The sequence below is a fragment of the Falsihalocynthiibacter sp. BN13B15 genome (assembly GCF_041205415.1).
Classification (GTDB): domain Bacteria; phylum Pseudomonadota; class Alphaproteobacteria; order Rhodobacterales; family Rhodobacteraceae; genus Falsihalocynthiibacter; species Falsihalocynthiibacter arcticus.
In genome coordinates this window covers 1-57,671 of record NZ_JBGFCE010000016.1, presented here as the reverse complement: position 1 = coordinate 57,671, position 57,671 = coordinate 1, and the positions used below count along the sequence as shown (strand labels likewise).

At 50.4% G+C, this 57,671-nt stretch carries 51 protein-coding genes and 4 pseudogenes (1 of these 55 running past the window's edge); 15 read left to right on the top strand and 40 right to left on the bottom strand.

Annotated features, from left to right (window positions below):
* The 5 genes from AB9F26_RS19615 to gmd form a co-directional block, all read right to left on the bottom strand.
* Positions 1-320: the 5' end (the start) of a YjbF family lipoprotein gene (locus tag AB9F26_RS19615; protein ID WP_369768846.1), read on the bottom strand. Its footprint begins 352 nt before the window's first position; only the first 320 of its 672 coding nucleotides appear in the window; its start codon is at positions 318-320; its stop codon lies off the left edge, out of view.
* Complete coding sequence (locus AB9F26_RS19610) at positions 317-2,443, bottom strand: YjbH domain-containing protein (RefSeq protein ID WP_369768845.1); 2,127 nt, start codon at positions 2,441-2,443, stop codon at positions 317-319. Before AB9F26_RS19610 ends, AB9F26_RS19615 begins: the two co-directional genes overlap by 4 nt.
* Before the next feature lie 136 nt (positions 2,444-2,579).
* A complete protein-coding gene (locus AB9F26_RS19605; protein WP_369768844.1) occupies positions 2,580-4,001 on the bottom strand; it encodes a mannose-1-phosphate guanylyltransferase/mannose-6-phosphate isomerase in 1,422 nt (473 codons plus the stop codon).
* A gap of 21 nt (positions 4,002-4,022) precedes the next feature.
* Positions 4,023-4,997: a GDP-L-fucose synthase family protein gene (locus AB9F26_RS19600; protein WP_369768843.1), complete on the bottom strand. Its 975-nt coding sequence runs from the start codon at positions 4,995-4,997 to the stop codon at positions 4,023-4,025.
* Between the two features lie 3 nt (positions 4,998-5,000).
* On the bottom strand, positions 5,001-6,122 hold the full coding sequence (gene gmd / locus AB9F26_RS19595; protein WP_369768842.1) for a GDP-mannose 4,6-dehydratase: 1,122 nt from the start codon (positions 6,120-6,122) through the stop codon (positions 5,001-5,003).
* A 323-nt stretch (positions 6,123-6,445) separates the two neighbouring features.
* Here gmd and AB9F26_RS19590 point away from each other — a divergent pair, with 323 nt between their 5' ends.
* Positions 6,446-7,513, top strand: coding sequence for an IS630 family transposase (locus tag AB9F26_RS19590; RefSeq protein ID WP_369768841.1), 1,068 nt, complete (start codon positions 6,446-6,448; stop codon positions 7,511-7,513).
* A gap of 373 nt (positions 7,514-7,886) precedes the next feature.
* On the opposite strand, the gene AB9F26_RS19585 is transcribed toward AB9F26_RS19590, so the two are convergent.
* The 7 genes from AB9F26_RS19585 to AB9F26_RS19555 all read right to left on the bottom strand — a co-directional run bounded on the left by AB9F26_RS19585 (position 7,887) and on the right by AB9F26_RS19555 (position 15,897).
* Positions 7,887-8,174, bottom strand: a complete 288-nt coding sequence (locus AB9F26_RS19585) for a hypothetical protein (RefSeq protein WP_369768840.1) — start codon at positions 8,172-8,174, stop codon at positions 7,887-7,889.
* 35 nt (positions 8,175-8,209) lie between these two features.
* On the bottom strand, positions 8,210-8,488 hold the full coding sequence (locus AB9F26_RS19580; RefSeq protein WP_369768839.1) for a PqqD family protein: 279 nt from the start codon (positions 8,486-8,488) through the stop codon (positions 8,210-8,212).
* A complete protein-coding gene (locus tag AB9F26_RS19575; protein ID WP_369768838.1) occupies positions 8,485-9,354 on the bottom strand; it encodes a hypothetical protein in 870 nt (289 codons plus the stop codon). Before AB9F26_RS19575 ends, AB9F26_RS19580 begins: the two co-directional genes overlap by 4 nt.
* A 512-nt stretch (positions 9,355-9,866) precedes the next feature.
* Entirely contained in the window at positions 9,867-11,771 is a 1,905-nt protein-coding gene (locus AB9F26_RS19570) for an asparagine synthase-related protein (RefSeq protein WP_369768837.1), read from the bottom strand.
* On the bottom strand, positions 11,768-13,420 hold the full coding sequence (locus AB9F26_RS19565) for an ABC transporter ATP-binding protein (protein ID WP_369768836.1): 1,653 nt from the start codon (positions 13,418-13,420) through the stop codon (positions 11,768-11,770). Before AB9F26_RS19565 ends, AB9F26_RS19570 begins: the two co-directional genes overlap by 4 nt.
* Positions 13,417-14,640 (bottom strand): nucleotidyltransferase family protein, encoded by a 1,224-nt coding sequence (locus AB9F26_RS19560; RefSeq protein WP_369768835.1) that lies wholly within the window; start codon positions 14,638-14,640, stop codon positions 13,417-13,419. The genes AB9F26_RS19565 and AB9F26_RS19560 overlap by 4 nt, the downstream gene beginning before the upstream one ends.
* A 489-nt stretch (positions 14,641-15,129) precedes the next feature.
* A complete protein-coding gene (locus AB9F26_RS19555; protein ID WP_369768834.1) occupies positions 15,130-15,897 on the bottom strand; it encodes a glycosyltransferase family 2 protein in 768 nt (255 codons plus the stop codon).
* A 641-nt stretch (positions 15,898-16,538) separates the two neighbouring features.
* On the opposite strand from AB9F26_RS19555, the gene AB9F26_RS19550 reads away from it, so the two are divergent.
* The 7 genes from AB9F26_RS19550 to AB9F26_RS19520 all read left to right on the top strand — a co-directional run bounded on the left by AB9F26_RS19550 (position 16,539) and on the right by AB9F26_RS19520 (position 24,511).
* A complete protein-coding gene (locus tag AB9F26_RS19550) occupies positions 16,539-17,066 on the top strand; it encodes a hypothetical protein (protein ID WP_369768833.1) in 528 nt (175 codons plus the stop codon).
* A gap of 697 nt (positions 17,067-17,763) precedes the next feature.
* Positions 17,764-18,561, top strand: coding sequence for a hypothetical protein (locus AB9F26_RS19545; protein WP_369768832.1), 798 nt, complete (start codon positions 17,764-17,766; stop codon positions 18,559-18,561).
* An 8-nt stretch (positions 18,562-18,569) separates the two neighbouring features.
* Positions 18,570-18,878, top strand: a complete 309-nt coding sequence (locus AB9F26_RS19540; protein WP_369768831.1) for an HGGxSTG domain-containing protein — start codon at positions 18,570-18,572, stop codon at positions 18,876-18,878.
* A gap of 235 nt (positions 18,879-19,113) precedes the next feature.
* Entirely contained in the window at positions 19,114-19,611 is a 498-nt protein-coding gene (locus AB9F26_RS19535) for a hypothetical protein (RefSeq protein ID WP_369768830.1), read from the top strand.
* The gene (locus tag AB9F26_RS19530; RefSeq protein WP_369768829.1) at positions 19,601-20,512 is read left to right on the top strand and encodes a tyrosine-type recombinase/integrase; all 912 of its coding nucleotides are present in this window, start codon (positions 19,601-19,603) and stop codon (positions 20,510-20,512) included. The genes AB9F26_RS19535 and AB9F26_RS19530 overlap by 11 nt, the downstream gene beginning before the upstream one ends.
* Positions 20,513-20,799: 287 nt before the next feature.
* Positions 20,800-22,014: an IS256 family transposase gene (locus tag AB9F26_RS19525; RefSeq protein ID WP_369768828.1), complete on the top strand. Its 1,215-nt coding sequence runs from the start codon at positions 20,800-20,802 to the stop codon at positions 22,012-22,014.
* Positions 22,015-22,285: 271 nt separating this feature from the next.
* Positions 22,286-24,511, top strand: a complete 2,226-nt coding sequence (locus AB9F26_RS19520) for a Wzz/FepE/Etk N-terminal domain-containing protein (RefSeq protein ID WP_369768827.1) — start codon at positions 22,286-22,288, stop codon at positions 24,509-24,511.
* Positions 24,512-24,576: 65 nt separating this feature from the next.
* On the opposite strand, the gene AB9F26_RS19515 is transcribed toward AB9F26_RS19520, so the two are convergent.
* The 8 genes from AB9F26_RS19515 to AB9F26_RS19480 all read right to left on the bottom strand — a co-directional run bounded on the left by AB9F26_RS19515 (position 24,577) and on the right by AB9F26_RS19480 (position 32,440).
* On the bottom strand, positions 24,577-25,032 hold the full coding sequence (locus tag AB9F26_RS19515) for a lasso peptide biosynthesis B2 protein (protein WP_369768826.1): 456 nt from the start codon (positions 25,030-25,032) through the stop codon (positions 24,577-24,579).
* Positions 25,033-25,049: 17 nt separating this feature from the next.
* Positions 25,050-25,328: a PqqD family protein gene (locus AB9F26_RS19510; protein WP_369768825.1), complete on the bottom strand. Its 279-nt coding sequence runs from the start codon at positions 25,326-25,328 to the stop codon at positions 25,050-25,052.
* Positions 25,325-26,170: a hypothetical protein gene (locus tag AB9F26_RS19505; protein WP_369768823.1), complete on the bottom strand. Its 846-nt coding sequence runs from the start codon at positions 26,168-26,170 to the stop codon at positions 25,325-25,327. Before AB9F26_RS19505 ends, AB9F26_RS19510 begins: the two co-directional genes overlap by 4 nt.
* A 17-nt stretch (positions 26,171-26,187) precedes the next feature.
* Positions 26,188-27,306, bottom strand: a complete 1,119-nt coding sequence (locus AB9F26_RS19500; protein WP_369768821.1) for a methyltransferase domain-containing protein — start codon at positions 27,304-27,306, stop codon at positions 26,188-26,190.
* Between the two features lie 127 nt (positions 27,307-27,433).
* Positions 27,434-27,649 carry a hypothetical protein gene (locus AB9F26_RS19495; protein ID WP_369768820.1) on the bottom strand — a complete coding sequence of 72 codons (216 nt, stop codon included), beginning with the start codon at positions 27,647-27,649 and terminating at the stop codon, positions 27,434-27,436.
* A 17-nt stretch (positions 27,650-27,666) separates the two neighbouring features.
* The gene (locus AB9F26_RS19490) at positions 27,667-29,586 is read right to left on the bottom strand and encodes an asparagine synthase-related protein (RefSeq protein WP_369768818.1); all 1,920 of its coding nucleotides are present in this window, start codon (positions 29,584-29,586) and stop codon (positions 27,667-27,669) included.
* Entirely contained in the window at positions 29,583-31,235 is a 1,653-nt protein-coding gene (locus tag AB9F26_RS19485) for an ABC transporter ATP-binding protein (RefSeq protein ID WP_369768817.1), read from the bottom strand. The genes AB9F26_RS19490 and AB9F26_RS19485 overlap by 4 nt, the downstream gene beginning before the upstream one ends.
* Entirely contained in the window at positions 31,232-32,440 is a 1,209-nt protein-coding gene (locus tag AB9F26_RS19480) for a nucleotidyltransferase family protein (protein WP_369768815.1), read from the bottom strand. The genes AB9F26_RS19485 and AB9F26_RS19480 overlap by 4 nt, the downstream gene beginning before the upstream one ends.
* A 910-nt stretch (positions 32,441-33,350) precedes the next feature.
* Between AB9F26_RS19480 and AB9F26_RS19475 the strand changes: the two genes are divergently transcribed.
* A complete protein-coding gene (locus tag AB9F26_RS19475) occupies positions 33,351-34,541 on the top strand; it encodes a lytic murein transglycosylase (protein WP_369768864.1) in 1,191 nt (396 codons plus the stop codon).
* Between the two features lie 175 nt (positions 34,542-34,716).
* Here the strand turns inward: AB9F26_RS19475 and AB9F26_RS19470 are convergent.
* From AB9F26_RS19470 to AB9F26_RS19455, 4 genes and pseudogenes are all read right to left on the bottom strand, one after another.
* A pseudogene (locus AB9F26_RS19470) lies at positions 34,717-35,093 on the bottom strand (DUF2237 family protein).
* Positions 35,094-35,245: 152 nt separating this feature from the next.
* On the bottom strand, positions 35,246-35,578 hold the full coding sequence (locus AB9F26_RS19465; RefSeq protein ID WP_369768863.1) for a lipocalin family protein: 333 nt from the start codon (positions 35,576-35,578) through the stop codon (positions 35,246-35,248).
* A gap of 73 nt (positions 35,579-35,651) precedes the next feature.
* Positions 35,652-36,035 (bottom strand): type II toxin-antitoxin system death-on-curing family toxin, encoded by a 384-nt coding sequence (locus AB9F26_RS19460; RefSeq protein WP_369768814.1) that lies wholly within the window; start codon positions 36,033-36,035, stop codon positions 35,652-35,654.
* Positions 36,036-36,037: 2 nt separating this feature from the next.
* Positions 36,038-36,286: a hypothetical protein gene (locus tag AB9F26_RS19455; protein WP_369768813.1), complete on the bottom strand. Its 249-nt coding sequence runs from the start codon at positions 36,284-36,286 to the stop codon at positions 36,038-36,040.
* Positions 36,287-36,845: 559 nt separating this feature from the next.
* Between AB9F26_RS19455 and AB9F26_RS19450 the strand changes: the two genes are divergently transcribed.
* Positions 36,846-38,048 carry a Fic family protein gene (locus AB9F26_RS19450; protein WP_369768811.1) on the top strand — a complete coding sequence of 401 codons (1,203 nt, stop codon included), beginning with the start codon at positions 36,846-36,848 and terminating at the stop codon, positions 38,046-38,048.
* Between the two features lie 199 nt (positions 38,049-38,247).
* Here the strand turns inward: AB9F26_RS19450 and AB9F26_RS19445 are convergent.
* From AB9F26_RS19445 to AB9F26_RS19420, 6 genes and pseudogenes are all read right to left on the bottom strand, one after another.
* Positions 38,248-38,802: pseudogene (locus AB9F26_RS19445) on the bottom strand (UDP binding domain-containing protein); the annotation flags it as partial.
* Positions 38,803-38,863: 61 nt separating this feature from the next.
* On the bottom strand, positions 38,864-40,366 hold the full coding sequence (locus AB9F26_RS19440; RefSeq protein ID WP_369768810.1) for an IS66 family transposase: 1,503 nt from the start codon (positions 40,364-40,366) through the stop codon (positions 38,864-38,866).
* A gap of 68 nt (positions 40,367-40,434) precedes the next feature.
* Positions 40,435-40,782 carry an IS66 family insertion sequence element accessory protein TnpB gene (tnpB, locus tag AB9F26_RS19435; protein WP_369768808.1) on the bottom strand — a complete coding sequence of 116 codons (348 nt, stop codon included), beginning with the start codon at positions 40,780-40,782 and terminating at the stop codon, positions 40,435-40,437.
* On the bottom strand, positions 40,779-41,171 hold the full coding sequence (locus AB9F26_RS19430) for a transposase (RefSeq protein WP_369768806.1): 393 nt from the start codon (positions 41,169-41,171) through the stop codon (positions 40,779-40,781). The genes tnpB and AB9F26_RS19430 overlap by 4 nt, the downstream gene beginning before the upstream one ends.
* 407 nt (positions 41,172-41,578) lie before the next feature.
* A complete protein-coding gene (locus tag AB9F26_RS19425; protein ID WP_369768804.1) occupies positions 41,579-41,878 on the bottom strand; it encodes a type II toxin-antitoxin system RelE/ParE family toxin in 300 nt (99 codons plus the stop codon).
* Positions 41,866-42,144: a CopG family ribbon-helix-helix protein gene (locus tag AB9F26_RS19420; protein ID WP_369768803.1), complete on the bottom strand. Its 279-nt coding sequence runs from the start codon at positions 42,142-42,144 to the stop codon at positions 41,866-41,868. Before AB9F26_RS19420 ends, AB9F26_RS19425 begins: the two co-directional genes overlap by 13 nt.
* A gap of 829 nt (positions 42,145-42,973) precedes the next feature.
* Here AB9F26_RS19420 and AB9F26_RS19415 point away from each other — a divergent pair.
* Positions 42,974-43,159 (top strand): annotated as a pseudogene (locus AB9F26_RS19415) (integrase core domain-containing protein); the annotation flags it as partial.
* 129 nt (positions 43,160-43,288) lie between these two features.
* Here AB9F26_RS19415 and AB9F26_RS19410 read toward each other — a convergent pair.
* From AB9F26_RS19410 to AB9F26_RS19385, 6 genes are all read right to left on the bottom strand, one after another.
* Complete coding sequence (locus AB9F26_RS19410; RefSeq protein WP_369768862.1) at positions 43,289-43,429, bottom strand: helix-turn-helix domain-containing protein; 141 nt, start codon at positions 43,427-43,429, stop codon at positions 43,289-43,291.
* Positions 43,430-43,537: 108 nt separating this feature from the next.
* Positions 43,538-44,767, bottom strand: coding sequence for a sulfotransferase family protein (locus tag AB9F26_RS19405; RefSeq protein ID WP_369768801.1), 1,230 nt, complete (start codon positions 44,765-44,767; stop codon positions 43,538-43,540).
* A 221-nt stretch (positions 44,768-44,988) separates the two neighbouring features.
* Entirely contained in the window at positions 44,989-46,434 is a 1,446-nt protein-coding gene (locus tag AB9F26_RS19400) for a TylF/MycF/NovP-related O-methyltransferase (RefSeq protein ID WP_369768800.1), read from the bottom strand.
* A gap of 87 nt (positions 46,435-46,521) precedes the next feature.
* A complete protein-coding gene (locus AB9F26_RS19395; protein ID WP_369768799.1) occupies positions 46,522-47,430 on the bottom strand; it encodes an NAD-dependent epimerase/dehydratase family protein in 909 nt (302 codons plus the stop codon).
* Positions 47,427-48,170 (bottom strand): glycosyltransferase family A protein, encoded by a 744-nt coding sequence (locus AB9F26_RS19390; RefSeq protein ID WP_369768798.1) that lies wholly within the window; start codon positions 48,168-48,170, stop codon positions 47,427-47,429. Before AB9F26_RS19390 ends, AB9F26_RS19395 begins: the two co-directional genes overlap by 4 nt.
* The gene (locus AB9F26_RS19385; RefSeq protein WP_369768796.1) at positions 48,160-50,151 is read right to left on the bottom strand and encodes a glycosyltransferase family 4 protein; all 1,992 of its coding nucleotides are present in this window, start codon (positions 50,149-50,151) and stop codon (positions 48,160-48,162) included. Before AB9F26_RS19385 ends, AB9F26_RS19390 begins: the two co-directional genes overlap by 11 nt.
* 316 nt (positions 50,152-50,467) lie before the next feature.
* On the opposite strand from AB9F26_RS19385, the gene AB9F26_RS19380 reads away from it, so the two are divergent.
* Positions 50,468-51,625 (top strand): NAD-dependent epimerase/dehydratase family protein, encoded by a 1,158-nt coding sequence (locus tag AB9F26_RS19380; protein WP_369768794.1) that lies wholly within the window; start codon positions 50,468-50,470, stop codon positions 51,623-51,625.
* Positions 51,626-51,703: 78 nt separating this feature from the next.
* Positions 51,704-53,521 (top strand): glycosyltransferase, encoded by a 1,818-nt coding sequence (locus tag AB9F26_RS19375; protein WP_369768792.1) that lies wholly within the window; start codon positions 51,704-51,706, stop codon positions 53,519-53,521.
* Positions 53,522-53,825: 304 nt separating this feature from the next.
* On the opposite strand, the gene AB9F26_RS19370 is transcribed toward AB9F26_RS19375, so the two are convergent.
* The gene (locus AB9F26_RS19370; protein ID WP_369768861.1) at positions 53,826-53,954 is read right to left on the bottom strand and encodes an integrase core domain-containing protein; all 129 of its coding nucleotides are present in this window, start codon (positions 53,952-53,954) and stop codon (positions 53,826-53,828) included.
* Positions 53,955-54,307: 353 nt separating this feature from the next.
* Between AB9F26_RS19370 and AB9F26_RS19365 the strand changes: the two genes are divergently transcribed.
* Positions 54,308-55,090, top strand: coding sequence for a sulfotransferase (locus tag AB9F26_RS19365; RefSeq protein WP_369768791.1), 783 nt, complete (start codon positions 54,308-54,310; stop codon positions 55,088-55,090).
* 78 nt (positions 55,091-55,168) lie between these two features.
* Positions 55,169-55,720 carry a dTDP-4-dehydrorhamnose 3,5-epimerase gene (gene rfbC, locus AB9F26_RS19360; protein WP_369768790.1) on the top strand — a complete coding sequence of 184 codons (552 nt, stop codon included), beginning with the start codon at positions 55,169-55,171 and terminating at the stop codon, positions 55,718-55,720.
* Positions 55,721-55,768: 48 nt separating this feature from the next.
* Here rfbC and AB9F26_RS19355 read toward each other — a convergent pair whose 3' ends face one another.
* The 3 genes and pseudogenes from AB9F26_RS19355 to AB9F26_RS19345 form a co-directional block, all read right to left on the bottom strand.
* On the bottom strand, positions 55,769-56,059 hold the full coding sequence (locus AB9F26_RS19355) for a HigA family addiction module antitoxin (protein ID WP_369768789.1): 291 nt from the start codon (positions 56,057-56,059) through the stop codon (positions 55,769-55,771).
* A 78-nt stretch (positions 56,060-56,137) separates the two neighbouring features.
* Positions 56,138-56,572: pseudogene (locus tag AB9F26_RS19350) on the bottom strand (integrase core domain-containing protein); the annotation flags it as partial.
* A 32-nt stretch (positions 56,573-56,604) separates the two neighbouring features.
* On the bottom strand, positions 56,605-57,671 hold a 1,067-nt coding region (locus AB9F26_RS19345; protein WP_369768788.1), incomplete at its 5' end, for an IS3 family transposase.

Below are 57,671 nucleotides of genomic sequence, written 5' to 3'. Positions count from 1 at the left end.
GTCAAAAGACCGTCCTTAAACGTGAAGCCAATTTTCCCCGATGAGTGCCACTGTTCGTAGTCACCGTTTAGACTCACCCGAACCAGTGCTGTCCTCACTTCGCCCGAGGAGGCAAGGATCAAAGGTTGATCAATCTGAGCCAGGACTTGTGCATTTGACGCCGCCTTTTCTGAGGCCTGATCGTCATTCTTTTTGCTTGGAATGCTCTCTTTTGCTGTGTCCCAAAGGCCTGCGTAAAACTCCTTTTGTCCGTCGTTTCCGCAGCTTTGTAAAATAAAACAAAAACCAAACAGCACGAGTGTTTTTCGCAATACACTCATCTCCAGAACCTCGCCCATTGAGAACTTAAATAAGGCTCACTTTGGTTGGACACCAAGCCATACAGCCGATTGTTTAGATTTAGGCGTGCCCCCCCATCGCGGGTAACGGGTTGAATGACAATTTCCTGACTGGTTTTGTTGGGTCTGCCAAGGGCCCAGAAAAGAGGAATTTCAATCGTAATACCTTTGTCAAAGGAGCCTTCACCGAAGTCCTCTGCAGAAACATCTGTAAGGGTTGCATAGGCGCCAATTTTCCAACCGTTGTTAAACTCTCGAGCAACCGACAGAGTCCCGCCAACATCACCCGCCAAATACCGCCCGACGTCCACTTGTCCGTAAAGGCCATTAGCGAAAGTATAATAGGCTGAGGCATGTCCCGTAGCGATGGTGTAATCAAGCATTCCCAAAAGTTGCTCATAGTCGCGTTGAGATGTGTAGTTCATTTCTAGTCCCAATGCGAGTCGGCTGTCTGTGGGCTTCCACAGCACTTCACCGGATACGCCCGCAAACATTTCTTCTAGAAGCCCGACAGAGAAGCGAGTGTATAGGCTTGTCCCTGGGCGGTTGAAGTATTCCGCCGTCAAATAGGTAATTTCGGGATCGCCGTACTTGTCATAAAGGGCATAGTCGGACCGAACGTGAGGCAGGACAGACTCTGAAGGGCGATCGGCGCTGTTCAGGTTCCCAACCACTCTTTTTCGAACAGCTCCTGATAAAAGGACACCCGGACTTGGCTCATATGTTCCACTTAACTCTACACCAAAGTCTGCGCGAAAGGGGGCGTCTGGATCGAACAGCCCAATAGCCATGTATGGTCCAAGCCCCCAAGTTAAGCTTGGATAGGCATCCTCAACGTAGAGTAAGCCACTGTCGTCAATAAGTTCGGCATCCTGAAAACTGGCGCGCACATAGCTTTTCCAAGACGCGTCTGGCACGTTCTCCAAGTTCTCCATGTCTGTGCGGTTTAGGGTGACGGCAGTCGTTGCCATACCGTTGACGACTGGAACGAGCGTTAGCTTTTCTACTGAGTTCGGGAGCCCCCGAGTCGCGGCACGAGCGGCACGCCCAATCGCCTGCGCTTCTGTCCAGTATGTATTGTTTTTATAGTGAATTATGATGCTGTTTTTGGTGTATTTAAAGCCTTCTAACTCTAGGCCTTCATTGCCTAGGGCTCGTTTCATATTAGCCTCAAGGGCGTTGGGCGTCCTGGAATTATTCACCCAATTGGTGGACCAAGCTTGGGGATTCGCCGAAAGCGATGGGCGCACAAGCACAGGTGTTGGGGCGCCATCATACCCGCTGGGGGCAGGAGGATTTTTAGGGTTGATGGAATAGTTGAATTGGAGGGCGACCGTTGAACCATAGGTATAATAGGCTGCAAGTTGGGCGTTTGCGGTGACTTGATAGTCTAGTCCGAAATTAAAAGGTGACTTGTGATCAATGCCACTGCGTTCACCGTAATAGCCAGTATAGGCATCTGAAGAGTATTCGGCCTTTAAGGAGAGCTTGTCAGTTGGGTGCCATTCGACACCTCCGAAGAAAGCTGCGTCGCCTTTGAACCATTGAACTGAGTTAAATTGCCCACCAGCTGTTGCGTCGTAGTCAGGGCGCGTTTTGAAACTATCGCCAAAAACTGCCAATGGATTTGTGAAACCATTATACGTGCCCATGCGGCCCCAACCAATACCGCCCGTAACGCGCACTTTTGAGGAGACGTTTTTCGTGGTGACAAAGTACTCGCTGCTATATTGGCCTGTTCCGAGCAAATCTCTGAGTCCAACGGCAATAGCCGGTCGGAATTCCCCCTCATCGACAAATCGATATTGCAGATCAAAGCTACGGTCAAAGTTTTCACCGTCTGGGGAACCGAACGGTTTAGTAATTGTGTAACGGAAGCTTCCAGACAAACGCGGTGTGATTTGAAACGTCAGGGAATTGCGTTGCTGGTTGCCGATTTTGGAGATCGAGAAGGCGAGTTCGCCATCGGCGGCGCTCTGCGCAGATGGCATATCAACAAGCCCCGTTGTTCCAAAAAGGTTATAGGTAGGCGCAAAGCCGTCCTGCGCATTAGCTTGAATCGCAACTGCAGCGACACAGCTCGTAAATAGGCCCCGTTTCAACACTTAAATTTGCTCACTTATTATGACTTGCGTGTCGTTGGGGCTTTCATAGGTCAAAACGGGCCAAGGAGCATACGAAAACTCATATATATGCAACTTGGGGCGGCAATGGTGCTGCCGAGTCACATTGAGTTGTGCCCTAGGACCGCGCGTAAACGTCTTCATAGCGAATAATATCGTCTTCTCCTAAATATGTTCCCGTTTGAACTTCAATCAGAACCATTGGAACTTTCCCGGGATTTTCCATGCGGTGCACCGCGCCAAGAGGAATATAGACCGATTGGTTTTCACTGATAAGTTTGACGTCCTCATTCACTGTGACCTTGGCCGTGCCCTCAACAACAATCCAATGTTCGGAGCGGTGATGATGACTTTGCAGGGACAGCGCCGCACCCGGATGGACGACAATGCGTTTCACTTGGAAACGGTCGCCAATGACCAAGCTCTCAAACCAACCCCAAGGCCGGTGGTCTTTGGGAAAGGCCGTCGCTTGGCGGGCTTTTTTTGTTTTCAGCGCCGCGACGGCGAGTTTTACATCCTGTGCGCGGCGCGAGTCCGCGATTAAAACGGCATCGGGCATCGCAATCGCGATAATGTTGCGCAGGCCAATGCCCACAACTTCGAGCCCGTCGTCTTCAGACCGAAGCAGCGTGTCGTCGCAATCGAGCGCAACTGCGGGTCCAGACGTGGCAACGCCCCGTTCATCCCGCACGGATTCGCGCAACACAGCGTCCCAGCCCCCAAGGTCCGACCACCCTTTGGCAAAGGGAACGACCGACAAATTGGACGCGCGCTCCATAACGGCGTAATCGATCGAAATGTCCTCAACGCTCCTCCAAGCTTCGGGGTCTAGGCGCAAAAATCCGAGGTCGGGTTTTCCTTTATCAACGGCCGCTTGAACGGGCGTCATGAGGTCAGGAGCATGCGCTTTAAAAGCGTCTAAAATCGCGCGGACGGAAAAGAGGAAAATACCCGCGTTCCAAAGGAAATTTCCCGCGCCAACCATTTCGTCCGCCCGCGCCTGATCAGGCTTCTCGACAAACCGTGTTAAAGGCATGGTCGAGAGGTCAACTTTTGCCGGTGCCTCGCTCAATTCAAGGTAGCCATACCCGGTTTCGCCATGCGTTGGTTTGATCCCGAACGTGACCAACTGGCCGCTTTTTGCTGATGCGACACCGGCTTGAACCGCCTCCCGAAACGCATCGGTGTTTGGAACCACGTGATCGGAGGGGGCCACAAGCATCAATCCATCCGGATCCGTTTTTTCAAGCCACATGGCCGCAGCCAAAACAGCAGGAGCGGTGTTGCGGCCCTCAGGCTCGATCAAAATAGCCCCCGGATCCATTCCCATTTCAGCAAGCTGCTCGGTCACAATAAATCGAAAATCTGAGTTGGTGAGGATGAGGGGCGCGTTATAGTCCGTTCCCGACAGCCGTTCTGCTGACGCTTGAAAAAGCGTTTTATCGCCCAGCAAAGGGACAAATTGCTTGGGATAACTCTTGCGCGACAAAGGCCAAAGACGGGTTCCAGAACCACCACATAGTAGGACAGGTGTAATCATGATGTTCGACCTTTTCTTAATTTATTTTGCACGCAAGTCATTGTCGCGCTGCTTTAAAAACCATTGATATGTGTCTTGAATCCCAGCGTCCAATGGAATTTTGTAGGACCAACCTAGGCGATCCATGCGACTGACGTCCATCAATTTTCGGGGGGCGCCATCCGGTTTGCTCGTGTCAAACCGCAACGCACCTTTGAAGCCCACAACCGTTGCAATCGTTTCCGCGAGTTCCCTGATCGTCACGTCAGTGCCTGAGCCCACGTTGATGTGGCTGAGCATTTCTTGGGTTTCGCGTTTGTAATCGGCCGCATTCAAATCCATCACAAAAAGCGAGGCTGCGGCCATATCATCCACGTGCAAAAACTCGCGCATTGGTGTTCCGGTGCCCCAAATGACAACTTCGTTCGCACCGTCTTGTGCTGCGACATGCAGTCGACGCATAAGGGCGGGCACCACGTGCGAATTTTCTGGGTGGAAATTATCTCCGGGGCCATAAAGATTGGTCGGCATGACAGAGCGATAGTCCACGCCATGCTGTCGGTTATAGCTTTCACACAGTTTAATTCCGGCGATCTTTGCGATGGCATAGGGTTCGTTTGTTGGCTCTAAAACCCCTGTAAGAAGCGCGTCTTCGCGCATCGGCTGCGCGGCCAGCTTTGGGTAAATACAACTCGACCCCAACTGAAGAAGCTTGGCAACGCCCGCTTCAAAAGCCTGATGAATGATGTTGCATTCGATCATGAGGTTTTCATAAATAAAGGGGGCAGGGTAGGTGTTATTGGCAATGATGCCCCCAACCTTCGCCGCCGCCAAAATCACTTGGTCTGGCCGTTCGTGGGTCATAAAGTCCCGCACAGCCCGCTGATCCGTCAGGTCCAGTTCGCTGCTGGTGCGCGTAATAAGCGTAAGGTCAGCGCCTGCGGCCTTGCGGGCTTCTAATTGGCGCAAAATCGCACCACCAACCATGCCGCGGTGCCCAGCCACATAAATTTTCATGGCCTAACCCTCGGTCGCAATGGGAAGGTCCATGCCGTGTTGCTTCAAGAGGGAATGGCGCCGCGCGGTTTTATAATCTTCGGCTACCATCTCGGCGCACATTTCCTGCACCGTAATTTCGGGAACCCAGCCAAGTTCCTTTTTGGCCTTAGACGGATCACCCAAAAGCGTTTCAACTTCGGCAGGGCGGAAATACCTTGGATCAATCCGCATTATAACATCGCCGACGTTTAAGGCCGCAGCTTTGTCACCCTCAATTTTGTCCACGACAGCAACTTCCGTCAGGCCATCACCCTCAAAGCGAAGCGTGATCCCCAACTCGGCTGCAGACCATGTGATGAACTGCCGAACCGAGTATTGGACACCGGTTGCTATGACGTAATCTTCGGGTTTGTCCTGTTGGAGCATCATCCATTGCATCCGCACATAATCTTTGGCGTGGCCCCAATCGCGCAGCGCATCGATGTTGCCCATATAAAGGCATGCCTCCAACCCCAAAGCGATGTTTGCCAAGCCGCGCGTAATTTTGCGGGTCACAAATGTCTCGCCGCGACGGGGGCTCTCGTGATTGAACAAGATGCCGTTGCAGGCGTACATTCCGTACGCTTCACGATAGTTAACTGTAATCCAATAGGCGAACATTTTCGCGACGGCATAAGGCGAGCGGGGGTGGAATGGTGTCTTCTCGGTTTGGGGGGTTTCTTGGACCAAACCATATAGCTCAGACGTAGACGCTTGATAAAAACGCGCCTTATTCTCAAGCTTAAGAAAACGGATCGCTTCGAGCAAACGCAAAGCCCCCATCGCATCAACATCTGCGGTATATTCGGGAGCTTCAAAACTCACGGCAACATGGGATTGCGCCCCAAGATTATAAACTTCGTCTGGATTCACATCCTGCAGGATCCGCGTCAGGTTGGAACTGTCAGAGAGGTCGCCATAGTGCAATTTAAAATTTGAGTGCCCCAAATGCGGATCCTCGTAAATATGATCCAGCCGTTGCGTGTTAAACGATGAGGCACGCCGCTTGATACCGTGGACTTCATAGCCCTTTTCCAAAAGAAACTCAGCTAAGTAGGAACCGTCTTGCCCCGTCACTCCTGTGATCAATGCGCGTTTTGTCATATATGATTGCCTCAAAAAATGTGCCTAATTTTCAGATAGCTTGGTATCAGAGCTTTATGCTCTCGGACACCCGTTGTTTTGGAGAGAGGAGGACTTTCTGGCAAGGGCCCAAAATGCGGGAAAAACAAGGGTGGGCCGATAGGCGGTGTTATCGGGCGTTTGGGGGAAGGGCGTGTCGCTGGACAGATAATGCGCAGTGTCTTGGCCACTTATTGGCGGAATATTTCTTATATACTTCTGCGCCTGAATTGCCCTGACGATTTTGTTGCCTGCGATTCACTTCGCCGCATGGCCACAGGCGCGGCGGTCTGTATTCTGAGCGTATGAGCAAGCAATACAAAACAGTCTCCTTATCCGACGAGCAGCGCATAGCACTTGAAGCGCTTTTTCGCCGCCGCAAAGTTGATGCCCTTGTGTGGAAACGTGCGCGAGCGTTCCTTCTTCTGGACGCAGGAGAAGACGCAGGAACGGTTTGCCGGATATTGGATATTGGCCCAACAGTTTTGACGGAATGGCGATTTGCCTTTGCCGGAGCGGGGCTGTCATTTTTCGGCTTAAAGGACTACAGCCAGCGTCAGGGCCACTTGTCCGTCGTGCAAGAGCAGGTGCTGAAAGCCCATTTCACCGAACATCCGGCCCGGAACGTAGATGAGGTCTGTGCCTATGTTCTGGCAGAGTGCGGCCAAAGCTACAGCCCCTCGGGAGCGGCCAAGCTGATGCGCCGCTTGGGGTTCGCGTATAAGAAACCACAATTACTGCCTGCACAGGCCAATGAAGCCAAACAGGCGGCGTTTATTGCCCAATACGAGGCCCTGATGAACGGGCTGGCCGCAGATGAGATGGTTGTCTTTTCGGACGCTGTCCACCCCGAACACCAGAGCCGCCCCGCCCATGGCTGGTTCCCCAAGGGACAAAAGACGGCCCTGAAGGCGACATCTGGGCGCAAGCGGCTCAATATTCAGGGTGCGCTTGACCTTGAGACATTCCAGTTCACCTTTGTAGAAGGCGAAAAGATCAATGCCCAGACAACCCAACAGATGCTGGAAAAGTTGGAGCGCAACAACCAAACCATGACGACCATCCATGTCTTTGTCGACAATGCCCGCTATCATCATGCCAAGATACTTCAGCCATGGCTCGACAGCCCAGAACGCCGGGTGAAGTTGCATTTCTTGCCAGCATATGCCCCGCATCTCAACCCAATCGAACGCCTTTGGGGCGTCATGCACGATTGGGTCACACACAATAGGCACTATGCAACGTTCAACCAGTTCACCGAGGCGATTTTCGACTTCTTCCGCACCATACTGCCAAAAAAATGGCCAGAGTTCCGCGACACCGTCACCGACAACTTCCGCGTCGTATCACTCAAGGAATACAAAGTGATTTGAGGAGGCGGAACCTCAGGTCAATTCAGGCTCAGGAGTATATTTCTTAAGTTGAGGTTTTCTTGAATTGAATTAGAGCGCTGGCGAAATGGGTGTAATGTGAACCAGTTTCAACAACCGCTTGCTGCAGCTTAAGTGGTCGGGCACGGCACAGGATACAAATGGATCTACTCAGCACCTTTAATTTCCTCGGGGCCAATTAGCCCCTCGAATTCCTTTCTCTCTCCGCCAGCAACGGAAATACCTCGACAGCGCATCCACGCGTGAGCACCTAAACCACCGTAAGAGTGCTTCGGTACCCCTAGAAAACACGCTCCAAGTCCCTGCGACGCAAGATTTTGTCGGCCGCGATGCCGCGAATAAGGCAGTCCGTTCGCTAAAATAATACGCTCGCGGCGCCCGAAATCGCCCATTCTAAACGCATCAGGCTGGCGTCCACGTCCAAATCCCGTAGGCTTGCATCGTCGTCTGGTTTTTTTGAATTCGGAGCGTCCATTTCCTCTCGTGCTTGTAGATGGGCAATAATACTTTTGGCGGGTAGGCGGGTGAAAACACTTCGAGCTTCAAATAAGGCCTTGGAAGCATTTAAGACCTCACGCCAGTCTGACATCTTGAGGGCGGCGACCTTGTGGAGCTTTTTAGAAAAACCAGTGTGTGTGGACATTCCTTTTTGACCTGACATTGCCAGATCTACCCGCACTAATTCTGGCGCATCTCGATCAGATTGAGCTTTTCGAGATCGGCCAAAAGTTCGCGAATGTCTTGTTCAAGGATATCGGCTTCGACCTCATATTCTTCCTCCATTGCTAAGCAAATGGCGGAAAACGGGACCCCTGCGGAAATATGTGTCCAAGCGGAGGCTCCAACTGGATCGAGACCGAAATAGACGCCACTTTCTAGGTCAAGCAAAACCAAATCACCGTCGACTAGCCGAGAAACTATATGGACCGGAATTTCGAAAATTGAATCTGGGGTCATTTGACTCCCCTTAAGTCACGAGTGGCGGAAAGGATTGCAGCACGCAGGTCGCCAAGTTCACTGTAACGGCGTGGATAATCGAGTGCAATAGAAGGGACCGTTTCGCTTATCTCCGCCACGGCCTCAAAATTGTGACGAATCCGGTTCTTATCCTGCACATCCAATAAGAATATATTTGACATCCAGTTAGTAAGCGCGTCGGTACCACGCATGCGCCGGAAACTTATTTCGTCAGTATCGCCAGAACCAAGGAAAAAGGCAGCAACTAGCGACCGCGGATCTGCGCAATGCGGCAGGCGTTCTCCGGCGAGAACACGTGCCTTATCTGTGAAGGGGACGGGCGGAGCCATTGCCAACAAATCGGCGCCCAGTGCGGCCTTAGTATCATCCCACATTCGGACTGAAGGATGGCTGGGTAGCACAGTAAAACCATCAGGGGCTCGCGCAAGCATGAAGCCGTCATCCGTTAGGAAGCGATTGCCAGAAATCGCAAAACTTGCCGCCAGAGTTGATTTCCCGCGCCCGGATGTTCCAAAAAACGCAATTGCGTCGCCGTCACATTCCACAGCGCTGGCGTGAAAGTAAAGCTCGCCGCGCGCGCTCTGCATAAGGGGAAGAACCTGATTGAGAAAGAGATGCTCTTGCGTGCTGGCATCGTTGCCAGGAACAAGCCAGCACAAAGCCTTGGATCCATCCGATGCAACCTGAAAGTCGGCCAATCCCGGAAACCGCAAAAGGAAGCCACCCTGATCGCGGAAAAAGTTCGTCCAAACCACACCATCTGGCGCTGTCCAACTGTGGAACGGGGCAACATTCATCGGGGATTGAGGGCGTGGCGGCATTGTAACGAGGTCGTCGATCACCATGGAGTTCCCGCCGCGCCGTACCTACAAGACGAGGACCGGCTGGCTCTAAGCTCTCTTACTGCCTTGGCCCGATCCAAAATAGAGGTTTGCATAGATTCGATCGGTTTTGTCAGGTGTTTATGTCCTAAAACTCTAATCACTAGAAACCTCGGCCATAATTCGCTCACTCAATGACTATTACCGCAGCGTGTCAAAACTCCTGTAAGGAGATTGTTTTTTTCGACATTTGCAGGAGAGAATAAAAACGAAGAAAATTAATTGCGAGCGCCGCAGCTCCATATAGTGCGCCCCTTAAAATCCCTTTTTTAGTTCTATCCAAAAAATTCCAATTATCACGTTGGCTTTGCTAATAAACTGAGATTAACGGTTTTTTCTGCCGGCTCCAGCGTCGTTTCCATTCGATTTTGATCCCTGAGTCGTCATATGCAGAGTACCTAATGAGCGAATTTTGGGGGCGGCGTACGCTTTTTTTTCTGTTTCTTTCTTTTTCATCGAGGATCGCCCTTTTCACATTACTTTGTAACTAACGCGTTATATTCGGTTATTTCGCAGACGGATGCAACGCAAATTAATATCCCCACAGTAAAAACACGGGCTCCAGTTCCCGGCTCTAAAACGTTCCGTTTTAACTCTGAAAACCCTTGTGGTGAAAACCACTCTTTATCAGGCAGGGTTGTCGGAAAGGGTATCAGTGCGAGATCCTGTTTGTAGGGCTCGGAAGCCACCCCAAAGTCAGCCTTGGATGCACGGAGCCGAACATTTTCGGGCAATAGGCCCTTCATTGCTTGGCGATGCACGAAGCGGTCTTGTTGAGCTTTACGCAATTGTGTGAGCGGTAACCCGAGCGCCATTTCAAGGAACGCGCGGCTGTAGAAGGGCGATCGATATTCAATTCCCGCCATGCTTCCCATTCGCTCCATGGTTTCTCGCGCAAAAGAGGGGTAGCCCCCTTGAAGTGACATGAGGCGTTCTCGCAGGCCAATCCTAAGGTGCGATTGCGACTTGGCTTGCATGGCCTGATTCTTGTTGAGGCGTTCCTTTAAGAGGTCTTGCATGGGCGGCGAAAGCCAAGGGTAGTTTCGACGGGTATGCGCTTCTTCGCGTTGTAGCGCCCACCGAGCGGTCTTTCTCACCTGAGAGGGCAAGTTTGGATAAACGCCATGTCGGAACAGACCATAGAGTGCACGTGCCCCGCCACGGTCATTATAATCCGCCCTAAAGCTTTTGCCAAAAGCGCGCCAATCACCAAGTTGCAAACACTCCGCGAGGTCGTTTTCGCCGGCATCGAGCCATTGATCGCCGCCCATGCCGTTCACAATAACCCTTCCTCCGTTGCGTTCATGGGTTTCATACATGCCTAGCTGCATAAGGGCATTTGGGAGATTGGGAACAGTGCCAAGTTTTGCGGCTTCACTTTTGAGCCACGCAACCGAACGATAGGTTGGGGGAACCTCAGTTATCGTGCGACCACGGTGCGCGCCGACAGCATATGCAAAGTCGAGTTCATATGCCTCTGTTCCTTTGTCAAACTTGAGGGTGTAGCCAGCAATGTCGGGGGCGGGCAATCGACCTTCCCGATGCAATTCATCGGCGATAGAAAACATGGCCGATGAATCTAGGCCGCCGCTGACTTCAAAGCCGACGGGGCGATGCGAGCGGGATTGCTGGCGAATGGCCTCAAACAAGACCTCTCGGTATCGTTCAACATAGTGGCTTTCATTGCGAAAGTGGATCAGGGGAATTTGTTCCGGATGCCAGTATGTCTTGATCCTCGGGCCGTTTTTATCAACGGTCATATGGCACGCCGCAATGAGGCGCGATACGCCCTGCCAAAGCGTTTCATCTCGCGAAAGCCATTGCACAGTAAGATTTTCCGCTACTGTGCCTTGGTTCAAATTCCGTGGCACGTTCGGTCCCGCTAAGACGGCTTGGATTTCGGAGGCGAAAACGAGGCAATTGCCGTCCCAATAGAAGACGAACGGTTTTGATCCTGCGCGGTCTCTTGCACAAAACACCTTGCGCTGGCGGGAATCCCAGATCGCGAGCGCGAAGTCGCCGTCGATGTGTTCTAGACAGGCGTCGCCCCACCTCTCAAAGGCGCGCAACACAAGTTCGGCGTCCGAGCGGGTTCGCAGGCGGGCATTTTCGGCCTTGAGCAGGCGGCGCAACTCTTCCCAATTATCGACGCGGCCGTCCATAACCAAATGCAAGGTTTGATCTTCATTGGCGAGCGGTTGTGTCTCCTCCAGGGATTCAGGCGTTGTGTGCAACATGCAATGCCCAAGCGCTGCGTGTTCGTCCGCCCAATGGGAAATCCCGTCAGGGCCGCGATACGCCATGGAGTGTGTCATGCGCGCGACAAGGTCTTGATTGACTGGTCCGCCGTCAAAGCGAATAATACCCGCGATTCCGCTCATTTCATTTTCCGATCACTGATGACACTACCCTTTGCCAAGCCCACGACCCGATCCGCAAGGGCAAGACTGGCTGGCCGGTGGGTGATTAGGATAACCGTGCGATCGGCAAAGGCAGCACGGGCCGCAGCGATAAAGGTCGCTTCGCCTTCTGGGTCGAACATTGCGGTTGGCTCGTCCAGCACAAGTACAGCCGGGTCTTTAAGCAGCGCCCGCGCCAGCGCCACTCTCTGTGCTTGCCCACCCGATAGCCGTACCCCGCGATCGCCGATAACGGTTTCGTACCCCTGTGGTAGGGCCATAACAAAGTCATGGGCTTGTGCGCTATGGGCCGCTGCCTCAATGGCCGCGTCGCTGGCACCGGGTAAACCATAGGCGATGTTTTCGCGTAGCGTGGCATGGAACAACAGAACAGATTGGGAGACCAAAGCGATTTGACTCCGCAAGTTCTTGAGGTCAATATCCGCAATGTCGGTACCGTCGATCAATATCCGCCCCTGATCCGGCTGATCAAACCGCATAAGCAGGTTTATCAGCGTACTTTTCCCGACCCCATTGGGGCCGGTAATCGCCACGGTTTCTCCAGCGCAAATATGAAGGTCAACACCGCACAGCGCTTGGTGGCGACCAGGATAGGTAAGGTGAATTCCCTCAAACCTGATATCTCCTTTGACTGAGTCTAGGCACATTGTTGGGGAAAAATCCTCGGGCGTTTCGGCGAACAACTCTTCTAGTCGAGACAGAGCACCGCGGGTGAGTTGTGTCTGCGCCCAGAGATCCGCTAGGGACGCAAACGGAGCCGTCAGAAAGGCTGCATAGAGCAGGAAACTGACAAAATCGGCGACCGACATCTCTCCGCCCGTTACCCGGTCGCCAAGAAGGCGCAGCAAGACAACCATTGTCGCAAGCGCGAAAAATTGGATGAGGGGCGTAAGCAGTGCGGAGATGCGACCCTGTTGGACGATAAGAGAGCGCAACGACTCAGCTCGATCGAGATTATCGGACGAAGCGGTGGCTTCGCGGGTGTAGGCTTTGATTGCAGGCATCATGGAAATGTTTTCATCCACGGTAGAAACCAAAGCCCCATATGCGTCACGCACTTGGATCGAGAGTGGCCGCAGCTTACGCCCAATCAAGCGTAAGCCAATGTAAAACAACGGGATCAGCGCCAATACGATACCCGCAAGAGCTGGATCGATAGCAGCCATGAGAATTACCGCGCCGGTAACGGCAATCAGATTTGGCAGGATGCTTGTCATTGTTGAGGTCAGAAATGAGCTCAATTGCTCAGCTTCGTAGACGGCGAATGACAGGATATCACCCTGTTTGCGCGCTCGAAAATAGCCAAGCGGCAAGCTCTGTATATGGTCGTAAATCTTCTGGCGCAGATCTGTTATGATCTTGGCCGAGGTCTCAATGAGAACTAGCCCTCTGAAATAGGCAAACAAAGAACGGACCGCGAAAAGTCCAATAATTCCGCCTAGGACAGCATCAATATTCAACCCCTGTTTGGCCAGAATACCCGACGCGAATTTTCCTCCTAGCCAAGGTACTCCCAAGGCGACAACCGTCTCGACGACTAAAAAGCCAGCCACGACAGTCAGTGAGAATTGGTAGGGACGCGCAAGGCTGATCAGCTGGCTTAGCTTCATGACGGGCGATTGCCGCCGGAAAATAGCTTTCCGACTCCCTGGATGCCGCGTTTCATATAGAGCATCGGCAGTAAGCCGCGTCCAAATTGAGCGCGCATGTAGCTTGCAGGCGGGAAACCATGCTCGCCAATGAAGGCTATTTTGCCCCACACGCCAGTTTGCGCAGCAACGTCTAGCTTGAAGCGAGTCAAGCTTTTCCCGTTGAGGTAGGTTTCTACCGGAGAAACTTTGGTTGGTTCCGCCAGTGCGTCCAACACATCCGGTGGAACTTTGGTGCCAAACGCTGCGGTAGCTGCGGTAATGCCGGACAAACTAATCCGCGCCAGGCCTTTTTTACGCGCTCGATGAACTAAATCTGTCCAGTCCGCCTCGGTCAGGCCCTTCGTGAGCAAATCGATATCCGCGAGCCAGATTAGCCGATCAGAACTATAATAAGAGTGGCCATCAACAGTATACGGAGATCTTAAATGAACGAGGCGATGAAAACAGGCGATTAAGATAGCATCAACCGGTGCGGGAGACCGTGCTGCATTACAGAGAGACGGTAAGGGTGCTGAACGCGAGAACAACTCATCCCACGAGAAAAGCTGAGAAAGGCACGCCGAGTTGTTAATTTGCCAATGAAGGTCGACCGAGTGTGACCAGCCTAGGCCCTCTTCAAGCGCGTAGCTAGCTTGTGAGGCGCCGCGAGTGCGTGCGAAAGTCAGGCCGCGCACAAAGCCGAGGTCGACCAAGATTTCACCAGCGTGAATACGTTCAGCAAAAGGTACCAGAATGTCTGTGTCCCCTCGGATCCTGTCGGCAGCGGATTCGTATACAGAATAGGCGCACGCGGTGCCCTTAATTATGATGGGTCTTATCCCGACCTCTGAGAGGATGCCTATCGCCCGACCAATAAAATGCCGGTGGCGATCCTCCCAGAAGAGATATTGAAGCCGCTTGTCCCGAAGGTCTTTGGTTAGACTTTCAGGAACATTTTGCACCCCTTCGAGCGCGGTGGCGAGCAGTCCAGCCACACCATGAAAGTTTATTCTCTCAAGCAGTTCCTCGGCGTCAGGTGCCACAGACTGGTCGGGCCACCTATCAATCTTTCCCGTCAAAGCAGAGAGAATTAAGGCGTCCGTACCCACCGAATTCGAAATAGAGACTGGGATTTTCCCAGCGTCCTCAGCTTGAGGCGGTAAATCGATATTATATGGGGCGGGAGAATTTTCCGACAACGTTTTCACCAGAATCCTAGATTGTTCATTTGCTCAAATCAGTACAATAATTATTAAATAGCTCACAGTTTTGTAAACGACTTGGTATCTCAGTTTCTGGGGAGGTTCAAATTCAATTAGTGAATTCACTACCTCAGTATCCGTGTTCTTGAACCGGTCGCGCGTCCATAACAAAAATCGAGTTGGCCATCGTCTACATTGTTTCGATATTTTTTGGTACAGTAGCATTGTACAGGCCTAGGGACACTTAGATGAACGCAGAGCTTAACTAGGTAGGGCTTGCCCCTCAAGATTGAATGGTGCGGACTAATTGTGAATGTATCATTTTTCGCTATCGCAAATATTGTCGATAGGCTGCGTGTTGAAAAAGGACAATACTTTTTGGGCGACAGAACTCAAGGGACTTTGTCAGGTTTATTCGGCGAAGAATTATCTAATTTGGCCAGTAGATCTTGTTCGGATGTCAATTTTGGTTGAGTAATTTCCATCTCAGAAAAATTGTCGAATTTTGCTCGTATTTTTTGATAAAAGTGTTCCAAGTCCACCTACATTGTTTCTTCTAATTGCGCGGAAGTCCTCGCGGCTTTTTTGGATGATCCGCCCCAAAGATCGGTTGCTTTCACCTCCCACACGCATTTTCACCAAGACCTCTGGGATATAAGCAATCTCTATTTTACCTTTAACCAAATAGCGTAGCATCGCGTCATAGTCCGCAGCAATGGTGAAGTCAGTATCGTACACGCCCCACATCTCAAACACAGAACGGCGTAGAAAAAGCGTGGGGTGAGGTGGCATCCAACCGCTTTTCAGTTTTGAGGGGTGGTATTCTCCGGACTTCCAATGGCGAACGACGCGGCTGTCGTCCAGTGACGACACGTATTGAAGATCACCATAAACGCCATCAACTTCAGGATCTGAGAAAGCATGAGCGACTTTGGCAAGAACTTCGTGGTGCGCAAAAAAATCGTCCGAGTGCATTAGGCCGATTACGTCGCCCGTTGCGCGCGAAATTCCGAGATTAATGGCATCGTATATTCCCTTATCTTTGCGGCTCTCTATTGAGGTGCTTCGCAGGTTGAGGGCGTTAATAATCTCAAGAGTTCGGTCTGTTGAGCCGCCATCCTGAATGACGTGCTCAACTTTAGGGTGCGATTGCCTTTGAACACTTGTTACAGCTTGCGCAATTGTGCTTTCACGATTGTAGACAGCAGTGACAACCGAGATTTTCATTTTGTGCGAGCCATCTAATTTTTCCACTGTCTCGTTCTGATCAATGCGGCCGTTTCAATCAAGCTTTAATTCTCATGATTGGACGTGTTTAAGTATGTTGCTGTTGCCAATTTACATTTAGGTCGCAAATCCCAAAATTCGTTCTTGGTGAGACACTAGTTGACTTCACCGGAACGCGGCCGGTCAGAACGTATTTTGTGAACCTTTTTCGATCAAGAAAAATTAACGAAATGTTTCCAGCGTCGTCGAGAACCGAGTCGGAAAGGGCAAATCTAGTTCAGTATTCGAACTGCGCGCCCAGTATTATTCCAGGTCGTGCAACAGCAAGCTTTTCTGGGAGGAAATGCGCGCAGATCAGCGTAAGAAGTTCCCGGTCCCGTGGCAACAATCTCTCATGGATATTAAACACGAAATTGCGCCGGTCTCTGGTTCGAATAGAGCAAGAAAATCGATGGAGTGAATTTTTGCCGTTCTCGACGAATCGTCTGAACATTTCTCATGTGGAATCGCTGATGGAAACGGCTAGAGAGTTCACCCAACCCTCAGTTCTGCCGGCGTTTTCTCCCAATAAACCTTATCTTAAAAGATCTCCCCTAGTCTGGTTTTGAAATCTGACGAGCCAATTTCTCGCTGACATTAACTGCCATTGATCCAAGAGAGGGAATCCTATGAAATATTTAGTTTTAGCTATCGTTGCAACTTCGATTGCTGCCTGCACCCAACAGCCCAATGCAAACACTCAAGTTACAAGGCAAAACACAAATAATAACACAAATTTTAACGCTACCGAAGCCGGCTTTGTTCAAAAAAACCAGGGGATCTTACTTGACAGTGCGACGACTACTGTTGGGTTAACTATGGGTCTTGCGGAGGCGAACCCTCTATTATTGGGGGTTTGCGGAACAAATCCAATTGCTGTTGGTGTATGCGGGCTTGGCGTCAAAAAAGTATTGGAGAAGAGTATTGATAGCGTGCTTGGAGACAGACTTGCGAGCCCGGCCTCTAAATATGTTAATTCTGCAGGCTACATGGCCGGGTGCGCCAATATCGCGGTCATTACCGGTGTCATTTTTCCTGCAAACCTCGCACTAGGCGCTGTTTGCGCTAAGGTTTTTTGGGATTCCGAAACAAGAAAAGAAGCGGCTCTCAAAAGAAGCCAGGAATCAAAGCAGTTGTTCACGGAAGTCGCGAACTGATATGCTCCTGAACTAACGACGCCAGAAGCTGGCAAGACATTTTTTTGTGCGGGTCCTGACATCGCCATGAAAATGCGGGCAGGGGATGGAGTTTTATCAATCCGTTCGCGAGGCCCCTAGAGGTAGGAGAGCGCAAGGTGTGGGCATACTTGCTAACGTGAATGTGCCCACTGTGCGAGCTCCTGTGTTATCGGCCGTTTGGGGGAAACCATATGGGCTTTCGATTCAGGGCATGCCTGTACAAATAGGTTTGTCCAAATTTGTTTTTCTGCACGGGTCCAGAATTGTTGGCTTTGGCATACCAAACACGCGGCATCGCATTGGCCAATAACCAAAATGCGGATCAACTGATTTCGGCGTTCTTTGTCATTTTCAAATAGAATGTGGTGAAACCATATTTCTGAAATTTGTTGAAAGCCCGTCATCGAAGTCGCGCGCTTGAGGTTCAATAAACCGACATGAAACTGGCAGCGCTCGTTTGAAATTCCAAACTAGGATTTCGACGGAGGTAGATGCTGCCTGGTTTCCAACGTTCCCGAAATGCTAATGGGGGGGGGGTAAAAAATGGGGGGGTACGCGATTTCTATAAAACAACCCCATACAAAGTAGAAAATAGTTGGATGATTTTACTTAGGCACCTTGAAACTCCGTGACTCGTAGGCATTTTACAAGATGCAGCATGAGTTTGGAGGCGATGATGAATGAAGATATTAACGATAGTACGGGGTCGTCCTTAGGGAATAATGATACCTATGTTTCGATGGATGCTCCGGATGAAGAACTTCGCCGCGCGGCTTCTGAGGCAAAGTCGGGCGAAACACGAAAAGCTGAACCCCAGAACGAGCGAGTAGAGGTCCAAAATGCGGAAGTAGAAAATAAGAAATTGTTGGTGGAAGCAGAAAAGAAAATCGCAGATAAAGTTTTTGAGGATTTTGTTAAATTCTTTGAGCTCTCATCGGACGATTTAGAAATGGCTACAATGTCAAGTGATCCCGATGTTCAGCAACACCGGATTTTTGGGCTTGTTGATATGATAGGATTGCCTCCCAATGCTTCTCCTTTAAATAATAAATACAAACTGAAGGCTGCGCTGGCTTCGATTCGCGATATAAACCCGAAAGACGAAACAGAGCGAATGTTTGCGTACAATCATGTTGCCCTCCAAAACCAATCTGAAGGCATGATGAAAACGATGGCGAAGGGCAAGGAAAATATGCTCGAAAATCCGCAGTCCCTGAATGCGTACGTAAAAGTTCAAGCCAGCCTGCTTAAAGGCATTGAAGCCTTGGATAAGCATCGTCGTGGCGGAAAACAACAAGTGCTGGTTCAGCACGTTCACGTTGGACCTGGGGCACAAGCCGTCGTTGGTGATGTCGATGCGCGCAAGGTGATTAAGGAGACGAGTGAGCGCCCGATGAAGGATGTTGTGGATTCAAAACAACAAAAACGGACGAAAGTTCGCAACTCGGCAAAGCCTAGCATCTCGAAAGGTTAGTTGGTTCCATGATCAGTCGACATAAACGAAACACGGATCCCATGCATGATAGTTCTAGATGTGGTGCGAAAACACGGAGTGGTTTCCCCTGTCGATCTCCAGCAGTCAGCGGAAAAGCTAGGTGTCGCATGCATGGCGGCGCAAAAGGGGCTGGAGCGCCTACAGGAAACTCTAATGCTTTGAAGCACGGTGCGTATACGGCAGAAAAGATAGCGGATCGCACTGAATTTAAAAGGCGACTAGATGCTCTTCTGGAAAAAAACAAATCCCTCGTTGAGGATTTGAAAAACACCGACGCAAGCAATTTTTGGAAGTGAATCCCATTTCGGCATAGGCGTTTTCGTGGATTATTCGACGCTATCGGTCGTGCTTTTCATCCGAAAGGTGCCTTAGAGTTTTGCTGGGCTGAGGGGAGCCTGGCAAAGTGGTAGAATTTCATTCTTAAATCTGAATTTACAAAATACATAATAAAAACAACTACTTACTGTTTAATTTTTGGCTGAAGTTTGGTATCTTTCCTCTATCGCTGGTATTGAAAGAGGATTGGTTGAAATGGATATTGCGACACTGCGGCAGATTGTTGACCTTTTACCCAAGGACACGCCTACATTACGAACTCTTGAAACAACCATTCGCGTTGGGGCTGGTTTTGGCGGCGCTTGGTACTCATCGCAAAAAGTACATTTGCAACGTTGGCTATCGGAATATAACACGCCTGGGCCATATAAACGTAATGCTTCACGCGAGCGCAATGCACGTTTTATGTATCAACATCTTTCGTGTGCCACTTGTCTCTATTGGCTTCTCGAGGCGGCAGAAACTGACGCCGCACTCATGCGTCTTGCGTTCGATGCCGTAGTTGTCGCGCGCCCAAACGGCGCATCGCAGTGCGGCGCATTCCGGCGCGTAATTTCATGGGAAACCGCCAAGGGAATTCTTCTCAAGCCAAATACTTCGAAATCCTGGCCGGTTCACCTGGCGCGCCAGATTGGTGACGATGATCTATTCAATCCGTGGCAAAAAGAAAGGGACTTGTTCGATGACGATTAACGACACGATCCTTTATGATTGGCGCAGCGAGCCGAGAAATCTGGAGGGTGCCTTCGCGCCTTCTACCCTCCGTGCCTATGTCTCCGATACCGAAGCCTATGTCGGCTGGTGCAAGGCAAATAGCGTCGTTCCGTTTCCTAGCAATGTCGACACTGTATGCGCGTTTTTAGAAAATGAAGCCCCTGGAAAGGCGCCGTCAACAGTTCGGCGACGTCTCTATGCCATCCGAAAAGTCCATAGACTGTTGCAACTGCCAGACCCGACTTTTGACGAAAAAATAAACGTCACCTATCGTCGGATCAATAGGGCGAAGCTCACGCGACCCAAACAAGCGAAAGGCATGACGCGCGACTATCTTGATCGCTTTCTTGCAGTTCAACCAGACTCACCTTGGGGACTACGAAACAAAGCCATGTTGTCGTTGGGGTATGAGTTGCTCACCCGTCGCGCAGAACTTGTTGCTTTGACCACCGATGCGATTGAATTTCGAGAGGATGGCACTATCCGCGCCATTATTCGGCGAAGTAAGGCCGATCCGTTCGGAAAAGGTCGCGTCGCATTTACATCGCTGCAAACGGCGCAATTGGTTCGTGATTGGCTCGCATGGCGGGGGGCTGATGTGAATTTTCTATTTTGTCCTATCTATCAGGGTGTAGCCGTCAATCGGCATCTTAGTACGACTGCGGTTAAGCGACTGGTCAAAAACTCCGCGCGAGCCTGCAGTCTGGAGCAAGGAGAAGTCGATGCTTTTAGTGGGCATTCGTTGAGGGTTGGGGCTGCGCAAGATCTCTTATGCCTCGGCTATGATACCGCGGCAATCATGCGCGCTGGAGGTTGGAAATCAATTGGTGTTCTTGCGCGCTATTTGGAACTGGCTGAGCACAACGTATGGAAAATTTGACAACAAAGAGCGCGGATCACTCGCCAATAAGTTTAAGTCCGTGTCGTGAAGTCAGGATGTTCTTTTCGCGCGCCTTCTGATTGGTTATCGAGAACATTTCATATCGTATGACTTTGTTTTGGTAGGCCAGAAGCTAATAGGGTAAGTTTCATTGCAAAGTTTACCGTGTGGATAATGACTTGGCTCTGGATGGAAATGAGAAATCCCTTATCCCCTAGGGAGAGTGTCTGATCTTCTGTCTATGAGTAATTTGGTCCCTGCTTCCAAACTGAAGGAGCATGACGACAATGACGATTTCCAAAGAACTACTGGACGAGCTGCTTAACGGCGTTGAACGGCCTGAAGATTTACTCGGCGACAAGGGCTTGATGAAGGAGCTGAAGGTCCGTTTGATGGAGCGGATGCTCGGGGCTGAACTGACCGAACATCTGGGCTATGAGCCGAATGGGGCGCCTGCCAACCAGCAAGCCAATCGCCGTAACGGGGCCACGCGCAAGGTTCTAAAGGGCAATGACGGAGCAGTTCCCATCGATATTCCACGCGACCGAGACGGAAGCTTTGAGCCTGAACTAATCCAGAAAGGTCAGACCCGGATCGACGGGATGGATGACAAAATCATCGGGCTTTATGCCGCTGGATTATCGACCCGTGATATCCGTGCCCACCTTGAGGAAGTTTACGGATTACGCGTTTCCGCCGACCTTATCAGCCGCGTCACCGATGCTGTTTTAGAGGAGGTTTCAGATTGGCAGAACCGGGCTTTGGAGCCGATGTATCCGATTGTTTTCCTCGATGCCCTGCGGGTCAAAATTCGCGATGCGGAGAGCCGTCAAGTTAAAAACAAGGCGGTTTATGTGGCCCTGGGCGTCACTCCTGAGGGAGAACGTGAGGTTCTGGGTTTGTGGGTCGCGGCGAACGAAGGGGCCAAATTCTGGCTCTCAATCATGAACAATCTCAAGAACCGGGGCTTGGAAGACATCCTGATTGCCGTCGTCGACGGCCTGAAGGGCTTTCCTGACGCCATCAACGCAGCCTTCCCCGAAACCACAGTTCAGACCTGTATTGTGCACCTTGTGCGCCATTCCCTGAACTTCTGCGGATGGAAGGATCGCAAGGCTGTCGCCAAGAGCCTGAAGTGCATTTATCAGGCTGTGGACGACGAGGACGCCGCCAAAGCTCTTGATTGTTTCGAGGCCGAATGGGGCGGAAAATATCCCTCTATCGCCCCAAGCTGGCGACGAGCTTGGCAGGAGGTAATCCCGTTCTTTGCCTTCCCGCCAGCGGTGCGCAAAATTATCTACACCACCAATGCAATCGAAAGCTTGAATAGAGTGATCCGAAAAACCACCAAAACACGGGGCAGCTTTCCAACCGACGATGCCGCAACAAAATTGATCTATCTGGCAATCCGCAAGTTCGAAAAGACTGGACGATGCGTCAGAGAATGGGTTGCGGCAAGAAACCAGTTCGCTATTCTATATCCAGAACGGTTCAATAAATGACCCGTCGAAACCGCATGGGCTGAGCCTCATACACAGAGTTTCGGATACTCCCCCCCTAGGTGCATTATCCGTGATATGGGCCATTGTTAATACAATTTTTGATTGTATTTCGATTCATTGTGACCGTGCATTGTCAAAGCCAACGTTTCGACGAATCAAACGCCGATGCGCTAGTGTGTTCTTTGTAACACTTATACAGCGACAATTTGCCAGCTTTTGAAAAAAGACCCTACTGTATTGACCTGTCTGCAAATTGCGGTGAAAACGAATCATGAGTAAAAATCATTCTTTCTTTCCAGAAAGACTCCCGCGACCGGTGCAAAACACCGACGATGAAATCGATCTGGGACAGCTATTGCAGGTTGTTTGGCGCGGGAAATGGATCATTGCAATTTGCGGTTTGGTTGGCCTCCTGTTGGCCGCTGATAAAGCCTTCAGGAATGTAATCCCAATGTACTCTGCAACGTCAGCAGTGATATTGGACGACGGCGATGCAAATCAAATGAATTTCAACAGTTATGACCCCGGTTTTTCTGTCGATTCTTTATCCTTTGAAACCCAGATTCGGATTTTTAAATCAAGGCACCTAGCCGAAAAAGTGATTTTGGAAAATGGATTGCTCGATGATCCATTTTTCAATCCTTACGCGCTCAGACCGGTTCGTATCGACGATCCGACCGAGGTAGGGCTTTTGAAAGGCGTCACACAATTTCTAACTAGCGCCAAAAGTTTGACTAGCGATGCGAAGACCCTCGTCAGGGGGTGGATCATTCCTTCTGATGAAAGTTCCACAGTGAGTGACTGGGAGCCTTCGGACCGCGAAATTCTTGATGCCACAATCGAAAACACATTGGGCACGGTCACGGTTACGAATTCTAGTGAAACCTATGTATATGATCTAACCGTAAAAACGCCCTCTCCGGATCTGTCGGCGAAGTTGTCTACCTCTTGGGCCGAGGCCTACGTTCAAGATCAGCGCGATGTGAAGTTTGATGAAATTCAGAAAGCAACTAAGTGGTTGAGTGAAAAAGTTGCTGAACTCAAGCTGGGGCTTGAAGCCACTGAAGCAGAATTTTCTAAATTTAAAGTGGGAACAGAGCTTCTCAGTTCAGAAGTCTTGGAATCGCAAAACCTTCTGCTAAAGGTCAACCGTGATCGGCTAAAAGATGAGCAGGATTTAGATCGACAGATTGAGTTGAAACTTGCTGCTTTAGAGCTAGGTCGACGCCAAGAAGATTTAGCGGTGTTTGCAGATCTTGTTCAAGATGCCCGCCTGTCGAGATTGCTGGAGAACAAGGTTCTTTCAGAAGCCGAAAAGTTGGCTGCCATCGTTGCCAGAGCCTCAATTCTGGAACGGCAGCTAGAGTCAAAAAAAGTCAGAAGCGAGCAAAAGCAATCTGCCTTAGTCGGTGGCATCTCAGAGTTGGAGAAGCGTGTTGCATTTCAGTCTGAGGATCTCATCACGCTTCAACAACTAGCTCGAGATGTTGAAGCCAGCAGAGTTGTTTACGAATTTTTCTTATCTCAGCTGAAGGAAGTTTCTGTCCAAGCCGGCATGCTCAGGTCAGACAGCCGAGTGCTTGCCTTTGCTGTCGAACCCAACTCTCCAACACCTACCAATGCACAACGAACTCTATTGTTGGGATTGCTACTTGGAGTCTTCACTGGGGCTGGGTTCGTATTTTTAGCTGAATTCTTTAACAAAAAATTCCGTACGGTTGAGGAGTTAGAGGCTGGAACTGGTTACTTGGTTTTGGGTGAAATTCCGAAAATTGTAGCCCGCAAGCGCAGTGCTTGGCTCAATTATGTCATCACAAAACCTCAGTCTCGCGTTGCGGAGAGCATAAGAAATTTGCGGACCTCGCTCTTATCTTCGAATGTCGGCAGGGCTCCAAAAGTTGTAATGGTGACCTCTGCTACGGCAGGCGAGGGCAAAACATCAGTTTCTCTCGCTTTGGCGGCTAGTGTCTCGGCGTTGCAGAAGAAAGTTCTATTGGTTGAGTGCGATATCCGGCGCCGAACATTCGGCGAGTATTTCCGCAGCCAAAATGAACCGGAGCTCATATCGGCCCTCTCCAGCAATTCAGCATTGGAAGAATGCACCTTCCACAGGGATAAAGCGCTCGGCTGCGATGTATTGTCCGTCTATGCACCTACGCTCAATTCGATAGATTTGTTTTCTTCAAACAAATTTAAGGAATTCTTGCTGGATATGAGAACGAAGTATGACGTCGTTATTCTTGACACGCCACCTGTACTGATCGTTTCTGATGCCCGCATGATTGCACCTTTGGTTGACGCCACACTATTTGTGGCTCGATGGAACAAAACTCCCTTGACGAATGTCCAAGACGGACTTCGTTCGCTTGAAAATATTGGTGCCAAGGTGACAGGGCTAGTGATGACGCAAATATCCATGAAGGGATTGAGGGCCTACAGCAACAGATCTGCTCCTAGTTTTAGTAAGAGCGCCAATAAATACTATATCGAAAGTTGAACTCGATGGCCGCAGTTGATCGGCAGAGAAATTGAGGATCAGTGTCTTCCAAGCACGGTCAAAAGTTACCGCTTCAATTCTTCGGGCCCGATAAGTACTTCAAACTCTTTGCCCTCTCCACCTGCCACTGAAATACCACGGCATCGTATCCATGCATGTGCTCCAAAACCTGTGTCTGTTTGTTGGGTTACCCCCAAGTAAAAATGAGGTTCAAGATTGCGGCGGCGAAGGATTTTGTCAGCTGCGATACAGCGTATCAAGCAGTCTGTTCGCCATGGAAGGATCCGCGCCGCAACCGAGAGCGCCCATTCCAATCGAACGAGTTGATCGTCGACGGCCTGATCTCTTGCACCAGATTCCTCAGGGAACCCCGACACTGGTTTTTTTAAGCGGGCCAAAAGGGTCTTTGCGGGCTGATTTGCGAAGATAATGCGAGCCTCAAAAAGGGCTTCGGCAGAAATTATGAGTTCAGCCCATTCGGAAAGGCTTAGGGTCAAAACCTTTCTGAATTTATTCGCCATTTCTCAAAAGCCCTGATCTAGTTCTGGTTGTAGGTGATCAACTTGCGCTGCTCGAGTTCGCTTACGAGAGATCGAATATCGCATTCAAGAGTCTCAGCATCTACGTCATACTCCTGCAACATTGCATCGTAAACGGCGTCCACTGAGGCGCCTTCAGAGGCCAAAGCAAAAAACCGTGCACCCACCTCATTGAGGCCAAAATAGAGACCACTTTCAAGGTCAAGTATAACCAACTCACCGTCAACTTGTCGCGAGACAACGTGAACAGGTATCTCGAATTTTGAAGTTAGTTTCACTCAAACCTCTGTACGTTTTTGGCTTCAGAAAGGATTGCGCTGCGCAGCTCGTTTAACCCATCGTACCGACGAGGATAATTCAGTGCAATGGAAGGAATAGATTCAGCAATATTGGCAACGTTTTGAAAATTTTGATGAATCCGGTTTTGATCCTGTGTATCCAAAATAAACAAATTCGACATCCAGCTCGTTAGAGCATCCGCCCCCTGCAACCGACGAAAACTAATCCTGTCGGCTTCTCCGGATTCCAGAAAAAAGGCGGCGATCAAAGGTTGGGGTTCAGCGCAGTGCGGCAAGCTATCTCCAGCGAGGACGCGCGTCTTTTCCGTGAAGGAAACGGGAGGTGCCAATGCCGCCATATCCGTGCGCAATGCTGAAGCGCTGTCTTCCCACATACGCACGGAGGGATGGCTGGGGAGGGACATATACCCGTCAAATTTTTTCTCAAGGGTAAGCCCATCGTCAGTTAAGAATGGACTACCGGATGCTGCAAAGCTCGCGACAAGAGTAGACTTCCCGCGCCCGGATGCACCAAAAAACGCAATCGCACCGCCAAGACATTCCACTGCACTCGCATGGAAAATAAGCTCGCCTCGCACACTCTGCATGAGGGGAGCGACTTGATTAAGATAGAGATGTTCTTGAGTGGCTGTGTCATTGCCTGGAACCAACCAGCACAGGGCTTTGGAGCCATCCAGCGAAACGTGAAAATCTGCCAGTCCAGGAAACCGCAAGAAAAAGCCGTCCTTATCGCGGTGAAAATTCAGCCATACAGAACCATCTTGCGCAGCCCATCTGTGGAAGGGTTTGGCCTTGATGGTGGCTTGAGCCCTCGGTGGCATTACAACTAGGCCTTTGGTCACTCTGTTGAACCGCCAAGGCAACTCGCGACAAATTGGGAAATCGCGCCGGATGTAGGAAAGAGGTTTGGATGATCCTTCAGCACAGCCTTCTCGATTTCGGAGACGGTTTTTTGCCCATCGCAGTAGCCCAGCACAATTGCGCGCGCCTTGGCAGTGGCCGTTAGGTTGGGAATATGATCGGGTTTGGCATTTCGCATATCGTGCGCGTTGAGGGCTAGGCCCTCCCATGTCGACTGCCGGCATTTCCATCCAGAAGGGGCATGCTCGACGCTCCAAGAGAATAGATCCTCGTCAGGGCGTAAAACAAAGGTCACTTGAAGGACATCGTTCTTTGCAACGTGCAACGGTTTGGATAACGGGAAAAACGCCTGACTGCGATTGATCCGCTCTGGATTGAGCGGTGAATTCGTCATTTTCACACCCTCACAAAGTGTGCAGTCAAACCACCCTGCAAGTCCGTGCATCTCTCCCGCCCGCGTAATAGTAAGCTCGGTTTTCCATGAAAAGAACGAACGTGTCTCGGTTCGAAAATCTACTGAATCGGCCAAAAAAGGCGTTCCAAGAATGTTTTTGGCCTCAAGGTTGACCGCATGTTTGTGATTTATACTGTGTTCTGTGATCCAGTGAAATTCAGGGGGGATGTCTTGTGCCGACCAACCAAAGGCGGCTTTGGCACAGCCTTCGGAGCCGACCGGCGCTAAAAAAAGATCAACACCCATCGGCATGATACGGCCCTCTTTTTTGAGAAAGCGGGTCCGCGCGTCATGAAGAAGGGCAAGGATGCCGTAGTCTAGTCCAAAATATCCGACATGGTCGCATACGATCAAATCGACAGCTCGGTCTAGTTTTAATTGGTTGGCATTCCCTTGAAGGACATTGCATTTTTCGCCTTGCCCTGCGCGTTCAAAAACTTCCCTGGCGACGTCTGCAACTGATGTGCTTTCGATAGCCGTCACGCCCGCTGCTCCCGCTTGAAGACAAAGAGTTCCGAGAATTCCAACCCCACAGCCAAGATCCAGCACGTGGTCGGAACAACGAACGGTTTTAGAAATCGCACGCTCCAACAGAGCAGTCCGCGCAGTATCTGAGACATACCCCCAGTGTTCATCAATCAAATAAGATATGTTTCAAGCTCCCGGCGAGAATTATTGTCGCCAAATATCAGATGATTATGTCGGTGTATACATCGCTAAGCCGATAGCTTTGAAAGCCCATTCGCGGGCTTGCGATGCTTAAATCACGTCAACCGGTATTCAAAAATCCCTTGCGCATGTTCACCATGACCAACATACCCATGCCCCTTGTACCACTCATATTGCCTGCTCCGTCATCCATGCCGTTTCGAGATCCTTGGGTCGTCATATGCACAGAGCCAAACTCGCGAAGTATTGGACTGCAATAGGTTTTTCTACATGTACTCTCGGTTTTGCCCGAATCTCCGGTCATTTTGTTGTGCATGTCGCGAATTTCCGTGTTTACCTGTCAGACAATTTATTTGTCTTTGTTGTCCTATTATTAACTATTTCACAACAAGACGCAACGCTCGTCAAAATTCCTACAGACCAGTAAAGGCCTTCTGTTTCTAGGTCTGACACTTCATTTTGGAGCTGAGAAAACCCGTCGAGCCTTAACCAACGTTTCCCCGGCAACGTCGTTGGAAACCGAAGGGCAGCGAGGCCCTCTCTGTAGGGCGTGGAAGCGGTGGAGAACTCAGCTTTGGATGTTCTTTGGCGAACGGCTTCGGGCAGAAGGCCAACCATTGCTTTGCGGTGAATGCTGCGATCCTGTTGCGCATTTCGCAACTGAGTGAGTGGTAACCCAAGCGCCATATTGAGGAATGCGTGACTGTAGAAAGGGGAGCGATACTCGATCCCCGCTAAACTTCCCATCCTCTCCATCGTTTCGCGTGCAAATGTGGGAAAGCCGCCTTCAAGTGACATTAGACGCTCGCGTAACCCGATCCTTATGCCAGATTGCTTCTCGGCGAGCATTTTGTAGTTTTGACGCATGCGCTCGTCCAAAAGCTCTTGCATGGGGGCTGAAAGCCACGGGTGGCTGCGCCTCGTATGTGACTCTTCGCGTTGCAGCGCCCATCGGGCGGCCTTGCGTACATTGGATGGCAAGTTGGGATAGACGCCGTGCCGGACAAAATTGAACATGGTCCACATGGCGCCGCTCTTCGAAAAATCTGCCTGTAAGCTTTTGCGGAGTACTTTCCATGCGCCGATCTGCATGCATTCAGCGAGGTCATTTTCACCAAATGCGAGCCATTGATCACCACCGGTGCCGTTCACAACAACACGCCCACCGTTCTGGTGGTGTGTCTCAAAAATCCCTCGGTGCATCAATGTATTGGGGAAATTGGGAACTGTGCAGAGCCTTGCTGCTTCGCACCTGAGCCACTCAACTGACTTATGCGTCGGACGAACTTCAACAATCGACCGTCCGCAGTGCGCACCAACAGCATGCGCGAAGTCGAGTTCAAAGGCATCTGTATCTTTTTCAAACTTGAGGGTGAAGCCCGCGATATCGGGTGCGTGCAACCGGCCTTCTCGATGTAATTTATTGCCGACAGAAAACATGGCCGATGAATCTAAGCCTCCGCTGACCTCATAACCCACGGGACGGTGAGAACGCGATTGCCTGCGAACGGTTTCAAACAAGACCTCTTGGTAGTGTTCAACATAGTCAGCATCATTGTGAAAGTGGATCAACGGTATTTGTTTAGGATTCCAGTAGGATTTGATCCGTGGGCCATACTCATCAACCGTCATACTGCGCGCCGCAATGAGGCGGGAAACACCCTGCCAAAGCGTGTCATCTCGCGACGTCAATTCCGCAGAGAGATGCTCTGCCAACGCGCCCTGGTTCAACTCTCGAGGTACGTTCGGCCCCGCGAGAACAGCGTGTATCTCAGAGGCAAATATAAGACAGTGACCGTCCCAATGGTAGACAAACGGCTTTGCACCGGCCCGATCCCGTGCGCAAAACAGTTTGTGTTGACGAGCGTCCCAAATAGCGAGGGCAAAATCACCATCTATTTTTTCGAGGCAAGCCTCGCCCCAACGCTCGTAAGCGCGCAATACAAGCTCGGCATCTGAACGGGTTCGTAAACGGGCGCCTTCAGCGAGCAAGAGGCAGCGCAACTCTTCCCAATTGTCGAGGCGACCGTCCATGACAAGATTGAGGCCCGCATCTTCATTTGCGAGCGGCTGTGACTCTTCCAGAGACTCATTGGTAGTCTGAAGCATGCAATGCCCTAGCGCTGCGTGCTCACTAGACCAATGCGTGATCCCGTCTGGACCTCGATACGCCATCGCGTTCGTCATTCTCTCGAGATGGCCCAATTCAACCGGACCACCGTCAAAGCGGACGATGCCCGCTATGCCGCTCATGTCATTTTCCGGTCACTAACAACAACACCATCGGCTAAACTCACGATCCGGTCTGCTAACGCAAGACTGGCTGGTCGATGGGTAATTAGGATTACAGTGCGGTCGCAAAAGGCCTCACGTGCAGCAGAGATAAACGTTTCTTCACCGTCTGGGTCGAACATTGCCGTTGGCTCGTCAAGCACAAGGATAGCTGGGTCTTTGAGAAGTGCCCTTGCGAGGGCGATCCTCTGCGCTTGCCCACCCGATAGGCGAACTCCGCGGTCTCCGATAATGGTTTCATACCCTTGTGGTAAACCCGCGGCAAAATCGTGTGCCTGGGCACGACGCGCAGCAAACTCTATGGCCGCATCAGTCGCGTTTGGCAAACCATAGGCGATATTATCACGAAGCGATGCATGAAACAGATGCACGGACTGTGAAACCAACGCGATTTGGCTCCTAAGGCTCTTAAGCTCGACATTCGCTATGTCGGTGCCGTCGATCAAAATTCGTCCTTGATCTGGCTGATCAAACCGCATGAGGAGGTTTATGAGTGTGCTTTTTCCGACCCCGTTAGGACCTGTAATAGCAATTGTCTCCCCAGTGCGAATGTGTAGATCGACGCCGTGTAGCGCTTGGTGACGTCCAGGATATGTCAGGTGAAGGCCCTCAAACCGGATATCTCCCTTCACGGGAGCAAGTTGGGTTGTAGAAACAGCCCCCTCGGGTACCTCGTCGAATACGGCTCCAAGCCGAGTAAGAGCACCCCGTGTGAGTTGTGTTTGAGCCCACAGGTCTACAAGAGACGAAAACGGTGCGGTAAGATACGCGGCATAAAGCAGAAAGCTAACAAATTCGGCTACGGACATTTCACCGCCCGAAACACGCTCTCCAAGGAGGCGCAAGAGGAGCAACATTGTCGCGAGCGCTGCGAACTGGATCACGGTCGATATCAGTGCATTGATGCGACCCTGCTGAATTTCTAACAGACGCAATGATTGGGCGCGTTCAAGGTGGTCCGCAGAAGATGTGCCTTCACGCGTATATGCCTTGATTGCAGGCATCATGGAGAAGTTTTCCTCAACGACGGAAACGAGGGAGGCATATGCATCGCGCACCTGAACCGAAAGAGGCCGTAATTTGCGACCAATCAGGCGTAGCCCAATATAGTAAAAAGGAATAAGGCCCAACACGATACCCGCCAAGATAGGATCAATAGCGGCCATGATAATGACTGCGCCAAGGGCCGCGAGAAGATTGGGAACAATGCTGGTTACGGTGTAAGTAAGATAGGAGCTGATTTCTTCTGCTTCGTAGACAGCGAAGGACAATATATCGCCCTGCCTGCGTGCCCGAAAATAACCAAGCGGCAAGCTTTGAATATGGTCATAAATTTTTTGACGTATATCCGCGATGATTGTGGCCGAGGTGTCTACAAGAAGCAGTTCCCTAAAATAGGAAAACACTGAACGCAACGCAAAGAGCCCAATGATTCCGCCCAAAACGGTATTTATGTTTAGCGCCTGTTGGGCCAGAATGCTGGCAGCAAATTCTCCAGCTAGCCAAGGAAGAATTAGGGCGACAATCGTCTCGATGACCATCAAACCGGACACAAATGCAAGCGGCTTGCGGTAAGGGCGAGCGAAGTTAATGAGACGTGCGAGCTTCATAGTTTTCCCAAACCACCAGAAAACAACTTACCAACACCCCGAATTCCACGCTGCAAATAAAGCATTGCCAGAGGGCCGTCTCCGAACTGCGTCCGCATGTAGGTCTTTGGTGGAAATAGATGCTCGCCGATAAAGGCGATTTTGCCCCAAGCACCTGATTGTGCTCTAATATTGAGCCGAAACCGCGTGGAACTTTTACCATAAAGATAAGTTTCGACCAGTGACGACTCGTCGGGTTCCGTCAGCTTTTGCAATACATCCTGAGGCACTTTGAAACCAAACGCCTCGCTCGCAGCGGAAAAGCCCGACAAGCAGATACGAGCAAGGCCCTTTTCGCGGGCTCGTGTTACGAAAGCCGCCCAATCAGACTGCGTCAATTCTCGTGAAAGAAGGTCGATGTCCTTTAGCCATATCAACCGATCAGAACTGAAATGTCGCGTGCCATTAACAATATAGGGTGCCCTCAAATGCACGAGTCGATGAAAGCATGTTATCAGCAATGAATCGACGTGACTGGGGGCGCGTGCCGTGTCGCAGAGGGCCATCAGAGGGATAGATCGCGAGAATATATCCTCAACCGAGAAGAGTTGTGAGAGAAATGCCGAGTTACTGATCTGCCAGTGTAAATCAATATCGTGTGACCAGCCTGTACCCTCAGCACGGGAGTAACCAATCTGGCTCGAACCGCGCGAACGTGCGAAAGTCACCGAGCGCGTAAACCCAAGATCGAGTAGGATTCCTTCCGCACGAACTCGATCTCTTGGTGCAATAAGGATGTCGGTATCGCCGCGCGTACGGTGGGCTGCGTCGGAATAGATTGAGTACGCGGACGCGGTACCCTTTATGATAACAGAGTTGATCTCAGCTTTACTGAGAGCCTCGATCGCAGGACCGATAAAAAACCTGTGGCGGTCCTCCCAGAACAATTGATTGAGAAGCCGATCCTTGAGGGCGACTTCGATCTCTTTGGGGACGCAGGAAACACCTTCGAGCGCTGAAGCAAGCCAGCCAGCCACTCCATGGAAATCCGCTCTCTCGATCAGCTGTTGCAGAGCGGGCCCAGCGTCCGGCCACTGCTTCACTTCTCCACTCAACGCAGAGCAAATAAAGGCATCGGTTTGGTTTTCTAATAGCTTGACGGCATTAGAGGAGGGGGCAGGGATGCCCACCACACAAGCAGGTGTGTAATTCAATGTCGCCGTCATTTTTGTTCTCGCAGCAGTTTTGACTCTTTCCGTCCAATCTTAGACCTATGCCGCCGAAATCTTCTGGGCAGAATTAGGGTTTCTTAACTTCTATCGTGAGAGAGTGTCAGTTGCGATGATCAATTGGTACGCGTGGACATTTTGACGATCTAGCAACCACACATGACCATTTTTGTTGATGCACTGATGGAGAATTATTTTCAATGAGGGTCACGAGTTGTTAACATTGGCCGAAGTTGAGCCGGTCTGGTTGCAGGCGGAGGCTAGCCTCACCTTTTTGAACGATTACAACTTATAGATATCAACGTCTGGAAGCGTTTGGCGTTTGAAATCTGCGACCAGTGTGGAAGTTAAAGTGATAATGCCAGGTCAGGAAAATTGCGGGAATTCGATGGCACCCACCCCTAACGGGTTCGTTAGGGGTGGGTGCCATCGACAAGGAAGTACCTCATTTCCAGACGAGCCACTTAGCCATCTTCAAGATTACATTGTATCTCGACTAAACTAAGACGGACTCGGCTTTCGCGATGAGGATTTTCTTGTTGTTTCCTTTTTGCTCATAGTTACGATCCTTTTTTCCTAAATATTCCTCCAGTTTCAGGTCATTATTATTGGATCCAGCGGCGCAAATTTCGACCATGAATAGGACGATGCGACAAGAGTGTTACAAGGGCACGGGGGAAGTGTTTTCCATCGCGACGAAGTAGTCCAAACCCATTATGGAGATTTTCCCAATCTATTTTCCGATTGGAGCAAAAGATATGGCCCCACAAATATAATCTGACAATGCCGCCTCGCCGCTTGTTAACACTTTGTTTTTTGTCTTTATCTGCTTATGGTTTAGAAAAGGTACCAGGCAAAGATGTTTCCCGTAAAATTTCTCACCACTCTCCTTATATCTCTCTCACTGATGATCGCACCGGTGCAGGCTCAAAACAAGGCGTCTATAGAGAAGCAGTTTCAAAGCTGGCTAGTTCAAACAATTTGGCCAAAGGCCAAATCTAGAGGCGTCTCCGCCGATACTTTCAACACGGCGTTCTCGGGCGTATCTCTTAACTGGAAGCTGCCAGATTTGGTTCCTCCAGGAGCAAAAGCCGCCGTACCCAAGAAACAACGACAAGCTGAATTTGGCTCTCCTGGCAAGTACTTCAATCGAGGTTCCGTGGATGGTGCCACATCTGTAGGCCGCCAGATGGCAAATAAATACGCCAGCACTTTGAAATCAGTGGAGCGCAAAACGGGTGTTCCAAGCCGCATCATTCTGGCGATTTGGGGCCGCGAAAGCGGGTATGGACGCGTCGCTATCCCAAACGATGCTTTTGAGGTGCTCGGGACTAAGGCCTTTATGAGCACCCGCAAGGAATACTTCGCAGGCGAGCTTATTGCCGCACTCGAGATTGCGCAGGCAGGGCATGCTCCGCGGGGCGCGATGAAAAGCAGCTGGGCCGGGGCACTTGGACAACCGCAGTTCATGCCGTCAAACTTTCTCAAGTACGCCGCCGATGGCAATGGCGATGGACGGGCAGATATTTGGAATTCGCAAGCCGACACGATTGCCTCCATTGGCGCTTATCTCGAACAGCACGGATGGGAGAGTGGGCGCGATTGGGGGTTCGAAGTCAAAGTCCCTTCTTCTGTCTCCTGCACTCTTGAAGGGCCGGATCAAGGCCGCCGTATCTCTGAGTGGGAGGTGTTGGGCATCACGCGCACTTCAGGCCGGCCATTCCCAGACCATGAAAAACTTGGTGAGGGATATCTACTGATGCCTGCGGGAAGAGGCGGGCCTGCCTTTATAGTGACACCCAACTTTTACGTCCTGAAAGATTACAACATGAGCGACCTCTATGCTCTCTTCGTGGGTCATGTCGGAGATCGCATTCAATACGGTGTTGGAGATTTCTCGGCCCGTTGGGGAGCCGTCGGTAAGCTTTACAGATCAGATATCGCTGCGATGCAGCGTACTCTCGAAAGGCAAGGCCATGATGTTGGTGGAGCGGATGGATTGCCAGGTTTCAAAACCAGACGATCTGTTGGTCGCTGGCAGGAAGCCAATGGTCAGAAGGCGACTTGTTTTCCGAAAAAAGAAATGGGTTTGAAATAGGCGCTCGCGGGGATGTCAGAGGAAACTCGCTTGTGAAGGGTAGAGACCTAGACCCGACCCATCCGGTCGATGTTGACACCTTCTCCGCACACAGCAGGCACTATGTCATAGTGAATTGGTTTGAGCGGGCGTGCTCAAACCCAATTCAAAGCAGATTTATTCCGTTAGGGCAGGGTTATTGTATAGGGATTGCATATTGCTTCAAAATGTCTAGCGCCACGATATTCAGGGCGTTTATATGGGTCGCAGCTAAGTTCACTTTTGGTCCGCAACCTTCGTCGTGAGCTTGTAGAAAACGTAATGCGCAAAGACACCAGCTGTCACCGACTTTGAGGCCAATAAATCCGAACTCAGGCCGAGATGTGCTTAGGTCGTGCCGACATACTTTGAGAAGGCGAGAAATTCTGCGGTCATAACTGCACAAACGGTGTGAGAACCTTTATCTTCTGCGCAAGTATTGCAGTGGCCATCTCTAAAAAAACCAGTCACTGGCTCAGAGCTGCAAAGCTGCAGAGGGCCACCCAATATGTTGATCTTGTTTTCAGGTTGCATAGTGTCCTCCTAAGGTTTTTTGTGATATAGAGAAAAGCATTCGAATTATTAGTCTTCAAGATTTGGACGGACCCCCCGTTGGGTCACTCATAGCCTGTCATCTCCAGACATCCATATCCTCTATGACTGCCCACCACTGTGACTGGCCCTTCCTAATAAGGGATCGACAAGTCCATCCAAGCATTAGGGTTTAGGGCTTCTACGGTCACGTCAACACCTTGTTCTGGCAACGTGTCCCGCCATCGGGTTGGGACGTCTCGCCCTTCAACAAGGCTCGTGTCAAGGGGTTCCGCAGCAAAGGAATCGTCAGAATAAGACTTGGTCGCCCCATCAGGTGCGATCCATGTTAAGGACGAGTTGAGTGAGCCGTCGGCTTTGCGCAATTGAAATTCCATCAGCTTTGACCCGCCTTCAAATGACAGCGAAAACCAATCCCTTCCTGATTGGGTGTCCGACAGTGGTTGAGACGACCACTTACGGTCCAACCATGCGATGCCGGTAACAGAGACATCGCCAGAGGGCAGTGTTAAAATTCCGGCCGGGCAATACTCGGGACAATTAGGTTTTATGGTCAACCATATACCTCAGCCAGTGCGCAAAATCTTCTGCTTCCAGCTTGCCTTGCGCCTGGAGAATTATTCGATCGGCGACGCCCTCAACAGTCCAGTTTAGGGCGATGCCGTTGACATCGAGACAGACGTCCATGGATTGGTATGCTGTACGTTTGTTGCCGTCATTGAAGCAGTGGCCTTGAGCGACCGCCTCGGCATAACAAGCCGCTAGCGCAAACGCGTCGTCAATCAATCCATACGCAAGGCGGTTGTCCACACGCGACAACGCGCCCTCGAGCGATTTGTCACGCGCGCGTCCCACAAGTTCGCCAGGGTTCAGAACCTCGTCATGAATGAGTTCAATAAGTTCTGGAGACAAGAGACTGAACACGCCTACTTGTCCTTAAGGTAGTCAAGAACGGGCTGGTTAACATCTTTCCGGCGCTTGAGGCTTCCCAAGACCTCGTCGCGTGTGGCAACACGGCTATCGGTTTCCTGAACAGCCTCGGCGGGTACAAAATACCCCACCAGAGCCGAATTCTTCAAAACCGCAACCGGATTGCCGCCGGAACGTTCAAGCACTTTATGCGGCTCACGCATTTCGGTCATTGTGGCAATGTGGGGTGTGAGGAGTTTGGTCATGATGATCTCTCTATTGTGTATTATAGTGCATACTGCAATGCGCGTTTAAATACAAGAACGCCTGTTTCTTCATGCGATAAGCCAATCGACTGAAGTTTCGGGCCGAGCGAGGTCAAAGAAAAGGTGTTCGCCCAGGATCTTTGGGGTCTGTTTGATTTTCCCGTTCGCGATTGTGGCTTTCAATGAAAGATCCCACCCAAAAACCTGAAGGCAAATACAGCGCTGTATAAAGGGCTGACAGGGCGCACCTTTATCCCCGAAAATATCTGATAATGATGAGTCTGATTGGGCAACTATTTTTTATCCCAGTGGGATCAATTTGGAAGAGGGTGCGAAGACTTTTAGACGTTGCCCCCTTCACCCTGCGTTGAAATCCTGCAATTCGTTCGGCTTAAGGCGGAGCCTTTGTAGCTCTGGTTTGTCTCTTTTGCTCTTCGGGGCATTTTCCGCACCAGGCTTCGGCAACCAAGATCGGCAACGATTATCGGCAAAAACTTGCATTCAGATACAGAAACATACTATATAGAGAGAATTTTTCACACATCTGAGATCGGCAAAAATGTTAGAAACACCTGGTAGGATCGAACCCTGTTTCTTTGAGGAACGTATACCAGTCGACCTGGCGGACCTCTCGGTCGAAATCCAACGGGACGCAACACGTCTGGGACAGGGGCTGCACCCTGACAGTGCCGCTGAGTTGGCCGACCTAGTCCGGGTGATGAACTGCTACTACTCAAACTTGATCGAGGGTCACAACACACGGCCGCGCGATATCGAACGCGCCCTCGCCGGTGCCGAACTTGAAGAAGAAACCCGTCCCCTCGCCCTAGAAGCGCGCGCGCATGTCATAGTGCAGCGCGCCATCGACGAGATGTACCGGGCTGGCACCCTGCCTCGGCCCACTTCGGTCGAATTTCTTACCTGGGTTCACAAGGCTTTCTACAACGAAATGCCTGACGAATTTCGCGTCATGGAGCACCCGGACGGAACGGAGGAACCGATCGTTCCCGGTCATATGCGGCAAGGGGGGGACCGGGAAGTCGCTGTCGGACGCCATTTGCCACCGTCTTCGTCCCGTGTCTCGGCCTTCATGGATCATTTTGATAAGCGATTCCAGATTGCCGCACGTTCGGCAAGTGGTCGGATCATCGCGATAGCCTCGGCGCATCATCGGTTGAACTACATTCACCCATTTCCGGACGGGAACGGCCGCGTCAGCCGATTGATGTCGCATGCCATGGCACTCACTGCTGGGATTGGCGGAGAGGGCCTTTGGTCTGTTTCCCGTGGTCTTGCGCGAGGGATGACAGACCCCGGCGAATATAAGCGGATGATGGACCTTGCTGACAGCCCACGACGCGGGGACCTCGACGGGCGGGGCAACCTTTCCGAGGCTGCGCTGAAGACATATTGTGAATGGTTCCTGAAGGTCACGTTGGATCAGATCACGTTTTCCACAAAGTTGTTTGATCTCGGCGCATTGGAGAAGCGTTACAGGCGCTTAGTCGACGATACGATCGACGACAAGCGCGCACCCGACCTAATCTCCGCCGTCTTGCGGCATGGTGCACTTGAGCGCGGCGAAGCACAGATCGTGCTCAAGACCTCCGAGCGCACGGCTCGTAACACCCTCAGTAAACTGACCGCCGCTGGGTACCTGACATCCGCTTCTCCAAAGACCCCGGTGAGATTGGCCTTCCCTTTAGACTACCGGGAACGGCTCTTTCCTAATCTGTTTGCAGGCGGGGACTTGCCCCAGTGACGTTGATGGTCACGGATGGCGCATTCATCTTGAAGCCAAAATCTGCTTTTCAGCGATGACGCCAGCCTCTTTGAGGCTGTTCGCCGGGTAATTCCCCCATTTTCAATTGTGTCCAGCCGCAGAGTTCACGCGGCGTTTTCATTTATCCCTTAGCCCCTTGCCCACGGGCATAGACATCTTCGTAGCGGATGATGTCGCATCAGTCTGCGCCATACCGATCGCGCGTGAATAGTTTGTCCGCGACGCTGGAAATCTCGTTAGTCAGCCGGTTGGTGACGATGAGGTCAGCCTCCGCTTTGAAGGCTTCAAGATCGCGAATTACCTGGGACCAAAAAAAGGTTTCTTCCTGCATCACAGGCTCATAGACAATCACTTCAATGCCTTTTGCCTTAATCCGTTTCATGATCCCCTGGATGGATGACTGGCGATAGTTGTCACTTCCCGCCTTCATGACCAGCAGGTAAATCCCGACCACGCTAGGCTTGCGCGCAATGATCCTATCAGACAGGAAGTCCTTGCGCGTCCGGTTGGCGTCGACGATGGCACGGATCAGGTTTTGCGGCACCTCGGAGTAGTTCGCGAGGAGTAGTTTGGAGCCTTTGGGAAGGCAGTAGCCGCCATAACCAAAGGACGGATTGTTGTAATGCGTCCCGATGCGCAGGTCGAGACCGACGCCCTCAATGATCTGCCGCGTGTCCATTCCGTCGGACATGGCATAGCTGTCGAGTTCAATGAAGAAGGCCACCCGCATGGCGCGAACTTTTAAAGAAGGTTGATGAAAAGCCACAAGCTTTGGGATCAGCGTAAGCGTCCATTCACGCCTTATAATTCCACGGAAGCAGTTCATCAACCCTGTTGATCTTGTGGTCAGCGATGCGGCTGAGGGTGTCGGTGAGCCATGCCTGCGGGTCGACGCTGTTGAGTTTGGCGGTCTCAATCAGTGTGTAGATGATGGCTGCGGATTTGCCGCCCCGTTCAGATCCGACGAACATGTAATTTTTGCGACCAATGGCGATGCCGCGCATGGAGCGTTCGGCTGTGTTGTTGTCGAGTTCAAGGAACCCGTGATCCAAATATCCGCGCAACCGCTTCATGCGGGTGAGAGCATAACGAATGGCATTGGCCAAGGGCGTCTTGCCTGACAGCTTGGGCAGTTCGCTTTGCAGCCAGCTTTCCAGATTATCCAGAATGGGCGTTGCTTTTGCTTGCCTGAGTTCGACGCGCCGTTCTGGTGGTAATCCGCGCGCTTTTTTCTCGACACCATAAAGCTGGGCAATGCGCTTGATGGCTTGTTCCGCCACATGCGACCCTTGGGATTTGAACACGTCCACAAACTTGCGTCTGACATGAGCCATGCAGGCAACTTCTTTGATTTTGCCCGACCGGTACAGCTCTTCGAACCCCGCATACCCATCGGCGTGCATCCAGCCTTGATAATCCTTGAGGTGTTCGCTGGGGCGTATGCCTTTGCGGTCTGGCGTGAACTGATACCATGCCGCAGGTGTTGCATTGCTGCCCCATGTGCGCTCATCTCTGTCATAGGCCCAAAAGCGAGCCGTCTTTGTCTTACCGTTGCCAGGGGCCAGCATCTTAACGGGCGTGTCATCCGCGAAGATGGCCTGACCGGATAGGACGTGACGCTTGATGGCCTCTGCTAGTGGCTCCAGCAATGCCGCAGATTTACCAACCCATCCGGCCAGTGTGGAGCGATTCATATCCAAGCCCTCGCGCGCAAAGATTTGCGCTTGGCGGTACAGGGGCAAGTGATCGGCATACTTGCTGACCAACACATGCGCCAAGAACCCCGGCCCGGGAATGCCCTTCTCAATCGGGCGCGATGGCATTGGCGCTTGGCTGATGCAGTCGCAATCTTTGCAGGCCATGCGGGGGCGGATGATCTGGTTCACGACAAAACGACCCGGGACATACTCCAGTTCTTCTGTCGTATTGCGGCCCAACTCGCGCAATGCACCGCCACAGCCTGTGCAGACGTCGCCAGCAGATAGCATCTGTTCGACACGCGGCAGATGCTCTGGCAGTGGTTTGCGCTTGGGTTTGGCCTTCGCGTCCTCGTTAGCTTGCTTTGGCGGCGCGACAGGTGCCGCGGCAGCATCGGCCATCTCTTCATCCTCAAGGCGCAATTGCAGCTGATCAAGACCCTCGGCTTTTGATCCAAAGCGGTGGATATTTTGGCCCGCAACCTGATGACGCAGCTTCTGGATCAGCATGTCGCGGTTCTTCAACTCCGCCAGCAATCCAACGGTAAACGCGCGCAACTCGGCGGGTTCAGAGGGGATGATATCAGGCGTGCTGGACATAAGTTCATATACCCGATGTGGCAAAGGTAGTGAATCCCAGAAGCGTAAAAAGCTCAAGAATTAAGAACTTATCCAACCTTCAATGGTCGCCATGTCTTCTGAGGCATGCGCCAGTCGATCCCTTCCAAGAGCATCGACAATTGCGCGGGGCTGAGGCTGATCTTGCCATCCTTAGCAGCAGGCCAGACGAAGCGGCCTTTCTCCAGTCGCTTACTGAACAGGCACGCACCTTGGCTGTCCCACCAAATGATCTTCAGCAGGTCACCACGCCGCCCGCGGAACACAAACAGATGACCGGAATATGGATCCTCTGCCAGAACTGATGACGCCTGCGATGCCAGTGTATTGAACCCGCGCCGCATGTCCGTCACGCCAGCCGCAAGCCAAACCCGCGTGTTGCTTGGCACAGGGATCATGCAGTCAATCCTTCAACTAAGCTGACCACAGCGCACAATGCTGTTGGCCCCTCGACCAAAACCCGTCGGCCATCAGAAAGGGTAAGGTCAACGCGGGTGGCGCGCAGCGGTGTTTGGGCAGCGTTCGTCAGAACAACGGGAGCGGTCGTGTCAGAGACCACCTCGGCATCTTCAATCTCAACGCGCAAAAAACCGTCCACCGCTGGAATATCAGCTTCGTCATTGGCCGCCCCAGCAAAACGGGGATCACGCAGCCATTTATGGATGAGGTTGGCATTCACCGCATAACGCCGTGCAACCTGCGCGACCGACGCACCTTCAACACGCGTTTGACCGCTAATCTCGCGCTTCTCGTCATCCGACCAAAAACGCTTCTTTCCTGTACTCATAGAGTGCCCCTAAGTGTCCACTATCGATGGTGGACACTTAGATCATCAAAAAACAAACCGTCAGAGCGGGTTCACCAAACGCTTACGGATCAGATGCAGCCTTAGGCGTAAAGAACATATTTAAAATAGTCTACTACGATAATAGCGCGATAAAACATGCACTACGGTAACATCACGATAATAGCGTGATAGAATGTCGATACTATCGCCCCCAAAACTACAACCCCCAGATGAATCTCCTCTTGGGAGCAAACCATGAACATCTAGTAAGCGGTGTTATGAATAAACCAATAAGTTGAATCGTATGTCAACAGCACTGCATCACGCCGAAACTCATCTGTGTATCTCTTTGCCATTCCTTATCCACCTTAACTACTGGTCCGAATTCCCGCGACCACCTCTCACACCTAAGATGGCTGATAGCCGACCTCTTTTTGGTGCCGCACAGCGACGACTAGAGCGGTCTCGTGCTGTAAGCGATAGAGCGCAACATAACCGCTGGCTCCAAAACTGATCGGCCATTCCTGAAACTCTGGGTCCATATTATCGGCGGGACGGCCAACATCCGGATGATCCGCAACAATCTGCATCCCGTCACGGATAGCACCAGCCGCACGCCTAGCAGCATCAGGATTTTTCTCGGCAAGAAAGCGATAGAGGCGCTGAATGTCGGCCAGTGCTTCGGGCGACCAGATCAGACGTGGCACTCAGGCGGCTCCTGATCGTCACCAGCGGCAAGCTGTGCCAGCCAAGCGTCTGCCTCGGCATGAGCCACATGCAGCCCAGTTTCCTGATAGGCGTTCCAAGCACGGATACCGTCCTGGCGGAAGGCTTCGCGTTTTTCCTCGCGCTCGACGTATTGCGCGATTGCCTCACGCATCACCCAGTGTGGGGATCTGTCCCGCGCATCAGCAAGTGCTTTTACGCGGCTATGAACGTCAGCGTCTAGTTTGACCGCAACAGGGGTTTGCATGAGTTTTTCCTCCATAGGTATCACTTAACAATACCCCTATCAGGAAAGCATTACCAGAGCCTATCTGAGCCGATCAAGGCACAACACCTCCGTTCCAAAAAGGAGCGTTTTTGAAACGATGCGGAATAGCCTCTGTGCGGCCTTTGTTACCACTCAAGAATTTTTTCTATCGTGTAGCTTGCATGGGCAAGGCCAATCCACCACGAATCTTGACCCCAGATGAAGCCTATGACAGAAAAGCAAAACCAATGAGATCGGCAGCCTAAATGAAACCCTGATCCACCTTAACTGGCTGCGAACAGGTCGAAATTGCTTGCCGGAAATAACATCTTCAAAAACCCGCAATGCCCCAGCATCTTTCAAGCGTTCAGATCCCCAACGGTTACAACTAATGTTTTCTATAGTTGAAAGGAAATACGTACATGGCTGATAATGCTTCGAATGTGAAAGAGGCCGATGGGTCCGCGCAAAACTTCTTTCTGGCAAAGGGGTATAAATACTTCCAGACCGTACCCCATTTTGACGATACAGAAAACGAAGACGACTGGCAGGACGAGGTGTACGGGCATGCCTCACGAGTGGCCCAAGAGTATAAAGCCGAACGAATACTTGATATGGGTGCCGGTTCAGGTTTCAAACTGCTAAAGTATTTCAAAGATTTCGAAACGCTGGGATTAGAAATCGGATCGACCCTGGAGTTTCTCAAGAAAACCAACCCTGAAAGACAATGGGAATCCGTTGATGCATTTCCAGAGACATTACCGGCATGCGATTTATGTATTTGCTCTGACGTCATCGAGCATGTGTGCAGACCTGATGCGTTTTTGCTGAAAACGCCTATATCGAGCGTTACAACCGCACTGTACGTGGCGAGTGGCTCAGCCAATACATCTTTGAAACCATCGAAGAGGCACAAGATCAGGCCACGAAATGGCTCTGGACATACAACAACGAGCGACCCAACATGGGCATCGGCGGCATCACACACGCCATGAAACTGAAAATGGCCGCGTAAATTCTACGGCTGGACCCCATTAAAAATGGGGGGATTACTGGGTCAGCACTGATCGGCACCCAAATCACGATTAAGAAAAACACGACCCGTGGGGTCCATCCCAACAAAGGTACGAAACGCGACATAGGATTACCCTCGGTCTCTGACGCGCATGATTGTTTGCCTGCTGGTTTCGAATTCGCATGCGATAGCTGAGATTGCCTCGCCGTTTCTGATTTTTTGCTTCACTTTATCTTGTTGATCCGGCGACAGGGCAGATGGCCTTCCCAGGGGCGTGCCTTAAGCTTTGGCGCGGGCGAGACCGGATGGCGTGGCGATTACTTACTGCCTGAGCACACCCCAGACGCAGGTACTATAATTTCCGGTATGGAACATCTATTATTGTGGTTCTCGAAGGGACCATAATTTGTTTTTTAGCGCAGTAACCATGTCTTTTTGCCACGTCATGGGGAGCAATGTATCAAGCACATTTTGAGCCTGATCGTGCTTACCAATACTTGCGAGATGTCGCGCTAGAGTGGTGTGATTACCAATCTGATAAGGGGCCATCTGAACAATATCAAAAAGGCACTGTACCACAAACTCTGGATCAAAGTGTTGATTACCAGCATCTGAAACGATGCTCAACGCAAGATATTTATTTGCGGCAACCCCAGATGTAGTTGTTTTTATGACCTTGTCTTGCCAGCCATGCATGCCCCGTGGATCCCCGTTTTCACCTAATTCAACGAAACCGAGCGCATGCAAACTTAGCTTAAGGTCGTCAACTTTGCTATATTTTCCATTCATGTGTGCAAGCATATCGGTTAGAATGGGTGTTTCAGCGGGGAGCTCCAAAATGCCTCCAGGCGCATCATTAACGTTCATAATTTCTGTCGAGTAACCAAATGTTTTGAAGTCTTCCTTATAGAGGTCAACAATGATCTCATGTGCTTCATCGCATATAAATTCGCTAACTTTTTTGCGGGCATCAGTGCCGTGTGGGGATCTATTTAAAAAGAGCGAAACCCCATCTAGGCGGTCACAAATACTGCCTTGCGTCTTATCAAAACTTTCCAAAAAATGGGTTTCATGAATAGGCAAGTATCCTGCGTACAAATTTGCAATTTGGGGTCTCCAATGTTGATCAAACAGTGAATCACTGTTCTTCAACAACCGCAAAAAACCTAAAAACGTGAGGTTTTGTTGTGGATCTAGATCATGCTGCCAAAAAAATTGTTTCTTCAAGATATTTTCTAGCCGCATTTTATCCAAAAAAGCAGACAAGGTTCGCGTAAACGGATTTCTTACAACACTGAACGAAAATGTATTTTTATCCGAAATACGGCTGAAATCCTTGCACCAAATTTGGTTGGCCCCGTGCACTAATTTTGGGTCTAATTTTTCGCCTTTATATAATCCCTTCTCCTGTAGCGCAGATTTGATCAAGGTGCTTTTGATTGTCGAACAACCCGCCTTTGCATTGTTCATATATATAACGTCGTGAGATGCCTCATAGACAATACTCTGCGCCAAAACAGAACGCTGCATACAGGCTTGATAATTAGTCATATAGTTCTCGATCCGGCTGTTGCTTGATTTTTTTAGTGATTCTGCATTTTTAATCACTTCACATTTGTTCGAATAACTAGTCTCGGCATTTATTGCAATTTACCTGCGCCTAAGGGGTGGTTTTGAACTTGTAAAACGGCTGAAGCATGGACCAAATTACTCATACACAGAAGATCGGACACTCTCTTGGCTCTGGAGGAGCTATATCCCTACCCTCTTAAAAAATGCCTAGGAATTTCTAGCGTAGCCTTTGATCTGTGATCGCCTCTAACGCTGTTCTATAACAGATGCTCCATACCGGAAACGCTAGTGCCTGCATCTGGGATATGCTCCGGCGGTAAGTAATCGCCACGCCAAGCTATACCCATTACCTGCATCGTTTCATATATTTTTGTCTGCCAGCCAGCATTAGCGTAATACTGTAAACCTCGCGCCACGTCTGGGCACGTTAAATCATGAAACATAACCGCCGCCGTACTGGCCATTAAAGGCTCCACAGTACAGGCATCATCCAAAGGTGCCGATCCATCATGCAGGCCGTCAATGAATGCAAAGCTCCATTTTGTGAGCGGCAATGCAGAATGAACTAGGTTTACAATCCCTGGTGAAAAGCCGGCGTGCAGTCGCGGTTGGTTGTCTGGTACGGAATGATTGAGATTATCCTGCACGGCTTCTAAATGAACTGCATTACCTAAGGCAGGGTCAATAACGTCCAAATCAAGACCAGCCTTCAAAAGATGCGCAGTAGAAAAGGCTAAATGGCACCCTATTTCAAGGCCCCGCTTCCCCTCAAACGGAAGTGCGGCATTATACAAAATGGCCCCTTCATCCACAGAAAGAACACCGATATTCGGCTTCTCAGAACGCTTATCGGTGCGCCAAATATGTGGCACATCGCGACGCAGGTATTTCCATTTAACTGGCATCGGATCAGTTGGTTCAAGAAACTGGAATTGTCCGACAAGGTCGGGATCCTGCAACCCTTCAGAAATGTAATCATGGCGTTCTAGGTTTTGCAAATAAGGAGCGGCCTGGCCCTCTTTGAAGGCCGGTTTTACAAACAGTCGTCCAGTATAATCTAGCGGGGTCAGAAAGTGTGTGTGCCCCGCGGCTTTTTCCGTTTTTAGAAAGGCATCCACTGCTTTACGTGCACCCTGCCAGTGCCCGTAGTCATCAATTATAATCACACCGAGCGGACTAACCTTGGGGTACAGGTGGATAAGTTCCGCTTCGGTACTATCAAAAAAATCAGTATCCAAGCGAAGTAGGGATATCTTAATCTGTTTGTCATCTGGTAGCGTCTTACAGACATCGCCTTTCACGTAGCGAATAAGATTGCGTGGATAACCCGAAGAAATCATATTCTTGCGAACACTTTCAATGTCGTACACGGCGTGGGTCAAGCCATCCAAGGTTTCATCAGCCATAATTTCAGCCGCTGCACGCCCTGATGGGTCGCGGTCATCGTCTGTGGGAGGTGTCATGCCTTCAAAGGTGTCGAACAAATGAATTGCGCGGTTGCTCACCCCACGATCCAACAAAGCCAGTGCGATTATCATCGAAGACCCGCCTCGCCAGACTCCACACTCTACAAAGCCTCCTTGAATGTTGTTGTCTACAACATAGTTAACCGCTTCATACAGCGCATAGCCTCTATTGCGGGACGTCATCGTGAACGGTTTAACTTTTTTCCAAATAATCTCGAAGGGTTCAGGATATTTCATGGGTAATTTTTCCCTACATTGAAATGACGGAACTGAAGTACTGGATTTCCTAACTATAGGCTTGAAAAACACGTTGTGAATTCTTGATTAAGTGGTTTCCCAAATATTTTGAAGAGAGGCGCGCAATTCGTGCCGCGGCGCCCACCCAATTGCTGTGTGGATAGCATAAGTATCAAGTACTACACGCGCTACATCCGTGGGCCGTGGCGGTAAATGTTGCACAGCTATAGACCTGCCGCTGACCTCCTCGACCAGGTCCAGCAATTCTTGAACCGACGAGCCCACACCAGAGCCCACATTCCAGATTTTACCACTACTTTTTTCCGGGTTTTCAATCACATCCATAATCGCCTGACAAAGATCACGTACGTCGAAATAATCGCGCACTGCCGCACCCTGGCCGATCATAGGAAAGTCGCGACCTTCGCGGGCGGCTCGCATGAGGGCACCGACCACCCCCTGACTTAAACTTACCTGCCAGTTACCAATAGGATTGGAAGGGCGCAAAATCGCTGCGCTCAGGCCCTGAGTCCGCGCCATGAAAGAAATTGAATCTTCCGTCATTTTTTTTCCCAACCCATAGGGGGAAATCGGATTGAGGGGGCTGTCTTCTGGAATTTTGTCGAATGTCGTTTCGCCATAAATGGCCCCACCAGATGACAAATATATGAAATTCGCCTGCGAGTGATGAGCAACTGCCGTCATGATCCGCAAGGCTGTTTTGACTGTTTCACTCGCTTCGCGCCATGGGGATTCCGAATTGGAACTCGGTGTGCTGGTGGAGGCAAGGTAAACAACAGTTTCAATGTCGAAAAGAGCAGATTTTGGATCTGCCAAAAATTGCTCTAGGCTCAGCGCATTCGTCCCAGATGCATGCGCTTCCAGAAATCCCACATCGGGGGTACGCGAAACAACGCGAATAGATATTCCCCTAGCATGAAGATAAACTGCAAGGTTTTTTCCAATAAATCCAGTGCCCCCTAAGACCAAAATCATTGGCGGCTGCCTGTGCTGGAATACATCGAGTGGCCGTAATCCAGCAGCGGATGCCTGCGAGTAAGTGACTTGTTCGCCGCAGCTTTTACGGTCTGTGAGCTTTCCTGTCGCCTCTTAAACAACACTGTTTTTGGCACAACCTTGTGAATATAACCTGCCGCAACCGTTTCGCAGTTCCAGTGCCAGTCTTCAAAGGCATAGCCACCGGTCATATCGCGGTCACAAAACGGAATTTCACGATAAATCTTCGTAGGACAGACACATAGCGCATCCCAGTAATTGGCGACGCGCAACACCTCAAGCCGGAAGTCAGGGCTTTCCTGATCCACATGAGTAAAAATTGTCGCCTGACTTTCGAAGAAGTAGTTGTACTCAGGATGTGCAATATGAGTCTTGGGGCTATTTTTTAGGAACGTGAGCGCCTCTACCAGCCAGTTTTCTGACCAAAGGTCATCGGCGTCCAAAAACGCGCAATACTTGCCATTAGCCTTGGCTACGGCACCATTGCGGACCTTACCTTGATCTGCCACGTCATAGACATCAACCGCCACCGCATCCTGCTTATAGCTATGAAACAGCTGTTCGGTCCGCGTATCTGGGCGGTCGAGACACAACAGCGGCTCAACCTTGAAGCCCGCAGCTCGAGCCGCCTCAATAGCGGCCCAGAAAGAGCGCAACGAGGCGACGGCAATGTGCCCCTCGCGATGGCCCGTAATGATGCATGTCAGATCACAATTCATAAGTGGTCACCATTTTTTTGATGCTATTGATATAGTCCTCTGGCGCGAATTGATCGGCAATGCGGGTTTGCAATGATCGCGCCCGCACCTCGGCCCTTTCAGGGTTAGAGGCCATTTCTGTCAGTGCCGCGCTATAACCGTCTACATCTCTGAAATCATCAATTAGCCATCCGGTTGTATTATCAAGCAATTCTGCAATTCCGCCTACATTGGGAGCAACAATCGGCAATCCAGCGGTAGCCATGTCCAACAGGATCGTGGGTAATCCGTCCCATTGCGCAGTATACAGAAAGCCCGTGTAGGGAGTGTTTAGAACATCTTGAAGGTCGGAATAGGTGCCTTTAAAATTGATATTCTCAGGCGGATCATATTCGCCAAATTCGGTCTTGCCCAGAACCGCCTTACCGTACACATCGAATGTCATGCCCGGGTTTGCCCTTGCAATAGCAATCAAAATGTCGACACGTTTTTGCGGATCGAACCTTCCCGCCCAGAGAAAATGTCCTCCCTCATTGCGGCGCGCCTTACGGCTGGTAATCGTGACTTTGTCGGAAATTGGGGTGTAGAGCGGTACGACCTGCGCTCCTTCCGGCAATAGGTTAAATCCCAGCCGATCCGAGATATCATTTGCCAAAGCTTTTGTATCGGTCAAAAGCAGGTGGTGGTAATCTGCCGTTTTACGCATCCACTGGATAGGATACCCAACGCGGTCCCCTTTGATATTTTCGTCCGATGTGAATAGATAAGTCACTATTTTGAATTCGTGGTGCAACTGCCTCCCAAAGAGATCAATTGCCTCCCACATTAGACGGCTATTGACGTTGATGATCGTTTGACAAGCCACCCCGCGCATCACGTCTATTAGCGCACGGATTTTCTGCTCAGGACCAAGGTTCGCTATTTCTTTGGATACGTCTAAAACATCCAGTTTATCCGAGAACCAGTCGATGTACTCTTTCTCCGAACTATCTGTGGTAATCACCAAAATTTCAGATGGATCGCGCACTTGCGCTAGAGCATTGGCAAAGATGGATGCGACGCGGCTGGCACCTGACATGCGCACATGCGGAACAGCCACAACATATCTATAGGTTTTACCTCCCACTTTCGCACGTAGCCTTTCTACCGCACCCGCCGCAGGCAGTGTCCACTTTAGCGGCGAGGTAATACGCCGAGGCGTAACAGGCTGGGCAACCATCGGCTCCAAAAGCTTGGCTTTGGCAACCTGTGCGCACATCTCCGCATCGTTCTCGAAAAGATCAAGGATTTTTACGTCCTCTACTGTCGCAGATGCTCGCCTTTCACGCATGCCGTGCTTAAGATAATGAAGATAGGGGTTCAAACTTTTAAGATGGACATCTTTATTATTACGCAGGTAGTAGGAAACGGAAAAGTTCGGATTGGGATCGCGCATTTCGATCCATCCCAGAGTCATAAAATGTAGCAATGGATCGGTCGCGCGCTTCATCACTTCTGGATTTTTTTCAGCATAATAGTTTGCGTCAAAATGCGCCCCGACAATTTGTATGTCTTCCTTGCTAGGCATATTAGACGCAATGATCACGGGCCGCCGACCGTGTTCATCTTCCATATATCTATCTGCCCAATACATCACACTATCATTGCTCAGAGTATGCTTTGGATTGTCCAATTCTACGTTTTCCTGGCAAGCGAGGAAATGTAGAAATGGATTTGTGGCAGATCCTTTCAGATCGGGGTTGCGCTGGACGTAATCGACAGGATCGAACCAATTATTAGGACGGCGGTTTTCGCGCCATCCGTACTTTTCATAGTGCTCCAGAATATCCATATTCGAGGCAGCAACGTCAGGGTTTTGTGATAGATAATAGGGAGCATCAAAACCTTGAAAAAAGCGTGCCCTCTTTTTACTATTAATTTTGTTCGAGGCTAGACTTTTCTCGGCCGGCGCGGTTCTATGTGTGTTTTTTGCAGCTTTATTTCGGTTAAAAAATAATTTCATATTTTATTTGCCAAGTTTTTTATCTAGGGGATGGGCTTGCGTGCCATTTTACGTTGCAAATGTCCACCCCCTCCCTTTTTTGCCTCCAATCCATACATTGGGGTGTCCGCGGCAAGAAAGCATTAGCCACTTTGGGGTCTTTTCCGGTTGAGGGCAAAATGACACTCCAAGGGCTTTCACCGCTTTTTTGTCAATAGCAGAGTAAAAAGGGAGCAGGATAATCCCCCCGACCGGAACAAACTCGGCTTTCTATCTCTAATGTTTTGATTTATCTCTAAACGTCCAATCCGATGTTTATTTTTTTAAGGGAAATACAATGAAAGTAGTAATCCTTGGCGGCGACGGTTTCTGCGGGTGGCCAACCGCCTTGCACCTGTCCAATCTCGGCCATGAAGTTATTATAGTCGATAACTTGAGCCGGCGGGAGATTGATATAGAGCTAGAAGTCGATAGCCTGACGCCCATTCGCCCCATGGGTGAACGTCTTCGTGTCTGGAAGGAGCTCACAGGCAAAGAGATTAAGTTTTTCAATTTTACTGTAGGAAAACAATACCATCGGTTGTTAACACTATTGCAGGATGAAAAGCCCGACGCCGTTGTACATTTCGCGGAACAGCGAGCGGCCCCCTATTCTATGAAATCGAGCGCTCACAAGCGGTATACGGTTTCCAATAACATCAATGCCACCAATGATACGCTGGCAGCTATCGTAGAATCTGGCCTGGATATTCACCTGATCCATCTAGGTACAATGGGTGTTTACGGCTATGGTACGGCGGGTATGAAAATCCCCGAAGGGTATCTTAAAGTCAAAATGGATACACCGGCTGGCGAGAGCGAACAGGAAATTCTCTATCCAACCAACCCTGGGTCTATATACCACATGACCAAAAGCCAGGATCAACTGTTGTTCGCATTCTATAACAAGAACGACGCGGTAAAGATCACAGATTTACATCAGGGCATCGTCTGGGGCACCCAAACCGCAGAAACCAAGATGGACGAACGGCTGATTAATCGCTTTGACTATGACGGCGATTACGGCACCGTTTTAAACCGCTTTATCATGCAGGCTGCCGTGAACTATCCGATGACGGTGCATGGCACAGGTGGACAAACGCGAGCTTTCATTCACATTCAGGACACTTGTAGTTGCATTGAGTTGGCCCTCAATAATCCGCCACAGCCTGGTGAGCGTGTGAGCATACTGAACCAAATGACCGAAACCCATCGGGTCCGTGATCTGGCACAGATGATAAACACCTTGATGGGGGCAGAAATTGCCTATCTCGAAAATCCCCGCAACGAAGCCGAGGAAAACGAATTGCATGTTGTAAATGACCGGTTTCTTGGATTGGGGCTGGAACCCAAAAAACTCGAAGGCAGCTTGATGGAGGAAGTCAAAGAAATCGCTGAGAAGTATTCTGAGCGTTGCGACACTACCAAAATTCCTTGTGTATCAACTTGGCGCTGACCAATTAATTTAAAGCCATCCTCCGCCTATTTTTTGGGGCGGGGGTCGGCTGTAGTCTTGAAAACATAGAGCCGCATAGTGAAAAAATCCCTCTCCAAATTCCATAGTTTTTTGGCAAAATCCTTGATGCAATTGGGACACGCCAACAAGGCTTTGTCCGTATTGGACGCGGCGTCTGGTTTGGCACCGCAACACGCCAACCTTTATTTCATGGCGGGAAATCTGCTCGCTCAGAAAAAAAATCTCGGAAAAGCTGCTCATGCCTATCGGCAGGCTATATCGCTTAATAGTGCGGTTGAGAGCTATCACTTAAAACTGGCTCATGCGCTTATTGGGGAAGGCCAATCTGAGCCCGCAATTGCGTCTTTGAAGGAAGCCTTGCTCATTGAACCTCGCAATATGATATCCGCCAGGACTCTGGGTTTTCAGTATCAGAAAACTGGGCAGCTTGATGAAGCGGAAAAAATGTTTCGAAGGGTACTTACCAAACACCCAAGCGCGCCCGTCGTTACGAGAGCACTTGCCGATGTTCTTGATTACCAAGGTAAAAACGCGGAGGCCATTGCGCTTTTAAACGGCGAGTTGGCACGAAACAATAACCAAGCTGACCTGCACGATAGATTAGGTAGAATTTTGGCGATGACTGGGCAGTTAAACGCAGCAGATACCGCGTTTGAGCAGGCAAAAATTATTGATTGCGAAAATCTTTCCGCAGATAGTGCTCCGTTTGACACAGCAGAGTTGGCTGTGCAGGAGATTGAACGCTTCTGTGACGAGAAGGCTAACACTGCGGTAGACATTCAGCAGTGTCTTCGTGTGCTCACGCGCCCAGGTGCGGACGGGTGGGCGCACGACGTGATAAAAATATTAGCCTCCGAGCCGCAAAAATTAGCGCCGGGAGATGAAAGCTGGCCTGTTGGGCGAAACAGAGCTGATTATACACATATTTCTGTAACTCCTCGACCTGGCACGGAAAATAATCCTCAAATTTCGATAATAATTCCTGTCTACGAAGTTGGCCAGGATAAATGGCTACGTGAGTGTATAGAGAGTATTCTGATCCAAGACCGAGGCGAAGACTGGGCAGAGATTATCGTTGTAGACGATGGGTCTAAAAGCCCAGTTGGTGGAGACATAGCCAAAGAATACGGACCTCGTGTCAGGTATCATTACAATTCACCCAACCTTGGTCTCCTTCCTAATCACAACAATTGTTTGAATATGGCTCGTGGTGACTTTATTCATTTTGTTCATCAGGACGACCTAGTTGAGCCTGGGTTTTATGACGCTGTCTTAGATCCTATGCTAAAGCAAGATGACATTGTTGCTTCTTTCTCTGGCTGGAAAAATGTCGATGCAAACGGAAACATCTCCGGCCTACGGCGAATAGAACGTTTACAAGCGGGGTGTTACCCCAACCTTTTGCAGCGATTAGGAGTCACTACGTGCTTGATGTTTCCTGCAATCATTGTTCGTCGGTCCGCCTATGAAAAAGTGGGCGGGTTTTCACCGTCGTTTGGTTTTATCTTTGATTTGGATATGTGGGCGCGCTTGGCGGCGCTTGGCCCAGTTTGGTATGAGCCCAGACCTTTGGCAATTTACCGGGGGCACGATGGATCGGCGACCCATACCTTTTCCAAACTGGAACAATTGATTGACCGGATGCGTGTAAGAGGAAGAATTTTGTCAAATTTGCCCCCTTCGCTTCGATATACAACTGCGCGAACAGGGTTTGATATTTTACTTCAAATCTGCTGGTGGTCGCTTTTGGTAGAACCGGACAAGTTTGAGGACGCCGATTTAAAACGGACCCTAGATTTCTTGACCCAGAATTGGACTACAAAAGAACAAAAAAATCGGATAGAAAAATCAATACTACAGCGGCGTGTATGTTAAATGTATCACCGAACAGGGCCGTTTAGGAAAAATTTCATTGCTCTATATGAAAGATAACTATCATGGCTGAAAATCCGTATAGTCATTTACCTGACAACCGCTTCTGGAAGCGCGCTGTTGCGACTAAATCTCCATTTAAACTCTCAGAACTCTACACTAAAAAATTTACCATTAGCAGAACCGATTACATTGCAACCGCTGGAAGCTGCTTTGCGCAACACATCGCTAAACGGCTCCAAAATAGTGGTTATCTGTATGTGACCTGCGCCCCAAGTTTCCTCCAGCTTGCGCGGAGTCCTTAGGGTTAAATCTTTGACCTCATGCAGCCATCTTGTTCATCGCTTTTCTCTGCAGAAATTCCATCTGTCGGCGTTAGGTTCGCCAAACCTGAATGTGGCCTGCGCCAGTTGTAGTCCTCCTGCCATTCTTCCAGTGTGACGCTGGGTCATGAACTCATAATAGAGGAGTGAAGTGGTCCGGCCAGAGCTATAGCCGAAAGTTGGTGACGGCTTGATCAGGCGGTGTCTTTAAATTGCTTGATCCCTTCAATGATCTCAGGCATCCGTGTCAATAGCGGAGTAAAAAGGGACGCTAGATTTCTTGACCCAGAATTGGATTACAAAAGAACAAAAAGACCGTGAAAACAAATCGACATTACAACGGCGTACGTGAGGAACATCCATAGTAGTTGCCAATTAGTCGAAGAGTTGGATCACTACTGCCAAATCGCCTCAAAATTAGTTCTGAACTTGGAAATTTTTGGATCAATTAGGGAAATAAAATTCAATGACCACAGCTAATACGTCGCATACAATTATTTTTGTCGGAGGAGCTCCGCGCTCTGGCACTACGATTACCCATCAACTACTCTGCACCTCTGAGTTGACCAACAAATATATTCCAGAACCTCTTTTTTTACGGTCGATTGTGGACTCTTATTATCTAGGCGTTGAGAATTGGGCCAAGCACACTAACCCATTTTTCGCAGAAAATGAGCATTTTCGAGCGCATCTCGCAGGCCATCTTTTGGCATCTATCAATCATATCAGCAATACTGTGAAGAACCCCCCTATCCTCACACTCAAGGATCCGCTTTTAACGCCGGGATTCCCAGCGTTGCGTTACTTGTGCCAGCCTCACGCAAAATTTGTTACTGTCATTCGTCACCCATATCATGTGGTTAGGTCCCGCCAAGAGGTGATGCACAAAATGAATCTACCCTTTGACGCCCAATCGGTGCACGCACTGGCAACGGAATATATGAGTACCTATCAACATATTGATAAGGACCCATATTTGTCTGAAGTAGAGTACTATTTTAAGTATGAAGATCTGATAGCCCCAAATACCATTGAAGAGTTGCGTCAATTTACCGGACTTTCAGATATTAGCGTAGAAAAAATAGGGGTGAACGAGACTTTTCTGGACGATGCATGGTTTTCGCCTAAGTATGGAAGCAAACTTGACACCCTTAATCGCCTAGATCCGTTGGCACCAGAATTCCGAAAGATTGTACGCGAAATTTGTGCGCCAATAATGGAGCGTTTTGATTATAGGGACGACATCTAGCCATCGGTCCGCGACAAATGCTAATATTAATTTCCCGCGCTGCGGCCTTATTACCCCGAAAATTAAGTGGTATCAAAAATGAAGATAGAGAAAACTGAATTATCAGATAATGTTATTATCACGCCTAAACGTTTTGGCGACCATCGCGGTTTTTTTAGTGAGAGCTTTTCTCAACGTGACTTTGAAGCTGCTGGCTTGTGCTATACGTTTGTCCAAGATAATCATTCATTGTCGTCCCAAGTAGGAACCGTTCGCGGGCTTCATTTTCAATCACCGCCGCATGCCCAAGATAAATTGGTGCGGTGTAGCAGGGGAAGGTTGTTTGATGCGGTTGTTGACGTCCGCAAAGGGTCTCCCACATATGGGAAATGGGTGGGAGAGATTCTCAGCTTTGAAAATGGGAAGCAATTGTTGGTTCCTAAGGGCTTTCTTCACGGATTTATGACCCTGGAGGCAAATACTGAGGTCGTTTATAAATGCAGCGACTATTATGTACCTGATTGCGATGGATCAGTCCGGTGGAACAGTTGTGGCGTAGCATGGCCTATAGATACTGCGGTGCCGGTGCTTTCGGAAAAAGACACGACGGCACAGGAGTTTGTCTCCTTTGACAGCCCATTTGATATGTGAACTTCGTCCTTGTTCCCGGACATTGGGGTACTTTACCCTCAGGTTTATCTACGCCGCGAAAAGTGGCTCAATCCCAGAAACATCAACCACTTTAGACGCTACGGACATGTCATAGTTGGTTTGCATGTTCATCCAGTAAACTGGGGTCGTGTTGCATGCGCGGGCAAGGCGAAGAGCCGTGTCCGGTGTCACGCTGGTCACCCCCTTCACAAGCCGCTCGATCCGCGTGCGGGGAACGTCCAGACGACGTGCAAAAGCAATCGCCCCCATGTCCAGAGGATCGAGGTAGAGTTCTTTCAGGACTTCGCCAGGGTGCATTGGCTCTTTAAGCAGGCTCATAGTGCTTCCTTTTAATGATAATCGATGAACTCAACATCGGTGGGGCCCGGTGTTTGTCAAACAAGTTGTCCGCCGATTTCATGCAGCGTCTCTAATTTCAGGGACGCTAATTTCGTTTTCGGGGTTGAGCCAGACTGGTCCGGCAGGTTGCCAGTTTCGGGTTTTTCCTGACCAGCGCTGCGGGTTTTGCGCCCGAGCAGTTGCATAGAGAATGGCACGGTTTGCCAATGTCTCGCGATCAATTCCGCCGTGGCGCGCGTTGGGCGTGACGAAGCGGATTGCGCTGTGCAAGTGTTCGTCGTTGTACCAATCGGCGAAGGATTTCACCCAAGCTTGCGCATCGGCTTTGCTGGAAAAACCTTTGCTTGGCCAGTTTGGGCGGTATTTGAAGGTCCGAAACAGGGCTTCAGAGAATGGGTTGTCATTGCTGACGCGCGGGCGGCTGTAGGACGCCGTGATGCCCAGCTTTTCCATAGTGGTTTTCATCGTGGCACCTTTCATGGGGCTGCCGTTGCGGTGTTTGTCAAACAAGTTGTCCGCCGATTTCATGCAGCGTCTCTAATTTCAGGGACGCTAATTTCGTTTTCGGGGTTGAGCCAGACTGGTCCGGCAGGTTGCCAGTTTCGGGTTTTTCCTGACCAGCGCTGCGGGTTTTGCGCCCGAGCAGTTGCATAGAGAATGGCACGGTTTGCCAATGTCTCGCGATCAATTCCGCCGTGGCGCGCGTTGGGCGTGACGAAGCGGATTGCGCTGTGCAAGTGTTCGTCGTTGTACCAATCGGCGAAGGATTTCACCCAAGCTTGCGCATCGGCTTTGCTGGAAAAACCTTTGCTTGGCCAGTTTGGGCGGTATTTGAAGGTCCGAAACAGGGCTTCAGAGAATGGGTTGTCATTGCTGACGCGCGGGCGGCTGTAGGACGCCGTGATGCCCAGCTTTTCCATAGTGGTTTTCATCGTGGCACCTTTCATGGGGCTGCCGTTGTCGGCGTGCAGCACCAGCGGACGCATGAGGCATCCTTCAGCCATTACAGCCTTCCTAATCAGTGTCGCAGCATGCTCTGAACTCTCACGATCATGGACCTCCCAGCCGACAATCTTGCGGCTGTAGATATCCAAGATCAGGTAGAGATAAAAGAACATACCCGCGACTGGCCCAGGCATCCAGGTGATGTCCCAAGTCCAGACCTCGCAGGGCGCATTTGCCCGGTAGCTGGTGGGTGGTTTGCGTTTGGTGGGCGGTTTGGCGCGGCCCCGATGATGCTGCTGCCCCTCTGCGCGCAAGATGCGGTAGAAGCTTGATTCAGAGGCTAAATATCGCCCTTCATCCGCTAGTTTAGGCACGATTTGACTGGGTGGAAGGTCGGAAAACTCCTTTGAATTACAGGCTTCCAGCACGGCTGCGCGTTCAGTCTCGCTTAACTTATTAGCCGGTTCCGGACGCTGGACGAGGGGGCGTTGATCCGACCGAACCACACCTCCTTTTGTCCAGCGTCGAAAGGTGCGCTCACTGATTTGAAGCACGCCGCACGCTTTGAAATGCCGTGCACCAGCCACGACAGCCTCGTTGATCAGATCAACGGCGGTTTGGCGATCTAGGGTGCTGATCATGCGTC

What these genes read in the sequence shown, in the direction of transcription:
- AB9F26_RS19605 (WP_369768844.1), bottom strand. Translation starts at nt 4,001, where the DNA reads ATGATTACACCTGTCCTACTATGTGGTGGTTCTGGAACCCGTCTTTGG.
- AB9F26_RS19600 (WP_369768843.1), bottom strand. Translation starts at nt 4,997, where the DNA reads ATGAAAATTTATGTGGCTGGGCACCGCGGCATGGTTGGTGGTGCGATT.
- gmd (WP_369768842.1), bottom strand. Translation starts at nt 6,122, where the DNA reads ATGACAAAACGCGCATTGATCACAGGAGTGACGGGGCAAGACGGTTCC.
- AB9F26_RS19590 (WP_369768841.1), top strand. Translation starts at nt 6,446, where the DNA reads ATGAGCAAGCAATACAAAACAGTCTCCTTATCCGACGAGCAGCGCATA.
- AB9F26_RS19585 (WP_369768840.1), bottom strand. Translation starts at nt 8,174, where the DNA reads ATGTCCACACACACTGGTTTTTCTAAAAAGCTCCACAAGGTCGCCGCC.
- AB9F26_RS19580 (WP_369768839.1), bottom strand. Translation starts at nt 8,488, where the DNA reads ATGACCCCAGATTCAATTTTCGAAATTCCGGTCCATATAGTTTCTCGG.
- AB9F26_RS19575 (WP_369768838.1), bottom strand. Translation starts at nt 9,354, where the DNA reads ATGGTGATCGACGACCTCGTTACAATGCCGCCACGCCCTCAATCCCCG.
- AB9F26_RS19570 (WP_369768837.1), bottom strand. Translation starts at nt 11,771, where the DNA reads ATGAGCGGAATCGCGGGTATTATTCGCTTTGACGGCGGACCAGTCAAT.
- AB9F26_RS19565 (WP_369768836.1), bottom strand. Translation starts at nt 13,420, where the DNA reads ATGAAGCTAAGCCAGCTGATCAGCCTTGCGCGTCCCTACCAATTCTCA.
- AB9F26_RS19550 (WP_369768833.1), top strand. Translation starts at nt 16,539, where the DNA reads ATGAAATATTTAGTTTTAGCTATCGTTGCAACTTCGATTGCTGCCTGC.
- AB9F26_RS19545 (WP_369768832.1), top strand. Translation starts at nt 17,764, where the DNA reads ATGAATGAAGATATTAACGATAGTACGGGGTCGTCCTTAGGGAATAAT.
- AB9F26_RS19540 (WP_369768831.1), top strand. Translation starts at nt 18,570, where the DNA reads ATGATCAGTCGACATAAACGAAACACGGATCCCATGCATGATAGTTCT.
- AB9F26_RS19535 (WP_369768830.1), top strand. Translation starts at nt 19,114, where the DNA reads ATGGATATTGCGACACTGCGGCAGATTGTTGACCTTTTACCCAAGGAC.
- AB9F26_RS19530 (WP_369768829.1), top strand. Translation starts at nt 19,601, where the DNA reads ATGACGATTAACGACACGATCCTTTATGATTGGCGCAGCGAGCCGAGA.
- AB9F26_RS19525 (WP_369768828.1), top strand. Translation starts at nt 20,800, where the DNA reads ATGACGATTTCCAAAGAACTACTGGACGAGCTGCTTAACGGCGTTGAA.
- AB9F26_RS19520 (WP_369768827.1), top strand. Translation starts at nt 22,286, where the DNA reads ATGAGTAAAAATCATTCTTTCTTTCCAGAAAGACTCCCGCGACCGGTG.
- AB9F26_RS19515 (WP_369768826.1), bottom strand. Translation starts at nt 25,032, where the DNA reads ATGGCGAATAAATTCAGAAAGGTTTTGACCCTAAGCCTTTCCGAATGG.
- AB9F26_RS19505 (WP_369768823.1), bottom strand. Translation starts at nt 26,170, where the DNA reads ATGCCACCGAGGGCTCAAGCCACCATCAAGGCCAAACCCTTCCACAGA.
- AB9F26_RS19495 (WP_369768820.1), bottom strand. Translation starts at nt 27,649, where the DNA reads ATGCACAACAAAATGACCGGAGATTCGGGCAAAACCGAGAGTACATGT.
- AB9F26_RS19490 (WP_369768818.1), bottom strand. Translation starts at nt 29,586, where the DNA reads ATGAGCGGCATAGCGGGCATCGTCCGCTTTGACGGTGGTCCGGTTGAA.
- AB9F26_RS19485 (WP_369768817.1), bottom strand. Translation starts at nt 31,235, where the DNA reads ATGAAGCTCGCACGTCTCATTAACTTCGCTCGCCCTTACCGCAAGCCG.
- AB9F26_RS19480 (WP_369768815.1), bottom strand. Translation starts at nt 32,440, where the DNA reads ATGACGGCGACATTGAATTACACACCTGCTTGTGTGGTGGGCATCCCT.
- AB9F26_RS19475 (WP_369768864.1), top strand. Translation starts at nt 33,351, where the DNA reads ATGATCGCACCGGTGCAGGCTCAAAACAAGGCGTCTATAGAGAAGCAG.
- AB9F26_RS19455 (WP_369768813.1), bottom strand. Translation starts at nt 36,286, where the DNA reads ATGACCAAACTCCTCACACCCCACATTGCCACAATGACCGAAATGCGT.
- AB9F26_RS19450 (WP_369768811.1), top strand. Translation starts at nt 36,846, where the DNA reads ATGTTAGAAACACCTGGTAGGATCGAACCCTGTTTCTTTGAGGAACGT.
- AB9F26_RS19440 (WP_369768810.1), bottom strand. Translation starts at nt 40,366, where the DNA reads ATGTCCAGCACGCCTGATATCATCCCCTCTGAACCCGCCGAGTTGCGC.
- tnpB (WP_369768808.1), bottom strand. Translation starts at nt 40,782, where the DNA reads ATGATCCCTGTGCCAAGCAACACGCGGGTTTGGCTTGCGGCTGGCGTG.
- AB9F26_RS19430 (WP_369768806.1), bottom strand. Translation starts at nt 41,171, where the DNA reads ATGAGTACAGGAAAGAAGCGTTTTTGGTCGGATGACGAGAAGCGCGAG.
- AB9F26_RS19420 (WP_369768803.1), bottom strand. Translation starts at nt 42,144, where the DNA reads ATGCAAACCCCTGTTGCGGTCAAACTAGACGCTGACGTTCATAGCCGC.
- AB9F26_RS19400 (WP_369768800.1), bottom strand. Translation starts at nt 46,434, where the DNA reads ATGAAATATCCTGAACCCTTCGAGATTATTTGGAAAAAAGTTAAACCG.
- AB9F26_RS19395 (WP_369768799.1), bottom strand. Translation starts at nt 47,430, where the DNA reads ATGATTTTGGTCTTAGGGGGCACTGGATTTATTGGAAAAAACCTTGCA.
- AB9F26_RS19390 (WP_369768798.1), bottom strand. Translation starts at nt 48,170, where the DNA reads ATGAATTGTGATCTGACATGCATCATTACGGGCCATCGCGAGGGGCAC.
- AB9F26_RS19385 (WP_369768796.1), bottom strand. Translation starts at nt 50,151, where the DNA reads ATGAAATTATTTTTTAACCGAAATAAAGCTGCAAAAAACACACATAGA.
- AB9F26_RS19380 (WP_369768794.1), top strand. Translation starts at nt 50,468, where the DNA reads ATGAAAGTAGTAATCCTTGGCGGCGACGGTTTCTGCGGGTGGCCAACC.
- AB9F26_RS19365 (WP_369768791.1), top strand. Translation starts at nt 54,308, where the DNA reads ATGACCACAGCTAATACGTCGCATACAATTATTTTTGTCGGAGGAGCT.
- rfbC (WP_369768790.1), top strand. Translation starts at nt 55,169, where the DNA reads ATGAAGATAGAGAAAACTGAATTATCAGATAATGTTATTATCACGCCT.
- AB9F26_RS19355 (WP_369768789.1), bottom strand. Translation starts at nt 56,059, where the DNA reads ATGAGCCTGCTTAAAGAGCCAATGCACCCTGGCGAAGTCCTGAAAGAA.